Genomic DNA, 57,671 nt, shown 5'->3' with positions numbered 1-57,671 from the left:
CCATAAACAGGCATCGGGACAGAAACGCCCGTGCGGTTTTTCAAGGTGAAACGGATCGAATCCTGCGTTTTCGTGACGTCGTCGAATTTGTAGTCGATGATGTCTCGCGTGTCCACAACCGTCTTGAAGAACCAGTCGATATTTTTCGGCGCGTTTTTCCGCAAAATGTTCTCGAAGTCGGCGCGATTGGTTTGGCGGGTTTTGTTCAGCGCGAGGAATTCCTGCAGGCTTTTCGATAACGCATCGCCGCCGAGATAGGCGTCCAAGTATTTAAAGCTAAGCCCGGCGCGGTATTTTCCGGCGATCTGCGCATTGAACCGGATCAGGGAATCCTTTGCCATCCCGATGGGTTGGTCCAGATTCTTTCGCGCCATCAACATGTAGAAATAGTTGTATTGCCCGTTGAACGGTTCTTTCATCAGCGCATAGCCTTTGAGCAATTTCAGGGAAGACAAGCCGCCGGTCATTTTCACGTGCGGATAATACGTGTCGATGTAACGCATCATCAGGAACATCTGGATGCCGTCGAAAATCCAGTTGTCGGCGCGCGGATCAAGCCTTAATTGCTGCTTTAGGTATTTGTCGGTATAGGTTTTCAGGAATTTAAGCTCGTAGATGAATTCGTTGGTGAACACATTGATGAACGACGGCAACTGGTTGAGCCCGTAAAACGGGTTCTGGGCATAATCGGCTTGCGATACGATGACTTTCCCAAACTCCGGTTTCCCGAGATTTGCCGATACAAAGCGCACCACATTATCTACGACAATCGCTTTCTGGATGTCATCGATTTTCTTGCTCTCGATGCTGTTTTGTACTTCCACCAAATCGTTCTTGAAACTGGAGAAATTGGATTCCGTCTCAATAAAAATGTCGTATTTCACGCGATTTTCCCCAGACAAACGGTAACTTTTCAACCCGTCGGATTCCTCGGCAGGGATGACATCCAAGTCGGAAACGACACGCACCGTCGGGGAAACGGCGAGCGTCACTTCGAAATCGGTCGTGCCATTGGCGCAATCGTCGAGGTTTTCGTTGCTGTATCTGGCAAACCGATGGTCGTCATACCGCGCCGGAATCAGGAAACAGTCGCGCAACCTGATGTTTCCCTTGCCGTCGTAACCATAACCGGTAAACCGGCTGTCGGGAAGCTTGAGTTCATACACGAGCGAAAGGGAAATTTCCTGACCGGGCAAGATTTTTCCGGTAGCGATTTCCACCAAATCAGGATGATCGGGCGTTCGCAACCAAGCCACGATCTGGCCATTGCCGTCGATTACGGAATGCAACGCCGTGTCGCCGCGCTGGTCTGCATTGGCGCGGTAGAAACTTCGGGAGAATTCGTCCGAAAATCGCTTGGAAAGCGGCGTATCTTTGCCGGAATAGGCGTTGTTCCAATCGTTTAGTACGATAGACCGCAACGTATCATTGGAATCGTTCCGGAAAACGAGTTGTTGCCGTACATGCAACGTCTTTCCGTCCAGTACTGCCGTGATGGCCGTGCGGTGTTGCGCCGAAAGCGTCAAACAAATACAGGAAAGCAGGAATGTCAGGCAGGGCTTCAATTCTTTTTCAGTTAGCAGGAAACGCATAGATACGGATTTTCCGCCACTATAGCCTTGCGACAGACGTTAAAAATTCGGGCTGAGGTTGTATTTCTTGTAGAAATTATCGAGCACTTCCACGACTTCATCGGCAGTGTCCACGATTTTTATCAACTTCAAATCGTCCGGCGACACGTTGGCGTATTTTTCCACAAGGATGTCCTTGACCCAATCCATCAACCCTCGCCAGAATTCGGTACCAACGAGAATGATCGGGAACTTGGCGATTTTCTTGGTCTGGATGAGTGTGATGGCCTCGAACATCTCGTCGAGCGTGCCGAAACCGCCGGGCATGATCACAAATCCTTGCGAGTATTTCACGAACATGACCTTGCGCACGAAGAAATAGTCGAAATTCAGGTTTTTGTCCTTGTCGATATACGGGTTAAAGTGCTGCTCGAAAGGCAATTCGATATTCAATCCAACCGACGTTCCGCCGCCTAGGTGCGCGCCTTTGTTGCCCGCTTCCATGATGCCCGGACCGCCGCCGGTGATGACACCGTAACCCGCTTTTGAAATCTTGAAGGCGATTTGCTCGGCGAGTTGGTAGAAATGATTGTCGGGCTTGGTGCGCGCCGACCCGAAAATCGAAACGCACGGGCCGATCCTGCCCATGGTTTCATAGCCGTTCACGAATTCGGACATGATTTTAAAAATTGCCCAGGAATCGTTCGTCCTGATCTCATTCCAGGTTTTCTGCTTGAGCTTGTCCTGGATGATTTTATCTTCGTCGTTATCGAAATCTTCTAATCTCACTTGAATTATTTTAAATTTTAAATTTTGAATTTTAAATTAAAGATTGTCGAAATCATTTAAAATTTATAATTCAAAATTCATAATAGATTTTTAAAAAGCGGGCTAAGATAATTCTTTTTTCAAAAATTTCGCGGTATAACTTTTCTTGTTGCCCGCAATTTCTTCCGGCGTTCCAACAGCGACTACGGTGCCGCCGCCTTTGCCGCCTTCCGGTCCCATGTCGAAGATGTAGTCGGCGAGTTTGATCACATCCATATTGTGTTCGATGATCAGCACCGAATTTCCTTTGTCGACCAGTTTGTTGATGACTTCCATCAAGACGCGGATGTCCTCGAAATGCAGGCCTGTTGTGGGTTCGTCCATGATGTAGAACGTGTTGCCTGTGTCTTTCTTGGACAATTCGGTGGCGAGCTTGATGCGTTGGGCTTCGCCGCCTGAAAGCGTCGTACTTTGTTGCCCGAGCGTAATATAGCCCAACCCGACATCTTGGATCGTCTTGATCTTGCGGTAAATCTTCGGGATATTCTCAAAAAACACGACGGCTTCGTCTACGGTCATGTCTAAGATATCCGAAATGTTCTTGCCTTTGTAACGGATTTCGAGGGTTTCTCGGTTGAAGCGTTTGCCTTGACAGGTTTCGCATTCCACATACACATCCGGCAAGAAGTTCATTTCGATGGTGCGCACGCCCGAACCTTCGCAGGTCTCGCAACGTCCGCCGCTTACGTTAAAGCTGAAACGACCGGATTTATACCCGCGGATCATCGCTTCCGAGGTCATCGCAAACAAATTCCTGATTTCGCCCCAGACTTCTGTATAGGTTGCTGGGTTGGATCGCGGTGTGCGCCCAATCGGGCTTTGGTCAATATCGATGACTTTGTCGATGTGTTCCAATCCTTCCACTTTCTTGTACGGCGCCGGTTTCTTGACACCGTTGAAATAATGGGCATTCAGGATCGGGTAAAGCGTCTCATTGATCAGCGTCGATTTGCCGCTGCCCGATACGCCCGTGATGCAAACGAGTTTCCCCAATGGAATTTCGATGGATACATTTTTCAAGTTGTTTCCGGTGGCGCCGGTCAACTTCAATGACTTGCCATTGCCCTCGCGGCGTTTCTTCGGCACCGCGATTTCTTTTTCGCCATTAAGATACTGCGCCGTAAGCGTATGGTGTTTCAGGATTTGTTTCGGCGTGCCTTCACTGACGATTTCCCCGCCGTGTTTTCCGGCTGCCGGCCCGATATCGACTACATAGTCGGCGCGTTCGATCATGTCCTTGTCGTGCTCCACCACGATGACCGAATTCCCGATGTCGCGCAATTGTTCCAGCGACGCGATCAGTTTTTCGTTGTCGCGTTGGTGCAGCCCGATGCTGGGTTCGTCCAAGATGTAAAGTACGCCCACGAGTTGTGACCCGATTTGCGTGGCCAGCCTGATGCGTTGCGCTTCGCCGCCCGACAACGATTTTGAACTGCGCGCCAAGGCCAGGTAGTCGAGCCCGACGTTCATTAAAAAATGCAATCGGTCGCGTATTTCCTTGATGATTTCCGAGGCGATGGCTTTCTGTTTGTCGGTCAGGTGATTCGGCAAGTCATCGAACCAGGCCGTCAGGTCGGCGATGTCCATGTTCGACAATTCTGCGATGTTCTTCTCGTTGATCTTGAAATACAGCGCTTCCTTCTTTAGGCGCGTGCCACCGCATTCGCCGCACGGCACTTCGTCCATGAAATCTTTCGCCCAACGCTTGATGGATACCGAATCGCTTTCGTCGAACTGGTTCTTGATGAAGTTGGAAATGCCTTCGAATTCAATCTTGTATTCCTTCGTGACGCCCGCGATTTTCGATTCGATGTCGAAATAATCCTGGCCGCCGAACAAAATGACTTGCATGGCATCGGCCGGAATCTTCTCGATCGGGTCGGTGATCTTGAACTTGAATTTCTCGCCGATGGTTTCCAGTTGCTTGAAAATCCATGAATTCTTGTATTCGCCCAGCGGCGCAAAACCGCCTTGTTTGATGGACCGTTTCGGGTCTGGGATGATTTTCTTGAGGTTGATTTCGTTGACCGTGCCCAATCCGTTGCACACCGGGCACGCGCCTTTTGGTGAGTTGAACGAAAAATTGTTCGGCTCCGGATTCTGATAGGAAACGCCGGAGGTCGGGCACATCAAATTCCGGCTGAAAAACCGCGTCGCACCCGAATCCTGATCCATGATCATCAGCACATCGTCGCCGTGATACATGGCGGTGTTGATGCTTTCGGCCAGCCGTTTCTGGTTGTCTTCGGAATCATCGATCACCATGCGGTCAATGACGATTTCAATATCGTGCGTCTTGTAACGGTCGAGTTTCATGCCCGGCGTAATATCCTTGATCTCGCCATTGACGCGGACTTTCACAAAACCTTGTTTGGCAATTTGCTGGAACAACTCGCCGTAATGGCCTTTCCTTGCCCGGATGACCGGCGCCAGGATGTTGATGCGTTTTCCTGTGAAATTCTGGGTAATGAGGCTTTTGATCTGGTCGTCGGAATAGCTGACCATTTTCTCGCCCGTGACGTAGCTGTGCGCATCGGCGGCGCGTGCAAATATCAGGCGCAGGAAGTCATAGATTTCCGTAATCGTGCCTACCGTAGAACGCGGGCTTTTGCTGGTGGTTTTCTGTTCGATGGCAATAACCGGAGACAATCCGTCGATCTTGTCCACATCGGGCCGTTCCAATCCGCCCAGGAATTGGCGTGCGTAGGCCGAAAATGTCTCGATGTAACGGCGTTGCCCTTCGGCGTAAATCGTGTCGAACGCCAACGACGACTTTCCTGAACCTGAAAGCCCGGTAATGACAACTAATTTCTCTCGCGGAATGGTAACATCGATGTTCTTGAGGTTGTGCGCGCGGGCACCCAAGACTTCGATGCTTTCGTCAAATGTTGGCATAGAATGGTAAAACGCAAAGGTACGGTTATGTAGTGAAAGAAGAAAGTGGCAAACCGAAAGAAAAAAAGCGTTGTGTGTAATTTAACGAATGGCCGATGGTCGAGGAAAAAGAAGCAAGGCCGCTGCGCTGAAATAAGAAAGAAGCGATAGCGTAGGAAAAGGCTAGAAATTCAAGAATGAGAGATTACCCGACCAGAAAAAAAAAGCGACTTGACAGTTCGTGAGATTTAACAAGACATCCGGTTTTCCCGCCATCGGATGACGAGATTTTTGTCGAGGGAATTCCCATGCACCCCTTCCCATAGCCCGAAGCTACTTTTTTCAGGATTAACGTCGGTGCGGGAAAACCGTAAATTTTCATAAAATGTTGCCTTTAAACCAGCAAATGTAAGGCGCTATTCAATCACCATTTCCTTGAATTTCTCACGGTAACTTTCCAGTATGGCCAGCTTAGGCAGAAATCCGACGTACTTTTTGTTGTTGACTACTGGAAGTAGTGCGGCGCCGGTATCCTCGAATTTTTTCATGATTTGTTCGATGCCGTCTTCATCGAGTGAAACAATGGCTGCCGGCTGCGAGATGACGTCGGCCAACGGAGTGAATTTCACACGGAACGAATTGAAAATCATGGGGCGTATCTGTTCAAAATCAATCAACCCGACGAGCTGGTTCTTTTGGTCGGTCACCGCGAAGACTTTTTGTGGCGTGGTCGACAAAAGATCGATGACGTACTCTAAACCGTCTTCGCGCTTGATGACTTGCCAATCGGTTTCCACGAGGCTCAGTATGTCAATGTTTGACAGGATGTTCTTGTCTTTGTCGCTCGTGAAGACGTCGCCTTTGTCGGCAAGATGCTTCACGTCCATGGAATATTTCTCGAACTGGCGCGATACCGCAAAACTGATCGACGAAACCATCATCAGTGGTACCATCAGGCCATAGCCGCCGGTGATTTCACCGATGAGGAAGATTGCGGTCAGCGGCGCATGAAACAACCCGCTCAGGATGCCGGCCATGCCCACCACCGTAAAATTGGCCACCGGAATCGGGTGCGTGAAACCCAGCAGGTTGATGGCTGTGGCCAGGGCAAAGCCGAGGTATGAACCCACGAATAGCGATGGTGCAAAATTGCCGCCGTTGCCGCCGCTGCCGAGCGTTATTCCCGTTGCAAACGATTTCAACATGACCGCAGCACCTATGAACGCCAGAAAAATCCACGGGTTACCTTGAAAACGCTCCAGCCAGGTATTGTCGAGCAATTGCTCCGGATGTGGCTCGGCGAGTGTCTTGATGCTTTCGTAACCTTCGCCGAAAAGTGTCGGGAAGAAGAAAATCATGATGGCCAGCAGCGATGCGCCGAACAACGCCCGTTTGTAGGCCTTGTTGCGGATGCGGTTAAAAAAATGTTCCACCTTCCGGAAATTCCGCGCGTGGTAAACCGATACAAATCCAGCCAAAATTCCCAACAAAATGTAGTAAGGAATGTTCCGGTAGTCGAATTCGAGTTGCTGTTTGAACGACAACAAAATATCTTCGTTCAGCAATACATTGGAAACCAAGGCGCCGGTGGCCGCCGAAATAATAATCGGGATGAAAGCCGAAATAGTGATATCGGTCAGGATGACTTCGATGGCGAACAATACGCCGGCAATCGGGGCGTTGAACGCTGCGCCGATGCCAGCCGCGACACCGCACGCCAGCAAAAGGATGCGGTCTTTCTGCGACAGCCGGTACCGTTGCGCATAGTTGGAGCCGAATGCGGCACCGGTGATGACAATCGGGGATTCCAGTCCGGCCGAACCGCCGAGACCGACCGTCAAGGAACTCGTCACGATTTGCGCGTACATCTGTTTCCGTGGGATGAAGCCGCCTTTCTTGGCCACGGCATGCAGGATTTTGGAACTGCCTTTATCAATGTGCCCGTCAAGAAGGTTGCGTACGACGAAAACCGTCAGCAAAATGCCGGCGATCGGGAGTAAACTGTTGATGTACGGCAATTTCAAGTATCCGTTGATGAGGTTGGCCCAGACGAAAATCTGGTGCGCGAAAGCCTTCAGCACGATGACCGCTGCCGCGCAAGATAACGCCACGATGACACTAGAAATGTAGATGAAATGCCGTTCGTTCAGCAACTCCTTGAGCATGAAGAAGAAATTTTCGACATGCCTGAAGATCTTGCGGAAGGCAATTTTCAAGAAGGGCGCTTTTTTGTTGGACATTTTTAAAAATGTGAACTGCAAAGGTAATTCTTTAACCGCAAAGGCCGCAGTAAAAGTCATTCAGCCGTCTTTGCGGCAGGTTAGAATCCGGCCGCAGTATCGTCGCCGCGATAGTCTGCACCGCCTTGAAGCCTGCCATCCGGTAACACCAAAATAGCGTCCACTTTTCCAATAATCGGCATGCGCTTGTCGTTGAACTTGTACCCTTTTCGCGTTAAGACTTGCATGGTGTTTGGCCCTATGGCGCCCGGTTCGTAGTTGATTTCGTCGGGCAGCCATTGGTGGTGGAAGCGCGGCGCATCAACGGCCACCTGCATCGCCATCCCGAACTCATAGACGTTTAAGATCGTTTGAAGCACCGATGTGATGATGGTGGAACCGCCCGGCGAACCGACGACCATAAACAGTTTTCCGTTCTTTTCGACGATGGTTGGCGTCAAGGAAGACAACATTCTTTTTCCCGGTTCTATGGTATTGGCTGTGCCGCCGGTAAGCCCGTAGGAGTTGGCCTGGCCCGGTTTGGCACTGAAATCGTCCATTTCGCTGTTGAGGAAAAAGCCGAGTTCGGCGCAATACAGTTTTGAGCCGAATCCGCCGTTGAGCGTCGTGGTGGCGGAAACCGCGTTCCCGAATTGGTCTACGATGGAGTAGTGCGTGGTTTCATTGCTCTCGAGTGGGTTGATGTAGCCACGCTGGATTTTTTCGGACTTGGTGGCTTTCGCGAAAGTAAAATCGCCCATACGGCTTTTGAGATAGGTCGTGTCCAGCAACTGTTTTTCCGGGATGGCCACGAAATCAGGGTCGCCGAGATAGAAACTGCGGTCTGCATACGAGCGGCGTTCGGCCTCGACCAAAACCTGGATGTAGCCGTCTGAGTTGAACCCGAAGCCATTCAGGTCATACATTTCCACCATTTTCATGATTTGGCCTAGACAGATGCCGCCGCTGCTGGGTGGAGACATGGAAATCACGTTGAGGTCTTTGTAGGTAAATTGCACAGGATTACGCCATACGGCTTCGTATTGCTGTAGGTCTTTCATGGTCATCAGCCCGCCTTTGGCTTGCAGATATGCCACGAGGATTTTTCCGGTTTCGCCGTCGTAGAATTCATCGCGGCCATTCGTAGCGATCAATCGCAGCGTTTCGGCCAATGCCGGATTCTTGATGATGTCGCCAGCCACAAAGTTCTTTGCGTAAACGCTGGATTCCCCGTTCATTTTCACCAGCGCGGTATGTGCCGAATTGAGATGGCTTTCGTCGTGTTTGGTAACGACGATGCCTTTGTCGGCCAGTGCGATGACCGGTTTCAGGATTTCGGCCATTGGCAAGGAACCGAACTTTTTGTGCACTTCGAATATGCCTGCGATTGTGCCTGGAACCGCGACGGCCAGCGCGCCTTCGGTGTTTTTTCCGGGGATGATGTTGCCGTTTTCATCCAGGAACATATTTTTTGTGGCGGCCAAAGGCGCTTTTTCGCGGTAGTCCAGCGCGCCTGTTTTGCCGTCTGCGGTGCGGTATACCATAAAACCGCCGCCGCCGAGGTTTCCGGCGTACGGATAGGCTACGGCCAGCGCCATTTCGGTAGCAATCATGGCATCGAAAGCATTGCCGCCCCGCTGCATGATGTCGCGCCCGATCTGTGAGGCTTCTTCGCGCGCCGACACGACCATGGCTTTTTGCGCCAGCAACCCGGTCGGGTAAGACGGGGTTTGTTGTGATTTGCAGGCGAACAGCAAGCAAACCGCGATGAGTGATAAAAATCTTTTCATAGGTTAAGTAGTTTTTGGTTGGCCATTTCCTGTATATCTGCGAAGAATTGGGTGAATTCAGTTTCGAAGGCTTTGTAATGTTGTTCAAGTTCTGCCGTAGCTGCCGACATGTTGGACTTGTTTCCCAAGCGCCGGTCCATATTGAACAGGATTTGGCCGATGCCTTCAACGGAGGCATACGTCACCAGCCAGTTGTGCGCTTTCATGATGGGCAAAATGTGTTTGGTGCGGTCAGTAAGCAGGTGGCGATTGTCGTCGAGCAATTGGTAAAATGACGCGGCGTAATCTTCCAGTTTTTCAGTGGAATAAGAACTCCAGTTATGGGCCAGGAAATGGTCGTAGAATACATCGAGGATGACGCCGGCGTAATGGTGGTATTTCTCGTGTAGCCGCTTGGTGCCTTGTCGGAACAAAGGATGCGCGTCTGTAAACGTGTCTATGGCGCGGTGCAATAAAATGCCTTTTTGGATGTCTGGCAAAAACGATTCGTAATCTTTCCCGCGGATACCGTCGGCCATGAAGTTCCCGATCTTGACCAAGTCGTTGTTGCCGGAAAGGTAGATGTGGGCGAGGAAGTTCATAAGTTTAAGTCGAAAGTCGAAAGTCGATAGACAAAAGACGTGTTGCTCAAATATACGAAGTCTGGTGGAAACTTTCCATCGGGAAAATGTGCCACGTTATCGAAAACCTGCATTTGCCCCGTGTTAAATACGTTAACTTTTTATCTTTGCGTGAACTTATTTTGAAAGCGGAAGCCCGCGTTAGCGATTGCAGCGGTTATCCTTTTGCGAGGCGACGAGCGAAAGATAGTAGCGGAAAGCGCGGCCGGAGGCAACGCCCATAACACAAAACAAACCTTTATGACTTTAATCAAATCCATTTCAGGTATCCGCGGCACCATTGGCGGAAAAACCGGCGATAACCTGACGCCGATCGATGCGGTGAAATTTGCGGCGGCGTACGGCACGTGGCTCAAAGGCTATTCGGCCAAAGAAAAACTGACGGTTGTGATTGGCCGTGACGCGCGCATTTCGGGCCCGATGATCCACAACTTGGTGGTGAATACGTTGGTTGGGCTGGGTATCGATGTGATCGATCTGGGCTTGTCAACAACACCAACCGTGGAAGTGGCCGTACCGCTGGAGAAAGCCGACGGCGGTATCATCTTGACTGCTTCGCACAACCCGAAACAATGGAACGCCCTGAAGTTGCTCAACGAAAAAGGCGAGTTCCTGAGCGGTGCCGAGGGCGAGAAAATCCTGCAGATTGCAGAAAACGAAGCTTTTGACTTTGCCGATGTGGACAACCTGGGCGAAATCACCGAAAACAATGCCTACATGGACATCCACATCGACGAAGTGCTCGACATGCATTTGGTGGACGTGGAAGCCGTGCAGGCCGCGAAATTCAAGGTGGTCGTGGATGGCGTGAACTCGTCGGGCGGTGTGATCATCCCGAATTTGCTGGAGCAAATGGGCGTGGAGGTCGTAAAATTGTTCTGCGACCCGACCGGTCATTTCCCGCACAACCCCGAGCCGTTGAAGGAACATTTGTCGGACATCTGCGATTTGGTCGTGGCCGAAAAGGCCGATTTGGGCATTGTCGTGGATCCGGACGTAGATCGTCTGGCGTTCATCAGCGAAGACGGCGAAATGTTCGGCGAAGAATATACTTTGGTGGCCGTAGCCGATTACGTCTTGAGCCGGACGCCGGGGAATACGGTTTCGAACATGTCGTCATCGCGCGCCTTGCGTGACGTGACCGAAAGGCACGGCGGCTCGTATGAAGCCAGCGCGGTAGGCGAGGTGAACGTGGTGGAACTGATGAAGAAAAACAAAGCCATCATTGGCGGCGAAGGCAACGGCGGCATCATTTACCCGGAGCTGCACTATGGCCGTGATGCGTTGGTGGGCGTGGCGTTGCTGTTGACGTACTTGGCCGAGAAACGCATGAAATTGTCTGAATTACGCAAAACTTATACGGCGTATTTCATGAGCAAGAACAAGATTGAACTCACGCCCGAAATAGACGTGGACAAAATCTTGGTGACGATGGCCGACAAATACAAACACGAGCAGATTTCAACCATCGACGGTGTGAAGATCGACTTCGCCGAGAATTGGGTGCATTTGCGCAAATCGAACACCGAACCGATTATCCGGATTTATACCGAAGCGAAATCGCAGGCCGAAGCCGATGCGTTGGCGCTCCGTATCATGGACGAAATGAAAGTGATTGCCGGGATTTAAGATTTCGAGACTGTAAAATGCAAACCCGGTTAGCGCCGGGTTTTTTGTTGGATTTCCAGGAGGAATGCGGTTTGTGCCGGGTTGACTCGCTGTACGGCGTCGTCGGCATTGAACCAATCTGCCTTGTCCACTTCGGGCACGGTTATGATTTTCCCTGATTTCGGCGGCCATTCCATCTCAAAAGTGTTGCTTGCAACGGCGTTCGCATCGATATCGCCTTCGACCGCCCACGCCAAAATGGTTTTCCCCGATTTTAGTTTTACCGGATTCAGCGCGAAAAATTCGCCGGCGATTTCGTGGCCGGTTTCTTCTGCAAATTCGCGGACGGCGGCGTCCAGCGGATTTTCGTCGTCGGTAAATTCCCCTTTAGGGATAGACCATGCGCCCACATCTTTATTTTTCCAGAACGGGCCGCCGGGATGCACGAGGAAAAATTCCAGTTGGCCGCCGCTTTCCCGATACACTAAAATTCCTGCCGATTGCTTCATAGGATAAAGCTAGCCAGAGATTTCGACGTGCGCAAACGTTATCGCACTTTTGATTTTTGATTATCTTTGGCCAAATTTTCAAGCCATGCCTGCCACAGCCGCTGTTACTTTGGAGCAATATTTCAAGCCTTTCCGAGAGCAAATCATCGGGATTGACCAGACTTTTTCATCGCCATTCGGGGAAAAGAAAATCGTCTACACAGATTGGACGGCATCAGGCAGGTTGTACCGGCCGATCGAGGAAAAACTCATAAACGATTTCGGGCCGTTCGTCGCCAATACGCATACAGAGACAACGGTTTCCGGCACCGCAATGACCATGGCGTACCACGAGGCAAGACACATCATTAAAAGGCATGTAAACGCCTCGAAAGAAGATGTGCTCATCACCGATGGCAGCGGCATGACCGGCGTCATCAATAAGTTCCAAAGGATTTTGGGCCTGCGTGTTCCCGAAAACCTCAAAGCTTTCACGGCCATTCCGGCAGAGAAACGGCCGGTGGTTTTCGTGTCGCACATGGAACACCATTCCAACCAAACCTCTTGGTTGGAAACAATTGCGACCGTTGAAGTCATTCCGGCCTGTAGCGAAGGCTTGCTGTGCCTGGACAGTTTTGCGGCATTACTCGATAAATATAGAAACCACACGTTGAAGATCGCTTCGATTACGTCTTGTTCAAACGTCACGGGCATTCGTACACCTTACTACGAAGTAGCGAAACTCATGCACCGCGCTGGTGGCGTTTGTTTCGTGGATTTTGCCTGTTCGGCGCCCTACGTGAACATAGACATGCATCCGGCTGATCCTGAAGCCTACCTGGATGCGATTTTCTTTTCGCCACACAAATTCTTGGGCGGCCCTGGTACATCGGGTGTATTGGTCTTTAACAGCAAATTGTACCACAACATGGTGCCCGATCATCCGGGCGGCGGCACGGTAAGTTGGACCAATCCGTGGGGCGAACACAAATACGTGGACAGCATCGAAGACCGCGAAGATGGCGGTACGCCTGGCTTCCTGCAAACCATCAAAACGGCGCTTGCCATCCGGCTGAAGGAACAAATGGGCGTAGAAAACATCCTGCAACGCGAGCATGAAATCGTTGATTTTGTATTCGATGCTTTTGGGGAAATCCCTAACCTTAATTTGTTGGCAGGGCAACACCGCAACCGATTGGGCGTGATTTCGTTCTACATCGACGGGTTGCATTTCAATCTCGGGGTGAAACTGCTCAACGACCGTTTCGGCATTCAGACGCGCGGCGGTTGCAGTTGCGCCGGCACGTACGGGCATTTCCTGTTGCACGTTGACAGGGAAACATCGCACCAATTAACGGATAAAATCACAGCAGGCGACCTGATCGAGAAACCGGGTTGGATCAGGATGTCCATCCACCCAACAACCACCGACGCCGAAATCAAATTCGTGTGCGACAGCATCAAATCCTTATCAGCGCATTTCGCGGATTGGGGCAAAGACTACACGTACGACAAATGCACGAACGAGTTCACCCACAACGCAGCAACATCGGTAGAAAATAAAATGGTCAGCGATTGGTTTAGGCTTTAAGCTTGCCTTCTGTTTTCCAGCGTTTGTGCGTCCAGAGGTAAAATTCGGGCGCTTCCTTGATTTGTTTCTCCACGCGTTTCATGAATTCCTCCGAAATCTGAAAATCCGGGATTTGCTGCGGGTTTTCAGCCAATGCTTCGAACGTCGCTTCATAAAAACCGCGCTTCACCTTCCGCACCCGTAGGAAAACCAGGTTCATATCGTACTTCTTGGCAAGGGTTTCCGCACCGGTATGGATCGGGCTGTAAATACCCATAAAGTTCGTCCAATGTTGGGCTTTCGAGAGCCGCGGCGCCTGGTCACTGGCAAAACCATACACGCCGAGAACACCTTTTTCTTTATTGGATTGGATAACGGATCGCGTTTCTTTGGTGGTGATCAATGCGGCCTTGAACTTAGAGCGGATGTCACGTACTAGTTTGTCGAAATATTTATTGGCGATTTGCTTGTAGATGGCATATCCGCGAAACGTAATCTTGCTGTTCATGGAAATGACCCACTCGTAGCTGGCGTAGTGTGCACACATCAGGGCGATGTCTTTTCCCTTTTTTTCAAAGTCAAGATACAAGTCCAGGTTGGCAAACGTGAACCGACGTTCGATTTCGGCTTGTGAAATACTCATCGTCTTGATCATCTCCAGGAACATATCGCACAAATGCCGGTATGATTTCTTCTCGATGGTAAGGCGTTCCTGCTTTGTTTTCTCGGGAAAAGCCAGCTCCAGATTTCTTCGAACCACACGTTTCCGGTACCCGACGACATGGTAAACGAGCAGGTAAATCCCGTCGGAAAGTGCGTACAACAATCGGAACGGCAATATGGAAATCAGCCAAAGCAGCGGATAAATAAGCAAGAAGAAAAACAGTTGCATCGGCGAAGTTTTGTGCAAATATAAGGCAAATGCCAATTTTGCGTTGTCGGTTCACAAAAGCTGGCGAAAGATTTTTAAATTTACGTTCCAATATAATTTTATGGATCTCAACATTGCCCTTATCCTGATTATCGCAGCCAACGTCGTCTTTAGTTTTATGGGATTCGAAAATATGTCGCTGATGCGGCGTTACGATTTTCACGTGGGTAGCATCAGGGCAGGCGAGCAAATCCGGATGTTTTCGTCCGGTTTCCTGCACGCAGATGTTCCGCACCTGGCGTTCAACATGCTGACCTTGTATTTTTTCGCCCCGATTGTCGTCCTGAACATGGGTAGTTGGTCATTTCTTTTGGTTTACATTGGGAGTTTGCTCTTCGGAAGCTTGCTGACGTTGTATTTCCACAAAGACGATTTGTACTACCGGGCGTTGGGCGCTTCGGGTGCGGTAACCGGCGTAGTGTATTCGGCTATTTTGTATGCGCCCAACATGGAAATCTATGGGTTTATTCCCGGTTATATCTTCGGGCTGGCTTATCTATTGTTCTCAATTTACGGCATGAAGGCCAAGCGCGACAATATTGGGCATGTGGCGCATTTCGGCGGTGCCATCGGCGGATATGTCATCACGCTCTGCAAAGCACCGTATATGTTTGTCGATAACCAATTGACCGTGATTGCTTTAGCGATTCCCATCATCATTTTGTTCGTTATGGCCAAGACCGGAAAGCTCTAATGGCACAGCGTTTGACAAGCGCGCCGAAATTTTTAACAAAAACACTTCCTATGAAATCAATGACCCACACCGCAGCATTACTCATCGCGTTCGTTACCTTCAACGTCTCGGCGCAGGAACAAAAGCCCATTCCGCAAATCAATGTATCCGGAGAAGGCAAGGTAAAAGTAGTTCCAGACCAAGCGATGATTTCCGTTTCCGTGGATACCAAAGGCAACAAAGCCGCCGACGTGAAAAAACAGAATGATGAAACCGTAGAGCGTGTCATCCAAGCCATCAAAAAACATAAATTGCCAAAGGAAAACGTGCAAACCCAAAGGATTTCCCTGAACCCGGTTTACGATTACGAAAAGAAAAAATACAGCTACAACGCCACACAGACCATAGAAATCCTGCTCAAAGATTTGAACCAGTACGACGCCTTGATGGAAAGCCTCGTGGACGCCGGTATCAACAGGATTTCAAACGTTGAGTTCCGCTCGTCTAAAATCGAACAGCACAAATCCGAGGCACGCAAGCAGGCCATGCTGGAAGCCAAGAAAAAGGCCGACGATTATGTCTCGGTATTGGGGCAGAAAGTAGGCAAGGCGTTGACGATTTCCGATAATACGCAGGTATATTATCCGCAACCGATGTACGAAATGAAAGCGATGGCCATGGGCGGCAGTGACGTTGCACCTCGCGAAACACTTGCGGTAGGAGAAATCTCGGTGACGGCCAACGTCAGTGTAAGTTTTATATTAGAGTAAACTTCATAAACCCACTCCGGTGGGTTTTTTTATGCGCTTCACTGTCAAATCATTAGCGATATTCACCAAATTTTACTCTTTTTTTCTTTGGAACCCGACATTCCTCGCCTATATTTGCGCCCTCCGGGGAGATACTCAAGCGGCCAACGAGGACGGACTGTAAATCCGTTGGGTAACCTTCGCAGGTTCGAATCCTGCTCTCCCCACAAAAACACTAAAGCCAAAACAACAAGCTTGCTTGATTGTTTTGGCTTTAGTGTTTTTGTGAATTTCCCTTTTCAGGATCACGGAGCGCAGCAGAGTAATCCTGAAAGGGAAATGAAGCTTGCTTGATTGTTTTGGCTTTAGTGTTTTTGTGAATTTCCCTTTTCAGGATCACGGAGCGCAGCGGAGTAATCCTGAAAGGGAAATGAAGTTTGCTTGATTGTTTTGGCCTTGGTGTTTTTGTGAATTTCCCTTCTCAGGATCACGGAGCGCAGCGGAGTAATCCGGGGAAGGGAAATGAAGCTTGCTTGATTGTTTTGGCTTTAGTGTTTTTGTGAATTTCCCTTTTCAGGATCACGGAGCGCAGCAGAGTAATCCTGAAAGGGAAATGAAGCTTGCTTGATTGTTTTGGCCTTGGTGTTTTTGTGAATTTCTCCTCGCGACCGCGAATTACTTCTTATTTTCTAACGCTTTTCCGCCCATCGGGAACGGCATCATCGGCTGTTTCTTTTTGTCGAGAAGTTTCGCCACCTTTTGTCGCAAGGCCTCACCACTTAGGTCTTTCGCTACCACGACACCATATTGGTTCAATACGAATGTGGCCGGGATGGATTCCACTCCGTACTTTTGGGCAATCGGGTCGTCCCAGTATTTGAGATTTGAGATTTGCGTCCAGACCAAGCCGTCTTTTGCAATGGCTTCTTTCCATTTGGCAGCATCCTTATCGAGGGAAACACCAATAATGTTTAGTCCTTTGTCGTGGAATTCTTTGTAGAGCGCTACCATATTCGGGTTTTCCTTTCGACATGGCGGACACCAAGAAGCCCAGAAATCGATGATTGTTACCGCACCCAAGGATTCGCTCAAAGCCACGTTCTTGCCGGTGGTATCCGGCGCCGAAAAATCAGGTGCTTTGCGACCAATATTTATAGACTTTAATTCTTCAAGTTTTTTCGCCACATTTTTGCCTACAATCGTCTTTTTTAGGGATGAATCTAAATTGTCGAATCGTGTCCTGACTTTCGCAATGTCGGCGTCAGGATATGACATCGCTGACTGAATTAAAATAACCGATATGAACGATTTCGGATGTTTGTCGGTGTAGTCTTCCTGAAGCGCCAGCAGTTCTTTGTTGATATCATTCTTTAGCGCGCGATTTTCCCTGAACAACCGATTGATTGTAGCCGTGTCTCTCTTTGCACGCGCTTCTTTCATGACAATGTTGTTGGCCTTTTGAAAATCCATCACTTTTTGTTGGATGGCTGCTGTCTTAGAGCCAAATGCGGTGAGCTCATCGTTGTTGTACGTGCCGCTTACTTTATTGAGCGCAACATTCTCCTTATTGACTTTAATACTGATGTCTCCTTCTTCAACGATCACGAGCGATTTTCCTCGCACACTATCGATTGCAATCTGATACAATGCAGGTTCTGCGGCTTTTCCCTCAAAGGTAAAGTGTCCGTCCTGGACTTTGGCACTGTCAACGGTTACCAAAAAGCCGAGCGATTGTTGTTGTCTTTCCAAAATGACGCGGGTTCCGTTCGGAACACCATCAACGGTGCCATGAATGACGTAACCTTTGCTACAAGATAAAAGCAGTACAGATAGGGACAGGAGTGAAAATATTTTCTTCATTTTAGTTTTTTTATGCCGTGCAAAATTACCAAAAGGTTTCCACGGCCACGGGTTATTTTTAAAAATTATTCCTAAAATCGGCGGACGAATTCTCCACAATAGTTATTCTCGATAAGGTCAGTCCGCTAGGGCAAAAGTTCTTTGCCGAGGATAAGTACGGCCATCGACAAGACAAACCATGCAAAACCCTTTTTGAGTTGGGTTTCGTTGATGTAGCCAGCACAATAAATGCCGATGAAAATCCCGACCACCGACAAGGCTGTAAACGACAACAAAAAAGACCAATCGATCACGATGTTGCTCAAGCTGCTGGCAAAACCGACAAGTGAATTGATGGCGATGATGACCAGCGAAGTTGCCGCTGCTTTCTTGATTTCCATTCCGCCCACGTACAACAGCAAAGGCGTGAACAAAAAACCGCCGCCCGCGCCAACCAAGCCCACTAATGCGCCCGCCAGAAACAGTTGAACCGAAACCAAGACCGGGCTGCGATTTGGCTTCGTAAGGTTATTGTTACTTTTTGGCTTGCGCAACATTGACAAACCGACCGGGAAAACAATAACGGCGAAAACCATCATCAACAAGCCGTTTTTGGTCAAGGTGAAATCCGGAGAAACGAAAATGACGTCCGGAATAGCACCAATCGCAAACTTCCTCACGAGAAAAACGCCCGCCAACGATGGAAGCGCGAACATTACGCCTGTGCGCAATGCCACCAAACCTTTCCGATGGTTCTGGATGGTGCCAAATACTGAAGTCGTCCCGACGATAAACAACGAATAGGCCGTAGCGCTTACTGCGTCGAGGTGCATGATGTACACCAAGACCGGAACCGTCAAGATGGAGCCGCCGCCGCCCGTCAGGCCGAGAACCAGCCCGATGACCAATGCAAAACCATAACCTAAATAGTCCATAAAGTAGGAGTGTGGCGCAAAGGTAACGATTCCTTTGTCGTGAATCCTTCGCGAAGAACAGAAGTTTTGGGTGGGGAAACGTTAGAAAAGGATAAACTTTAACATTAATTACAGTTTTCCTTTACCAGCATAAAAATTAGGTTTTCAGATTAATAGCTTACATTTGTCGCATAAAATCCCCAAAAATGAGAAAGCTCTACATCGCTTTAATGCTGTGTATGGCCGTGTTTGCCCATGCGCAAGTGGTCATCAACGAACTTGATGCGGACACGCCGAGTACCGATGATAAAGAATTCATCGAACTCAAATCGGCAACCCCAAATTTTTCACTCAACGGTTATGTTCTCGTGCTGTTCAACGGCACCGGCTCCAACGCCAACAAAAGTTATTACGCCATCAGCCTGAATGGTTTAACGACCGATATCAACGGTATCGCAGTGGTGGGCAACGCTTTGGTGTCACCGGTTCCCGATAGGATTTTCAGCAACAGCATCATCCAGAACGGCCCTGATGGCGTGGCGCTTTATCTAGGCTCTACATCCGATTTCCCGATGAACACCATGGCCACGGCGACAAATTTGGTCGATGCCATCGTACACGACACCAGTGATGCCGATGCCACCGAGCTGATGGGGTTGTTGGGTGTTGCGCAACAAATCGACGAGAACGGCAACAGCCAAGGCACGTCGCAATCCATCCAACGAAAAAATGATGGCACGTACGAAATAAAGACGCCGACACCCGGCGCCAACAATGACGGCACGGGTTTCCTTTATAACGGACTGACCATTACAACGGCCGCGTTGACCTATAATGAAGGCGATGTGTTCAACATCACTTTTACCAGCCAGACCAATGTGGTGGCCGATGTAAACTTTACATTCTCGCTTCAAAATGGGAGTTTTGACACCTCCGATTATGCCGCGAACCTAAGCGTGACGATTCCCGCCGGAAGCAATACCGCCACGCGTACGGTGACGTTGATCGATGATGCCGTGGACGACGGTGACGAACTTGCCATCATTAAATTCGGTACGCTTCCCGCGGCTTTTAACCGCCTGAACGACAACATCGAAATCAGGGTAATCGACAACGATTTTACGACGCTGCCCTGGGGTACGCCGCTCAACCCAACGTTCGGAAACGTCACGAGCACTGCACCGGCAGGCTATTATGATTCGTTGGAAGGCAAGTCGGGAACTGAACTGAAACAAGCCATCCAGGACATCATCGCCAACCCGGCGGTCGTGCGTGCACATACGTATGGCGACATTGAATACATCCTGCGCGATGCCGACCAGAATCCGCTCAACAGCAACCAAGTTTGGCTGATGTATGTGGAGCAAGGCAGGGCGAAATATAAATTCCAGTCCACGGCCAGCAATGTCGGCACCTGGAATCGTGAACACATCTTTCCGCAGTCGCGCGGTGGTTTTGCCGATGGCACGAGTTCATTGCCAGACGGCATCAACATCTGGGCGCCGACAAATGCCGATGACATCATGGCCGGCCACGGCGATGCGCACCATATCCGTGCAGAAGACGGTCCGGAAAATACCAGCCGCAGCAACCGCGATTATGGCAGTGACTACAATGGCCCAGCGGGAAACCAAGGCAGTTGGCGCGGCGATGTGGCCCGGGCGTTGTTTTACATGGCCGTTCGTTACAATGGGTTGACGCTCGTCGATGGTAACCCAGCCGACAACATTGTAGGGCAAATGGGTGATCTTGCATCTTTACTGGTTTGGAACGACATCGATCCGTCAGACGATTTCGAAATGAACCGCAACAACATCATTTATACGTGGCAGCAAAACCGCAACCCATTCATCGATTATCCCGATTTGGCCGATTACATCTGGGGCACGCAATCCGGACAGCCGTGGTTTTCGTCGCTCAGTACTGGCGATACGCAAACCCTTCAAGTAGGCTTGTGGCCGAATCCTGCACAAAACGTCCTGAATATCTCGGGCATTTCCGCCGATGGGCAGATTACGATATATGGCATTAGCGGTGCCGAATTGTACAAGTCGGGATTTAGCGGCAATACGGCCATCAACTTAAATCTTTCATCCGGCCTGTATCTCGCGAAAATCGAGTCAGGCGGCCAATCGGTCGTGAAGAAAGTCATCATCAGATAAAAAAAGAGCTGCACATGGCAGCTTTTTTTATGCGTGTCCGGCAACCCGGGTCACGTTTTTGTCTTCGCCTTTGGGGATGACGTCTTCCATTCCGAATTTCTCCAGGTCGGCGAAACGGTCTTCCACATCATCGGCGAAATCCCTGATCTTGTTTAAAAGCGAATCCAATACGCCTGTTTTCTTGGCGATGATCCCGATGACGACTACGGCCGCAACTCCCGCTGCGATACCGATGGCTACATTCTTTCTCATGATTTTATTATTAATTGTTAATTACTCATTGACAGTCAACTACCAGTCATTTCCCCACCGTTTATGTGCAGAATCTGGCCGGTCATGTACGATGCGTCTTCACTGGCCAGAAAGACGTAGGCTGGCGCAACCTCGGAGGGCTGCCCTGCGCGCTTCATCGGTGTATCTTTCCCGAATTTTTTCACTTCCGATGGTTTGAACGTCGCCGGAATCAGCGGTGTCCAGATTGGGCCGGGTGCCACGCCGTTGACGCGGATGCCTTTTTCGACCAACATCGCCGACAGTGATCGGGTAAAAGTTACGATGGCGCCCTTTGTACTGGAATAGTCCAACAGATGTTTGCTGCCGCGATAGGCCGTGACCGAGGTCGTGTTGATGACGCAATCGCCTTTTTTCATCAGCCCGGTGGCTTGTTGCGTGACGAAAAAGAACGGGTAGATGTTGGTTTCAAACGTCTTGCGTAATTGCGTGGCCGAAATTTCCTCGACCGAATCATCCGGGAATTGCATAGCGGCATTGTTCACTAAAATGTTCAGTTGCCCAAATTCGGCCTTTACTTTCCGCACGGTATCCTTACAGAACTTTTCCTCTTTCAAATCACCTTTCAACACCAGGCATTTCACGCCCTCAGATTCAACCAGTTTCTGCGTTTCGGCGGCGTCTTTGTCGTTGGTTCGATACACAATGGCCACATCGGCACCTTCGCGGGCAAAATGTACCGCGACACTGCGTCCGATACCGCTGTCGCCGCCAGTGATCAAGGCTACTTTCCCCAAAAGCTTATCGCTGCCTTTGTAAACCGCACGGATGATTTCAGGTGTTTCCATCAGATTTCCTTATTGGCTGCTTCGTCGTTGACGTAGGCTTCGGCAACCAGCGAAAGTTTCAGGTCAAGTTCTTTCTCTTCTTCCAGGTTTTTTTCCAGCAACCGAACGACATCTTCTTCCCGCAAGGTCAGCGCGAAAGATCGTAATGTGCCGTATGAAGCTATTTCTGCGTGGATGACATGTTGCACCCAGGCAATAATGGCCGCATCACGCACCGGTCCGGATTCGGTAAGGGAAAGGATTTGCCGGCTTTCGGCGATTAAACATGCTACGGATTCCGATTTCTTTTCCTCGGGCTTCACACCGACGCTTTCAAAAACCTTCTCGATGCGGTCCGTATGGATTTTCGTATTGGCGGCATGGTGCGCCATAAGCCGTATCAGGTCTTTAGAAGCGATATCATCCAATAATGCGATAAATACCTGGGCCAAGGCGTTTTCGGACCAATAAATCGTTTTGAGATAGTCTTCGAAAAGGGTCCGCAGCGCGGTGACTTCGTCTGTGTTTTCGGGCGTTTTGAGGTGCAGTTGCATGACTTTGGGATTTAACCAATAAAAGCCTTGGCTCGTTCTGGTTTTCCAAAGTTCCGTAAGTTGGCCGGGAGCTGGCTTACACAATTCCCGCGATTTATTATAAGGTTACGCCTTGAAGTAGATTTTGAATGTCGTGCCTTCGCCCGGTTGGCTTTCTACGGCTATACTGCCGCCCATGGCCTCGATCTGGTTCTTGGTCATAAATAGCCCGATACCGCGCGCTTCCGGATTTCCGTGGAAGGTTTTGTACATCCCGAATAGTTTGTCGCCATAGCGTTCCAGATCTATACCTACGCCGTTGTCTTTGACTTTCAGGACGTTTCCATCGGCATCGGACGTCCAATCGGCGGAAATGATGGGTTTTCTCTCCGGATGGCTGTAACGCAGCGCATTGGCGAAAAGGTTGTGCATCACGCTTTCCAGATAGGCCGCATTGTAAACTACGAAGACATCGTCGGGGATGTTGTTGCTGATGACGGCTTGTTTGGCTTCAATCTGTTCGGACACGGTTTTAAGCGCGCTTTCGGCATACAGCCTGAGGTTGAGTTTTTCGACCGACAACGACACGTTGGATTGGATGTTCACCAAATCATTCAAATGGATCATTGTATCATTGAGCGACGTGGATACCGTCTTGAGCATCATCACGAATTCGTTGCGTTCCTCGTCTGATTCGGCCGTATCGAACAGCGTCACGATAGACTGGATGTTGGCCGCATGCGAACGCAGGTTGTGCGAGACGATGTACGAGAAATTCATCAGGCGTTTTTTCTGCTCATTCACCAGTTCGAGCGTATCGTTGAGCTCTTGTTCGGCGATTTTGGTTTTTGTGATGTCGATCATGATGCCTTTGAGCACGACCGGAACGCCGTCTTCCCTGACGACGTTGACGATGTCGCGGAGCCAGATGATTTCGCCGTAATTGTCGATCATGCGGTATTCAAAATCGTATCGGTCTTTGATCAGGGAATTTTCCTGGCAGAAATGCACGGCGGCATCGCGGTCTTCCGGATGGATTTTTTCCGCCCAGAACGTTGGGTTGTGCAGCCATTCCGATACCGGGTAACCTGTGATTTCTTCTGCTTTTTTGTTGACGAACGTAAATTCGTAGGTGTCGTAATCGCATTCCCAGACAATGCCGTCGATCGTGTCAACCAATGATTCTATATGCTGTTGCGACTGGCGGATGATGCGCTCGGCTTCTTTTTGCGAGGTGATGTCTTCGGTAGAAATGATCACGCGCGCCAAAGAATCTTCATAGCCGCGCATGACACTCCAACGCAGGAAAATGTCTTTGTTGCCACCGATCGGGTCGAGGATTCGCGTATTCATTTCGGTAAAAAGATCTCCGCGGACCACGGCTACGAGTTGTTTGATGAAAGAATCCAGCGAGGCGTCGTCCAGAATAGGGTTGAGGTTGGCGGCCAGCAAGTCTTCACGCGTACATGGCGCATGTAACTTCAAGCATTGGTTGTTGATGTCGATGATGCGGACCAGCGAAACGCATTCCCGGACCACTTCCGGATGTGCGTCGAGCCATTCCTGGGCATTGGCCGCCGTCAGGTCTTCGAACCCGGCCAGGTACGTCTTCGCGGCAGAATAATCTTCTTCCCAAAGCGCCACCGGCGAATTCTCGAACAAACTCCGGAATCGTGTTTCGGTTTCGCGCACCTGGGCTTCGGCTTCCTTGCGCGCCGTAATGTCTTGTGCAATGGCGATTTGTGCGGTTGGTTTTTCGCCCGGTTTCCATAGCGGCGATGCGGTGACATCGGCCCAGACTATATTTCCATCTTTACGGACGTAACGTTTTTCCAAGGAGAAGTTGCTGATTTCCCCGGCAATCAGTTGCTTGATGCTGTCACGGCCTTTCGCCACGTCGTCCGGATGCGTGATGTCGTGGATGTTCTTGCCGATGAGTTCTTTGCGCGGATACCCGAGCATGCGGCTGTATTGTTCGTTGCAGTCAATGACGTCGCCCGTATCTGACGCCACGTGGACAATCCCGACCGCGGCCTGATCGAAGATACTCTTGTATTTAATTTCGCTGTTCAGCAGGCGGCGTGTCTGGCGCATGACTTCCAATTGCAATTGTGCAGGTTTCCGCAAAATCACCACAATCAAAAAGCCGAAGAGCGCGGCGGGCAAACTGCCCACGGCCAGGAACGGCAGGAGCGGCATCCAGAAATTGGCGCTGGCCTGCCGGCTAACCACGTAAAGCTTCCAGTCGGTGTCGGGAATCGTCACGAAATCATAGTACTTGTCACCGAATTCCTTTTCAGACGAAAGGAAATATTCCGTTTTGCCGTTGAGCGTATTGCGGTGCGACAACTGGAAATAGTACTGTGAATCGTCGAGCGTATGGATGCCGGCAATCTTCTCGAAATTTTCAATCCGGATTAATATCCCTGAGAAACCCCAGAATTTTCCGTTTTGGAATACGGGAAGCCGCCCGATGATGCCGATGCCGCCTTGACGCAATTTGAGCGGGCCGGCAAAATACATCTTTTTCTTGGCGATGGCTTCGAGCGCGAGTTTTCGGTTTTCGTCGGATTTTAGGATGTTGTAACCCAATGCCGCTTCGTTGCCTTCCAACGGATAGACTTGTTTGATTACACCATTAGGAACCAATTGCACGGCGTCGATCGCCGGGTTGGACGTCATCAGCTGCCGGCCCACGAGATCGAAGTTCTCCGGAACGCCATCGTCATTAATAGTAAGGGCCAAAGTGAGCGCCGCCGTAGAAGCATTTTTGAGGGTTTGCTCCACATTTCCGTACACCACATTCAAGAGGTTCGACATTTCGCGGCGGTCATTCTCGCGCAGGATGAGCGCACGTTGGTACACCATATAGGTGACAATCGCCTGCATGAGGATGAAAACGATTACCCCGCTGATGATGGGTCGGGCAACAAACCAGGATGTAAATGCACTTCGTTCTTTGATGGCGGACATTGGGCGTTTAGGCTTTTGAAAATCAGGCGTAAAGATAAAATAAGTTTACGAATGTGGAAATATCTTACTAAATTCTCTCAAGCCGTTAAAAATGGCGGTGTCCATCGGTATTTAAATGAAAACAAAACCAAATCGTACGTTTGCCTTGATGCCAAACTGTTCGAACAACGCCGTCCGGTACGCAAGGAACTTCAATAAAAATTGTATTGTCGCAATCTTCGGAAGTAATTAAAAAAGCCCCGATCATTCGGGGCTTTTTTAGGTTTTAAAAACTCGTATCCGGGAAAAATTCGTCGTCGAGTATTTCTTTGTCCGGTTGTTTTTCATTGGCTTCTTTGGCGAGTTCGGTGTCGAGGTCTTGCACGAGCATCCAGAAGCCGCCTTTTGAGTTGGTGTTTCTGTCCATAACGCGGATTTTAGATTTGGTTGATGTCGTAAAATTAGCGTCAACCCGCGGCCAGTCACAATTTTTCCGTTCAATGGCAGGGATTTCTGACGAACTGACGAAAATGTCAAATCCGATGTTTTTCGTCGAAAAAATGTTAATTTTTACCGAAGCCCAACGTGCCGAAACCAGTTGAAAATGTCAATAGCCGTTCAATTTGCTCAGGTAAATGGAGTCTTTTTGGCGCTGCGTCTTTTTGTGATCGTAGTCGAAAATCGCCGATTCCCAATCACCGTAACCGCTGTTGGGTAACACGATGAACTTTTTTCCGAACAACGCCGCATTTTCTGTGACGCCTTGTTGCCGTCCGTTTTCGTCTTTCTTGTCGAACACCGCAGAAAAATCCGAAAGATTGTCACCGAGCAACAACACAATGTCATGCGTCTCGGCCACTTTCTGGCGTCTCGGTTCTTTGCTCGATACGGTTTCGCGGACAATCACGTGCGCCTCGTCGGCATACGGGAACCCGAATTTCTTCAAGTTGGCCACCGTTCCGGGTTTGTCCTTGACGCTGCGGTTGGTGATGTAAAACACTTCGATGCCTTTGGCTGCCGCGTCATTATAGAATTTTTGACTCCCGAACATTGGTTGTGCGTTTCCCTTAGACGTCCATTCCAGCCACGACGACTGCTCGTAAGATTGTCCTTTTTGCGCCATGGTCACGGCATAGGGAGAATTGTCCAACAGCGTTTCATCAATGTCACTGACGATGGCGAGCGGTTTGGCATGCGATTCTTTCAGCGCGGCATCGATCTGCATTTGCGCGATGTTGTATGCCTGCTGGCATAAGGCGCTGTACTCGGCCGCACGTTGCTGGAATACGGCGGCATACAATTTCCCGTTCAATTCGATATTCCCAATAGTTGACTGGCGTACGGCCTGTTGCGGCGCTTTACACGAAAAAGAGGCGAGTAACAAAGCAATGACAGCAATTTTATATGTTTTCATGGCGAAGGTTTGCGCAAAGATACGCAACGTATCGGTACGTGAAAATAAAAGCCTTTTGATTCCCTTCACAAAGATTATGATTCCGTTACCATTCGGTGCGCGGCATTCTGGTTAATTTTAAAAGAAAACCTTATGCACACCCGAATCATTATTACTTTCCTTACATTTTTTGTATGGTCTTGTAAAACATCCCCGGATCAACCCCAAACCATCGCAGCGACTACAATTGATCAATTTATTAAATCGCACCCTGATTTTTCCGCCTATGGCAAAGATCTGGAAACGCTTTACAAAGAGCGGCAACAACGATACATTTGGTTCGATGGAGAAGACCGCAACGACCTGGCCGATGTCTTGTACAACCGTGCCCGCCAGATTGAGCGCGAGGGCATTCCCGTGGCGTTGCCCTATCGTGTCCAATACGAAAAACTTTTCAACGATGATAAAGCGACGCCGGAGCATGATCTTTTGCTGACGGCGATGTATCTCTTTTACGTCCAGAAAACCCAGGCTGGGATCGATCCTGCCAAGAGCAAGCAGCTGGGCTGGTTCCTGCCGCGGAAAAAAGTCGATTTTGCCGACTATCTCGATGAACTGATGGCCGATGAAAATGCGCTCGATGAACAACCGGCGATGTACACAAACCTTCGAAAAGGCCTGCAACGGTACCAGGAAATGAAAAGTAAAGGTATCGCAACAGATGCTGCCGGGGTTTCGGTCGATCAACGGATCAAAGCCATTATCGTGAATATGGAACGTTGCCGCTGGCTTTCTAAAAGCGAAACCGATATACCTGAATACGTCGCCGTGAATATCCCATCCTATCGTATGCGTTACGTCCGCGACGGAAAGACTGTGTTGGAGTCCGACGTCATCGTGGGCGATGAGGCCAATAAGACGGTTGTGTTCAGCGGGAAAATGAGTTATCTGGTGTTCAGCCCTTACTGGAACATCCCGCAGAGTATCGTCGAGAAGGAAATCAAGCCCGAACTGGCCAAAGACAAAGACTATCTCGAAAAGCGCAATATGGAATGGTACGGCAAAGACCGATTGCGCCAAAAACCGGGTGCCGACAATTCACTCGGACTCGTAAAGTTCATGTTTCCGAACCAGAATAACATCTATTTGCACGACACACCCGAAAAAATCCTGTTCAACAAAGAAGACCGCGCGCTGAGCCACGGTTGCGTCAGGGTGCAGAAAGCCCGTGAACTGGCAGTGAAAATCCTCGATGGCGACAAGAACTGGACACCCGAAAAAATCGATCAAGCCATGCACGCCGGGAAAGAGCAAGAGTATGCGCTGGATCGGAAAATTCCGGTCTATCTCACGTATTTTACGGCGGTGGCAGACGAAAGCGGGAATGTGACGTTCTACGACGACGTGTACAAACGGGACGATAAGGTGATACAATTTTTATATTGAAGGAAGATTGCCCGTTATTGAGGCGCGTCCGCGAACGGTAAAAGTGATAAAATGAACTTTTACAAGTATTTCGTTCTATAAAATAAGTAAATCATCGACTTTTGTAAAACTTCCGACGTCGAGCGAAAAATTGGATTAAAGTTTTGTTAAATTAGTAATTCAATCCCTACTTACGAAACCAAACCCAATTCCATGAAAAAAACGCTGTTTATTTTCACGATGTTGGCGTGCCTTTGCGCTGAAGGTCTGGCAGGCCAAGAAAAAAGAGAAATTTTTGGAAGTACACTTCGCATTGTAGAGTCACCCGAACCCGGAGATTTGCTGTCAGGCCAAGATTCGGGCAAAGCAGAACTGTTTAATTACAATCCGGTTCTCGGTGCGAAAGTCCAGCTAAAAAAGAGGTATAATCACATTTTAGAAAAAGAATCATCTCTGTTTGTGGTTTTCCAATGCGCCGAAAAAAAGGATGTACCATTGATTTCATTAAGCAGGGGTTCGCACAAAGTCACGATTACAAATCAGAAAATAGTAAGCGAGGAAAGCCTTACTATAAATAAGGGTAATCCGTTTACGGGAATGGTACTTGGCTATTTTAATGTCGTCAATTCTGTGCCATCAAGAAAAAAAGGAAACTTGGTATTTGAAGATTTGTTGACAGCGGGTGAAGAAGGAAAAACCAAGCTTTTGGAACTCATTTATATTCCGAAAATGCTGGAGCCGCTCCAACGCGGGATTATAGAAAGTTATTTGTCCATTGCATACGGGATATCAAAGGAGCCAGGAGAAAATTACTATGATTCGGAAGGTCGTAAACTATGGGAAGCTAAAGACAATTCTAATTTTTCCTTTCGGGTAACCGGTGTTGGCCGCGATGATGCGCTGGGTCTTTACCAAAAACAATCCTGCAATTCTGAAAATGATGGAGTATCGCTTGCGGTGGGTCAACTTGCTGCATCAAATTATGAGAACACATCTAGTATTGGTAACAAAGACTACTTGATTTGGTCCGATAATAATGGTTCAGTAAAACTGGATCAAGTGCAAGGCCAGGCCGTAGGGATGAAGCGCTGTTGGAAAATTAGTCCTGGGCAACAGTCTTTTCGTACGCAACTCATCGTAAGACAGGATAAGATATCATTGCATAGTCCAAGCCAACCAAGTCAATTTGCATGGCTTGTAATAGACACACTAGGTAATACAACACCTGATTATCGGCACGCCATCTATAAAAAGGGTCGATACGATGGCAAAGCAGTAATTTTTGATGACGTTACTTGGTCTCGACCGGCAACTTTTACCTTCATCAACGCACCGGATTTCTTCGTGGAGAAAGAACTTGAGCAGCCTGCGTGCGGAGCAGATGGAAAAGGGCGCTTAAAACTTTTTTTTCGCGGTGGAAACCAACCTTTTAAGGTGCTAATAACTGGCGACAATATTACGAGAAACTTACACTTCAATGAAAAAAATGGAACCGTCGAAGACCTGCCTGCCGGCAGTTACGTTGTGGAATCAGTTGACGCTTCTGGTCGTCGGGTCCAGGATCAATTTACAATTGCTATGTCTCCTGCCACTAACGTCATATTGGCCGACAAATGGTATCTGGAGGATTCGGACGTTAGTATTTTCCCGATTATAAGTTCTGATGAACCTGTTTCTTGCAGTTGGAGTTTCAACAACTCGATTGTGTCAAATGAGCGGGAACTCAATGCTACGCTACCAGGAAACTATACTTTGATTGTCAAAGACCTATCGGGTTGCGAGCGAGACTACCACACGACCGTTTTAAAGGCGAACCCGCTTGCAAAAGACAATTGGCAGATATCGCCAAATCCAGTGCTGGCTTCAACTCCTTTCCAAATAAAGTTCTCGCTACAGGAAAAATCCGCAGTGGGGATAAGTATCATTGATATCAATGGGCGCGTAATCAAATCTGTGAATTTAGGAGTTATTTCGCAATACAACTACTCAGACTCGCTGCCTACCTCGGGAACTTACCTCATAAAAGTGATCCGAAACGGAGAACCGCAGTACAGGAAACTCATCGTTAATTAGAACCCCGACCAATATGAACGAGATTAAAAAGCCATCGGCTGTACGCAGCGCATTTGTGAATTTTTTCCGCGGATTTACGAGTATCGTTATCATCCAGTCAACGCTTTTGTCCACGTCACAAGAGATGTTGTCTGACTATTTTTCCTGCGACTGGTCCAAACCGTTATGTTATAAGGGGAGCGATCTTAATGCTGGAATGTATGAAAGTCAATCCGATATCCAAGAACACTCAAATCAACATACCGATGCTAAAGTGCAAAATGCCGGGGGCAAAACAGCGGGCCACCATTACCAATTTGTAGGCGCGCGCAGGGATAAATTTGATTCAAATCTGCAGCACGGCTATATCGGTACCGATCTGCAAAATCCTCTTGACGATGCGCGAGACAATATATTTACGGTTGATCTGGCACATGTACCGTCTCATGACGAGGTTGCTTTTCTGGAATACGATTTATACGGGATTCAAGATTATACTGCCGTTTCACGAAGCATTAATGACCGTTTGGCCATAGGCGGTTGTCTTATCAAATTTACTGACCAATGGACAAGGCAACAAGAAGAAATTAATCCATCGTGGCTTCACCCCGGAAAAAACAAAATTAAATTCGGTATTCCGGGTGGAGGCAATTTTCGGTACGAGGTAAAGAACATCCGCATTGTCTTTAAGAGCCGGCCATCGATGCATTCGATGTTAGTGATCCAAAACCCGCCAGTGCGTTACGTGAAAAACAACGAAATATATGTAAAAGGGTTTACGAAATCACCGAATGGTAAAGTGCAGGTTATGCTAGAAGGAAATTCACTGCAAGTTTCCGATGGAGAATTTGAAGGCGCAATTTTACTAAATGAAACGGTGAAAAGCAGGGGATTTATAGTATTAAAGGCATTTGATGAAAGCGGTCTTATCGGACAAGAAATAATTAGTGTGAGCGATCTGGTTGAGGCTGATAAATTGGTTACGCCTGAACCATTCTACGAAACGAAACATGCCAATTTTAGCGCAGGCAAATCGGGTAACTTAACTTTAGGGCAGGCAACTTTAGAGATTCCTGAAAACTCCCTTGACGCCAACAAGCAGATCAGCGCGATGCAACTTCGGAAAGCCGATGTGCCGCCGTTGGCATCCGGAATGATAAACGTGACGAAAGGCAATGCGTTCAGGTTTCTTCCCGACGGAACACAATTCAATAAACCCGTAGCACTTTCTTTGCCCTATGATGTGGCATTGATCCCAAATGGATACACGGCACAAGACATCAAAACCTATTTTTTTGACACGCAACTGCGCAGTTGGGTTGAGCTCAAACGAGACTCGGTAATTGAAACGCACCAACTCATCAAATCTTCGACAACACATTTCACAGATTACATCAACGGGATTATTCAAGTCCCGGAAAGTCCGCAAACGGCCGCTTTTACCCCAACTACGATGAGCGATATCAAAGCTGCGGATCCTTCGGCCGAAATTACACTTATTGCGCCGCCCACCGTTTCCCAAAAAGGAGATGCCAATATAGGCTATCCGTTTAAGATACCGGCAGGCAGGCAAGGCATGCAACCCCAAGTTGGGTTACAATACAGCAGTCAGGGAGGCAATGGCTGGGTTGGATTGGGCTGGTCCTTAAGCACGCCTGCCATCACATTGGAAACCAAATGGGGCGTGCCTTTATTGGATCCGGTAAACGAAACCGAGATTTACATGCTCAACGGTGAACAACTGATGTATCCCAAGCGAGATGGTAAGGACTGGATGCCAAATAGACATTATGACGACCAGTATAATGTTATAGATATGGCAAGAAATTCGAGCGGCTCTCGATTTTTCACGCCACGGAAACAAAGTAGTTTTTCAAAAGTTGAGCGACTTGGTAATTCTCCGTCCGAATATTACTGGAAGGTGACAGATACCAATGGAACAATCAGTTGGTATGGCGCGGACACATCCGGTAATTTGCAATCGGATGGAGCGGTTGTCAGGAAGGCAAACGGTGATATCGTCCATTGGGCAATCTACAAAGTTCAAGATCCTAACGGGAACTACATGAAATACAAATACTCCTCGGGCGAGGTTACAGGCATGGCGGCTCCAGACGAGAATCTAAACGGTGGACATTATTTCTATCTTAAGGAAATAGAATATACAGGCCGCGGAAACGTCCATGGGCGTTATCATATATTGTTTTTGACAGAACGCGATTTTAATGCTTCTGCACCGCCAAAAGTCGATGTTTCCCTTAACGGGCGACTAGGGGTCAAGCAGGTAGATCCGTACCTGTTGAAAGAAGTAAGGATTTTGAATCATGACCATCTAGTCAGAAAGTACAAGTTGTATTATACTGAGGGGCGTTTTTACAAATCCCTTTTAACCGCCGTAGCAGAAGTGTATCAGGAAGGAGAAAGTGCGGAAGTCGAATTTTACAGGCATACTTTCGAATACGACGATAACGTTGGGTCGGAAAATGTACTCTTCACTAGAGACAAAGATCCTGAGATATTCGAAGTGGACCCGAGGTATGACGATCGTAACTTATTTGCACAATATATTAATACATCTCGTATAAATTCCACACAGTGCATCGAATATGGATTCGACGTCAGGCCCTCTTTGGGTTTTGAATTTCGATTGTTCAAGCATAGTGACAATCCCGTAAGGTTACTTACGCTAGGATGGACATATGGAAAGTCCTTTACAGATGACAAAGGGATTTTAACCATGGCAGATATAGACGGCAATGGTTTAGAAGACATTGTTTACAAAGACGAAGAAGGGCTAAAGTATTTACCACATATTATAACGGAGCCGGTCGGTCATCACGAGTTTTTGGCGCCACGGACGATACATGGCATTGCGAATTTTTTACGATCTTCAGGAACAACAACAACCATGTTCCCTGATTCTTTTGACGTAATGTGTCGAAGGTACTTTGCTGGAGTCAAGCGATTTCAGACACAATCCGACACACCTGTTTATTTAACAGACGGAAATGCGGATGGTCTTCCCGACTTGGTACGTAACGGCAAAGTTTATTTTAACTATATAGACCCCGTAACCAATGAGCCCACATTCGCAACTTCGAGCGACCGCACACCAAACATGCTCGTTACCGCTGAGCAGCCCGAAGAGGATGTTGAACAGCCCGACCCAAGTTCACCTATCACCGAGTATGATGTTGTAAAAGTTTGGGTTGCACCACAGTCTGGAAACATCAGGATTTCGGATTATGTCGAAATTGTAGACGGTACGCCGCAAAGTAGTATTCATTATTCCATTGAGACAGCGTTGGATGAAAGCGCACCAGCTAATTGGGAACCGTTCAGAATTTACTTAAAGACAATCACGACAGCCAATTTCGGCAACATAACCCTAGGGTCCTATGTAAATCCAAATACTGAACTTGGGCCCGGGGAAACCATGGGAGAAGGAGATCCGAATTTAGGGATGAAAGTTTACCGAGGACAACGATTTTATTTCCGGATTCACAAGAATGTATCCGGACCAAATGATGTGTTTAAGTCTAATCCACACATCACTTATCTCGCAATTTCAAACACAAATCGTACCACAGATCAAAATGGCATTGACATCATAAATTCAGACTATCAGGCGTCATTTGCATTGAGCGATGACGATGAAGTTACCCTTGAATATGAGGGTGTCGCGAAGTTCGAATGGCCAGACCTACAAGTTCCAAACTTGTCGGACGATGTCATCTTTAAGATTATAAAATATGAGTCAAGCAACTCAAATCCGTTAGACATTGACGAGTTTGAGATTTACAACATGCAGTATAACGCCGATCTTAACCCAATAGTCGTTTCGGAAAGTGGTAATACTATCAACGGAATTGACATTACACAATTCGGATTTGAGATACCAGATAACAAAACCGTATCATTTAAAGTATTCGTGAAAGCGAACTCAAATGTGGACTGGACCCAAATACCATGGAGGCTGAACTTCACTTATACACCAACAGAAGATGCGGCTTTGATGGGGGCTAAATCTTTCCAGAAGATATTAATCCCTGAGTACAGCATATATCCACGATATCAACCAATGACATCCCCTGAAGCTGCCGGAGCTGACGGATATTTGGAGTTTGCTTTCCAAGATATAGAGCAGGTTTGCAATAATAGCCCCGTAACTTGGCATACAGCCAGTGGTAACGAAAACTATGCAGCTGGTTTTAATATGGATTTCGGGTCAGCGTCCGCCAATCTCCCTCACGGTTTTACAGGCAACGAAAATGGAGAATTTCGTATGGTTGTAAAAACCGGCGGTAAAATCAAGGGTATGCAGACATTGAGGATTGAGGACGGCGCAGTGAGTAGAGAAGGAAATCCGATGGTGTTTTGGAGCGGTGATATACAAGATCTTCAGGAACCGGTCTATGTGGCACTAGAAATTTATATTGATGGTGCTGACAATTATGAGATTTACGAGAAATATGTGACAGCCTTGGGCTTTCAGGGCAGCATGCAAGGATGTCAGACTCCTGGAAAGATAGGTTTCAATTGGAACGTTGAAGTTTCCAATCCACATTTTTTTTATTGTCAAGCGCCTGTAATAGTGTACTATAATCCCACAAAATATCTCGGTCCGATGAACAACAATTGGGGACAATTTTTTTACAATCCAAATCTTGACCCCAACGAGAATGCCGCGGTGGATTCCCTTGGCCTAAAACTCTTGAATAATGACATAGTCAATAGCCCGATTGCCGACATGGGGGCAGCTGCAATAAGCGATGTAGGATTAAATCCGGCAGACTGCGCAGGTGACCCAGATTGTATGCAGGATCAGTTTGAAACCGTTGTCACTTTGCCGTCTGAAAATACAGATTTTGAAGCCAATGAAGGCGGTGACCTAGAAAACATGACAGTGTTGGAAGACAGCATTGATCCAGAATCCGGCATTTATCAGATGCCATTGTGGCCTGGAATGGCGTACACTATTTTGAGAATTGTGAACGATGAGCCAGTTTGGGAGGATAAATGGATTGGGTTGGGTGATGAGAACTATTCTTCACCGGACGCCATGCGGTGCGGCGATTTCAGCCAATCATATTTTGCAGCCACTTTTCCGGTGGACGATAGTGACACAGTTGAACAATCTCCTAATTCCTTCACGGGAATGTGGGCTATTACAAAGAAGAATCGGAGTGCAAGTCATTCCTATACTGCGGGGTATGGTTTACTTAATTTTAGTAAGAGTACGTCTGATTATTCCAACTTAAAGACGGACTTCTTCGATATTAACGGAGACGGCTATCCAGACATCTTGACTGGATTGTTTACCCAAAAAACGAACATGACCGGCGGACACAGTCTGCCTTCAGAAGATAGCGGCTTCGGCATAATTAACAATAGCGAAAACAAAAATTTTGGATATACACTTTCGAAGAGGTTTCTTAACGCAGGCAGAGGTTCGAAAACCGACGTGGAATCCGATGAGGCCACGAGTGATTTCGACATTGGAACTCCTTCTTCCCGTATTGCTGTCACTCAGTCGCTAGATGGGAGAAACGAGAGTCATCAATTTTTCGTTGACGTTAATGGAGATGGTCTTACAGATCGCGTGATTCGGGAAAACGGGACTTATAAATTTAAGTTGAATACAGGTGTTGACGACCCATCTACGGTTGGCACAAACAGCTATCAGAATTTACAAAGCTATAAGTCGAGCCCATCGGATATGGCATTTAGCGGCGGTGTGACCTTCAATTTCGACAGTGTTTTCGAGAGTCTTGACCTTCCCATCAGTTTTGAAATTAATGCTGGTATAAGTTCCTCCGGTGGAAATACCTCGAGCACCTTTACGGATTTGAATAACGATGGGCTGCAAGACTTAGTTGTACTGCAAGACGGACACGCGGGGGTACTTTACAACAAAGGGAACAAATTCGCTCCCGCGCAGACCATCAGATGTAGGGTAGATCAAAACGTGACGAATGCACCAAGTTTGGCTGAAGATACCAGAAACTTGGCAATATCGGTCGGGGCAACGATGTCCTATTATATGGGAATGCCAATATTATATGCGCCAATAGGTGTCGTTTTGGTTCCTGTGTTTCATTTCAAATGGGGTATTTCACTTTCTGGTAACGCTAATCTCAACATTTCAGACACCAATACCGCTTTTAAGGATTTTGACGGCGATGGTTTTGTAGATATGCTTATCCGCGATGGCGAGCAAATAGATCTTTTCACCTCAAATGCCCAAAAATGCAATTTACTTACTGGTGTAAGCAACCCGTTGGGCGGCGATTTCACCATTAATTACAAGTATCTGGCACCGTCTTATGACAACCCGCACGCCAAGTGGGTGATGTCGTTGGTTCAAGTGAACGACGGGTATGACAAAGTGAACGACGGGGAAGACTCATACATAAAAAGCTTTAACTATTTTGATGGGAAGTATGACCGCAGGGAAAGGATGTTCTATGGCTTTGGAAGGGTAGAAACAATTGACGAAGGAACCTCAGACAATGGGTATCGCAAGTCCGTCCAAGAGTATCATAACGCCAATTACTTCCTTAATGGCCTGTTGAAAAAATCCTATTTAGAAAACCATGCCGGAATGAAACTTTCGGAGACCGAGAACGTCTATCGAATCGCCACCCTAAACGCTACTAATACTGGATTCACCGGTAGTTTTATTGACTACAATCTACAGGATCAGTTTGACGTCGGGGGTACCGAAGGACGTCGGTCTGCCGGTGTCTTGTTGACAGATAGCTATACCAGAGCTTATGAATTTGGAAGCACCCCGGTTACCTCCCAGGTATTTTTCGAATATGATAATTTGGGGCGCGTTATCCATTACCAGAACAAAGGCGACTTAGCCATTGCAGGCGATGAGTATGACGTCAATCTAACCTATCACGACCTTTCGACCCTGAATATTTTAAACGTGGCAGCCACCCAGACCGTTACCACCGGTGGTGTCACCTATAGAAGCAGAAGCACCCAAGTTGATGATTACGGCAACGTGACGCAAGTAACCGCAGACATCGACGGCAGCAACAGCGCTGTAACGACACTAACATATAATGAGTATGGCAATATTACCGATGTCATTCTCCCGCAAAACAGTAGCGATCCTGCCAATGGAAATGGTCAGTCCATGACGTATCATTTTGACTACGACGAATACTTCAAGACAGTCACCAACATAACCGATGCATACGGCTATCAGTCATCCACAGACTTCGATCTCAACATCGATAAACCGCTTAGTGTAACAGATCGTGCCGGCAATACCATTACATACACCTATGACTTGTTCGGCCGGACCAGATTCATCACCGCACCCAAAGAGCAGCCGTTAAATGTACACACTATTGAATTCGAATATTTTCCATACTATACTGATTTCACGGGTAACCCAGCCTACGCTAACTGTGATTTCGAGAAGCAGTACTTCATGCCGGTTGCCCTGACGAACCATTATGATTCGTTTCACCCTGACAACCCAATCCAAACCGTAACCTTCATGGACGGAATGGCGCGCGTGGCGCAGGTAAAAAAAGACATAGAACTGAAAACGGCGAATAACGGAAAGGATGTTTACTATGAAGCCATGTCGGTGTCGGGGAAAGTGTCTTACGATGAATACGGACGAAGTGTGCTTCAGTACCATCCTTACGACGAATTGAAGGAATGTAAAAAGCTTTTGAGAATCAACGAGCATGCCTCGCCATATTCAACCGAAACTGCGTACGACGTCGCCGACAGACCCGTCACGATTACAGTTGACCCTTCAGGGCTGGCCTACCAGACAACCGTTAACTACGCCATCGATACAAATCCAAATGGCGAAAATTCGTTGGTCACTACCACGACGGTCGATCAGAATGGTTCCCAATCGGTGATTACAAAGGAATATGCAGACATCCTCGGTCGGAAACGCTTCGTAAAAAATGTAAGTGCCGCTTTAGGCGATTTGGTGACGCGGTTCGATTATGACGCCATCGGCCAGCTGTTGTCCTATACCGATGCCGAGAACTTCCAGACGAGCTACACCTATGATCGTCTCGGTAGGAAAACCTCGGTAAATAACGTGGATCGCGGTACTACGAATTATTGGTATGACAATGCCAGCAATCTTATCCGGACCCAAACAGCAAACTTGGCTGCCATCAGCCAGTTTGTGGACTACCGGTATTACTTCAACAGGCTTACCGATATCCATTTCCCTGATGTGGGCGGCGCACCAAATATCGCCAACGTGCATTACGAATACGGTGAATCCGGCCCAGCCACCGGGCAGGTCATTTGCCAGAGCGATGCCACCGGAAAACAGGAATTCGAATACGGCGTCATGGGCGAGATCATCGGAAACTGGCGTATTGTGGTGGGGCCGAATATTCCCAAGCGGCTTTTCCATACCCAATTCGAATACGACAGTTTTAATCGGACGAAGTCCATCACTTATCCAGACGGCGAGCAAGTGACCTATGGCTATGACTTCGGTGGTAACTTGAACCGCATGACGGGAGAACTAAATGGTTCGCCGTTGGATTATATCGAAAAGATTCAATATGACCGTTATGAGCAACGCGTATATGAAAAATATGGCAACAAAACGGAGAACTTCTATACCTACGATGAGGTGCTGCGAAGGTTGAGTAAGTCGGTCGCCAGAACGTCATTTGGCCAAAATATGTTTGACAATTCTTATTTGTACGACAAGGTCGGAAACGTATTGATGATAGATAATTCCCTCTCTGTCGCTACATCGAATCACTTTGGAGGAAGTTCGCTTCAAACCTTTACTTACGACGATTTTAACAGGTTGTCTGGCGCGACGGGCGCATTCACAGGAAGCCATAACCAAATTGGTTACGGCAATGACGAGGACGCCACCTATCAACTCAGCATGCGCTACAACAACACCCACGGCATTGCATTCAAAGAGCAATCCCATGAGAAAAATGGGTTAACGGTCGCATCAAATACCTACAACAATGAATACAAATACGTTACAGGCCACCGTCTGGAAAGAGTAGACGATTCATGGTCCGGCGCCTGGGAAGATTTCCTATACGACAGCAATGGAAACATAACCCGCCGCACTACCGCGGAAGTACAACGCGATATGTATTGGGATGAAGCCGATCGATTGCGCGTTGTGGCCGACCCGACCAACATGCACCATTACATTTACGACGCCGCCGGCCAGCGCGTGCTCAAGGCGAATACCGATATCGAACTGGTTGACGTCAACGGCACGCTGCTCGACGAGCCCAATGTAACGGTCAACAGCTACATGACCTATCCGAACCCGTATGTTGTCATTGAGCCGAACGGCAGGTACAGCAAGCACTATTATGAGGGCAGCCAGCGCGTGGTGAGCCGCATGGGCGCGCCAGACCTGACGGCATTTGACGTTGATACCGAAGACCCGCACGGCGCCGAGGTTTGTCTGCCAACCGACAACGACAACCTGCGTCAGGCACAAATCAAGGACCTGAAGCACTTGCTGGCGAAATCGCCGTTTTCTAAAATCAAGTTCCGTGAATTCAAGCCTGTTTTGCAAGATACACTCACAGACGATGAAGAGGCCCAGCAGCGTGCCGAAGACCCCAACGGTCCAGACCCACAATTGGCCCAAATATACTTTTACCACCCGGATCATTTGGGTACCAGTTCATTTTTGACAGATTTTAATGGCAGCGCGTACCAGTTTTTCATAAATTTACCTTTCGGCGAAACCATGGCCGAGCAAAAGCCGATAGCCTCGGGCTATGAAACGCCTTACAAGTTCACCGGCAAAGAGCTCGACGAGGAAACCAATATGTACTACTTTGGGGCGCGGTATTACGACCCGAAAATTAGTATTTGGATGAGTGTGGATCCGTTGTTTGAGCATGCGCCTAATAAGACGCCTTATCATTACTGCTCCCAGAATCCGCTAAATAGGGTTGACCCAACGGGGATGTGTGATGACCCGAATTGTACGCATGGCACCCTTAGAAAGGGTTGGGATGCCTTTGGAAGATTTTTAGGTTTGTGGGGAAAGGCCCATAAGGAGCCACAAGTTATTACATCGCGCCAGAACGAAGTGGTGGCGGGGCCGATTACGGCTGGTGTAACAGTGGGTGAGATTGCGACCGTGCAAGGTCAATCGGTTCTGAGTAGAGCCGCAGTTTCGGAAGCAGTCAGAAGTGTTGGTCGCTTTCTCGCGTGTACCTCGGCTATGACAGTATCCGTTCTTGCGCTGATTACCCTCCCTGTTAGTGATACAAGACCTCGAGAAGAAGATGTTAATGTATATTTATACCGGTACATGAAAACGGCAGGAGGAATGCCTTTACTTGGAGAAGGAGCCAATAGGCTGGGACTTAGGCCGACGGACATTGTTCCAGGTGAAGGAGATATATTGGAGCCATTCGGTCAAACAGGATTATCCACTACTCCAGGTATCGGTCCAATTATTCCAACAGATGTCAAAAATCCTAGCAAAAGTGCAACTTTGTACAGGATAAATGTAAAGGCGTTACCCGGTTTTGGATTGTTTCCCAGGCCTATAAGTGACGGGTACACTCGCATTGTGCCAGCATTACCGATGACGCCAGTACAATTAGATACAGCATTAAAAGCAACAGCACCATTATGGCAGCCCGTAAAACCTTAGAAAATTTCCAAGCTGAATTATCGCAAAAACTGTCTTATCCATATTTAAATAATCTAGACACAGAAACATTTAAACTTTTAGGTGTAGAAATATTCACTGAGTTGGATGTGTTGAGACGGAGTAGTTCTTTTGTAGATAGAGAGAAACTAAATAAGTTCGTTAATAACTTATTTTACCAGCAGTCAGAGTATTTTTTCGAAGGAGAAATTTATGAAGTCCGATTTTCACTGGTTACTGAAGATATTATCGGATTCTCCACACCGCCAACTTTTTGGAGCACATCATTAGATGTGTTTTTGAAAAAATGGGACTATTATTTTACGGTCGAGAATCTATGACAACCCAATCACTTCCCAATACAAAACTTCCCAAAGATATTTCCCAACAACTCATCGTTGCTCACTTGCCCGGTGATTTCCCCGAAATGATACAACGCCTGCCTAATGTCGATTGCCATCAAATCGCTCGAGAGGTTCATTTCCAGCCCGTGCTTGACTTTTTGGATTTCCTCGAGCGCTTTCAAAAGCGAATCGTAATGCCGCGTATTGGTCACAATCGTTTCGTTGTTGCGCAGCGCGCCGGTGTTCACGAACGACAAGAGTTGGTTCTTGAGCGCATCGATACCGGTTTTTTCCTTGGCTGACAGCAGGAGCAAGGTCGTTGGTCGCTGGTCATTGGTCGTCGGATTGCGGACGACTGCATTCAAATTTTTGGTCAATTTAGACTTTTCGTCGTCCGACAGTTTATCTGATTTATTGATGACGATAATAATAGGTTTGAGCGGAAACTGGTTCTTGATTTTACCAAATTCGGTAATCAGCCCATCGATTTCTCCATCGACCGTCGACCGATGGCCATCGACCAAATACACGACAACTTGCGCCGCTTCCATCTTTTCGAACGTCTTCTTGATCCCGATGCTTTCCACGACGTCCTGCGTATCCCGGATGCCGGCCGTATCGATGAACCTAAAACCAATCCCGCCAATGGAAATCTCGTCTTCGATTGTGTCGCGCGTCGTGCCCGCAATGTCAGACACGATGGCGCGTTCCTCATTCAAAAGTGCATTCAACAGCGTTGACTTGCCCACATTCGGTTCGCCCACAATGGCTACCGGGATGCCGTTCTTGATCACGTTGCCCACCGCGAAAGAATCAATCAACCTTTTCAACACCAATTCAATCCGGTCGAGCAGTTGGTGGAATTGCGTGCGGTCGGCAAACTCCACATCTTCTTCAGAAAAATCCAGTTCCAATTCAATGAGCGACGCAAAATTCAGCAGCTCTTCGCGCAACCTTGCAATCTCGTTGGAGAATCCGCCGCGCATTTGCTGCATCGCCACTTGGTGCGCCGCTTCATTGTCCGACGCGATTAAATCGGCCACGGCTTCCGCCTGAGACAAATCCAGCTTGCCGTTTAAAAAAGCCCGCAGCGTATATTCGCCGGCCTGCGCCATCCGGCAACCGTTGCGTAATAACAATTGTATGATTTGTTGTTGGATAAACGTCGAACCGTGGCAGGAAATCTCCACCGTATTCTCGCCCGTGTACGAATTTGGCCCTTGGAATACAGATACCAGCACTTCATCGAGCACCTTCCCGCCGTCCACGATATGTCCCAAATGCAGCGTGTGCGACCGTTGCTTCAGCAAATCCTTGCCTTTCACAGACCGGAACACTTTCGCGCCAATGGTTACCGCGTCCGGCCCCGAAAGCCTGATCACGGCAATGGCACCCGCACCTGAAGGCGTGGCCAGCGCCACAATGGTATCGTGTAGAATCATGGCGCAAAGGTAAAATACAATTAATAATTAATAATGGATAATTCATATTTCTTGGATTTGGGCGTGCCGCTCGTAACCTCGCGTCGCGCTTTCCGCAGTACGCGGTACTTTGCTCCAATCGCTCACGCGACCGTAACCGAAGCAGCCAGAAATAATGAAACAGCGGGAAAGCATTTTGGTAATACAGACGAAAAAAATCAAAACGCTGCGTAAACTGACATGTGTTATTGTCCATGCCAATCATTCTTCTTACATTTCTAGTTAAAATCTAGTATGATGAAAAATGCACTCGCTTCCCTGTTTTTTCTTTGCACATTGGTCGGATTTTCGCAAAATCCAGGAGTGCGTTACGAAGCGGAAAAGTTGTTTCCCGAACTGTTTCAGATGAAGCTGCCCATTGCCATTCCACCCATTCAGTTTGTTCCCGAAAAGGAAATCTACATGAAGGAAAATCGACTGAAAGTTGAACAGGGCAAGGGCTACCGCATCGTTTTTAAAAACAAGAGTGTTTATCTGGGAAGCGTGTTGAGCAACTACGGCGCACATGAAAAAACGGTCTCCATCAGCTACGGAAAAATTGATTTCCCCAATGGCGACAGCTATCAAGGCCATTTTTTTGAAGGCCATCCGGTGCAAGGTAATTACACCTATGCCAATGGCGATTCAGCCGAAATCATTTCCGCCGACCGTGAAGGTTGCTGCAATTACAAAGGGAAATCAACCAACATTTATTATACGTTCAAAAATGGCGCGAAGCTCACCGTCAAGCCGCCGCAAGTGGAATATCAGGCGCCCGACGGAGCAAAGGTCATTTCCAGCCTGACGGCAGACAACCACTTAAACGGTTATACAGAATACACCACAAAAGAAGGCTACTCGTATAAAGGGGAATTGGCCAATAAAAAACCGGTAAAAAAATGGGAAGTAGAAAATGCGGACGGTTCTTTCCTGGCGGTTTTCAATTTAGATGGTATCACCGGCTTCATCCCATATAAAAATGAATCTGGTCGCGTGGATTGGGGTGAGTTTTACCTCGGTAAATTGATCAGGCCATTGCGGTATTTGGCGCCTTATACGTTCTGCGACCAAGGCGACTGTCAAAACGGAGACGCAATCATCGACGTAAAAAAAGACCCCGAAACCGGATCGAACTTCAAAATGTACGGTGTTTTCAGCAATGGAAAACCTTCTGGAGATTTCACCGCCGACAAGGTCGATGAGAATGGTTATAAATACACGATCGTAGGGCCAATCGAAAATTATAGGTTCCACGGAAAATGCACCAAAGCGTATCTTGATTATAAGATAGCCTTTACCGGAACCTTCGCCAACGGATTGCCACAATCAGGAAATCTTACCGTGAACGACAAATTGATTGCTGTGAAAAGTTTCAAGAACGGCAAGTATCTCGGGAAGCAAATTTTCCCGAGAAGAAACGAATACTCAAATAATTCAAGGTTTTATGAAGGCGAGTTCAGCAAATACGGCCAAATCGAAGGCGCCGGAACCGTTTTTTTTGAAACCGGATACCGGTTAACGGCCTCCAATTGGAAAGACGGGCAATCTTCTGCATGCACTTTTACCAGGCCGGACAACTACACCGAAGATGATTTCTATTGTGATATCGCTACCGGCAGCTATTTCAGGAGTTTGGGCAACGCGAAAGAGCAGGCCTACTATGCCAGTTTACGGGATCAGGAAGAACAACAGAAACAACAAGACGCCGCAAAAGCAGCACAGTCTGAAACCCAATGCGGGCAATGTAATGGGCTGGGCGTCATAAAGATTACCTGTCCGATGTGCAAAGGCGCAGGTTACCGTAAAGACATGGTCACTTATGACCGACATACCGGCAACACCGGCGGCTTGGCCAAATGCAGCCATTGTGCGGGAACAGGCCAATACACCGTGATGGGTTGTTCCAAGTGCGACGGGAAAGGCTTCGTCAAAAAATAGCACATGAAACGCTAAGCCAGTAGGGCAAAATCAACAATAGTCGCAGAAGAATTTTTAAGTCATGATCCAAACCACCAACCCGTACAATAACAAAGTCGTCAAGACATTCGACGAACTTACAGACCAGCAACTCGAACGCAAAATCTCCAACGCCCATAAAGCTTTTCAGTCTTGGCGTGAAACACCCATAAAAGAGCGGGCGGCGCTGCTGAAAAAAGTGGCCGGACTCATGCGCAAACGCAAAAAGGAACTCGCCGGGCTTATCACACTCGAAATGGGCAAACTCATCGGGCAAAGTGAAGCCGAAATCGAAATGTGTGCGTCGGTATATGACTATTATGCGAAAAACGCCGCCGCATTCCTCAAAGACCGCCCGATGAAAGTGGACGACGGCAAAGCTTTCGTGCGCCTCACGCCAACCGGGATTATCCTGGCTATCGAACCTTGGAATTACCCGTTCAATCAAGTCGCGCGTTTGGCCGCGCCCAATATTGCGGCGGGGAATGTCGTGATGCTCAAACATGCCTCCAACGTGCCGCAGTGCGGCGCCATGATCGAGCAATTGTTCAAGGAAGCCGGCGCGCCCGAAGGCGTTTTCACCAACCTGTATTTGTCTGGCAAGCGCATCGCAAAATTGGCCGAAGATCCGCGCATTACGGGAATGTCCCTGACCGGGAGTGAAGCTGCAGGTTCGAGCATGGCCGAAGCCGCGGGCCGGAATTTAAAGAAATCGGTACTCGAACTCGGCGGCAGCGATGCGTTCATTGTCCTGGACGACGCAGATGTTAATGATGCTGTGGAGAAGGCTTTTCTCGGCAGGTTCGGGAATATGGGCCAAGCGTGTACGTCGGCCAAACGGATTATCGTCCTGTCATCAGTCGCCGATGAATTCCTGGAAAAATTCAAGAACAGGCTTTCCAATCTTACAATTGGCGACCCGATGGATCCAGCCACGGAAATTGGTCCGATGGTAAGCGAAGAGGCTTTGAAAAATCTTGAGAAACAGGTCAATGCAACGGTAAAGCAAGGTGCAAAAGTGGTCATCGGCGGCAAGCGCATCAAGCGCGAAGGCGCATTTTTCGAGTTTACGATCTTGACCGGCATCAAACCTGGCATGACGGCGTATCAAGAAGAATTGTTCGGGCCGGTGGCGTCGTTCTACAAAGTGAAAGACGAAGCGGCAGCGATCACATTGGCCAACGATACCGGATTTGGCCTTGGTGGCGCTGTTTTCAGTAAAGACAAGGCTAGGGCAGTGCGCGTCGCGTCGCAGATCGATACCGGCATGGTGTTCATCAACCGCCAGTTGGCGTCCCGGCCTGATTTGCCGTTTGGTGGTACGAAACGTTCGGGGTACGGCCGCGAACTGTCGCCGCTTGGCATCGAGGAATTCGTGAACAAAAAGCTGATTTTTATCCCGGACTGACCTGCGGTGAGCGAGGCCGCGTTAGCGATGGAGCCAAGCACCGCGTGCAGGCGAGAGCGCGGGCCGAAGGCAACGCCCAATAAAAAACCACTAATCCGCGAATGAAAGCATTCGGGAATTCGTGGTTAACTAATAAAAAGCATCTTACTTCTTCGCGGCTGCCGCCAAATCTGCAGGGTTTGCAGCAATGGCAACGCCTGGCAACTTCACCGGCGCACCGATCTGCGCGAGGAAACTTCCTTGGACTTCACCCGTTTTATAGGTCGTGAAACCGATACGGTACAAGCCCATGACCAAAGATTTCATTGGATCCGACGGGTTGCTCGTGATGCGCATCAGGGAATTGTATTTGCTGCCAGATGGCTGCGCCGGCATTTCGCTGGAATCGTCGTTTTTGTCGATGGAAACCCATTTGGCCGACTTGGCTTTTCCAGCCACATCTTCGAGTTTCATGATGCCTTCGGCGCGCTCAAGCGTTACCCAAGTGTCAAAAAAGCTCTTCGTGTCTGCGGCATTCTCGGTGTACATCGGCGATACGTAATCTTTGTCTCCCGGTTTCATGGAATCAGGTACCGGTGAAATCATGCGCACCCCGATTTCAGGAGCCGCAATCGGGATCCAAACGTATACGTAATACATTTTCTTGCCGTTCTTCACTTCATCTGGTGCAGCACCCGGCTTGATGTAGCCGTAGTAGCTTTGCAAGTCGGTGTAAGGGACGCGAATTTCCTTGCCCATGACACTTTTCTTGGCGAGGTCAGCGCCGAATTTGTCTAGTTTCTGCGCCGTGGCAGTCATTCCCAATGCGAGGCAGATGGCACCCGCGAGTAATCTTTTGTTCATTGAATTTGGTTTTGGTTGTTCCTACTCGTAAGGCTTTTCGGATACCGCCGCATCTTTTTCGTTGCAGATGTAATACTAGCGAATTTTGGCAAACGACAAAACAGAAATGGATAACTTAACCATAAAAAAACCGCAACAGGATGTTGCGGTTCGGTCTATGAAAATTGAAATCGTTAGTTGTTGAGCATGACCGGCATCACGAGCATGGTCACGGTTTCGCCATCGTCAAGGCCGTCAACCGGTGTCAGGATTCCGGCGCGGTTCGGCATTGACATTTCCAGCATGATCATGTCTGAATGCAGGTTGGTGAGCATTTCGGTCAGGAACCGGGAGTTGAACCCGATTTGCATGTCGTCGCCTTGATAATCGCAGGTCAAACGTTCTTCGGCCTTGTTTGAATAGTCGATATCTTCTGCAGAGATGTTCAATTCTGCACCGGCAATCTTCAACCGGATCTGGTGCGTGGTCTTGTTGGAGAAAATGGCCACACGACGCACCGAACTTAGGAACTGCGAACGGTCGATCATCAATTTGTTCGGGTTTTCTTTCGGGATAACCGCTTCGTAATTCGGGTATTTTCCATCGATCAAACGGCAAGTCAACACATAATTATCGAAAGAGAATGTCGCATTCGAGTCGTTGTATTCAATCTTGATTTCGGCGTCAGAGGCACCCAAAATACTTTTCAGGATGTTGAGCGGTTTCTTTGGCATGATGAAATCGGCCACTTGCGAGGCTTTCACATCGGCGCGCGCATACTTCACGAGTTTGTGCGCATCGGTTGCCACGAAAGTTAATCCTTCTGGGGAAAACTGGAAGAATACGCCCGACATCACCGGACGCAAATCGTCGTTTCCTGCCGCGAAAATCGTCTTGCTGATGGCGGTGGCCAAAACGTCTGCCGGAACCATCGTCGTGGACGGATCGTCGAGGCTGACCGATTTCGGGAATTCCTCGCCCGGCGCGTACGCCAGCGCATATTTGCCGGAATTCGAGCTGATTTCTATCGTGCTGTTCTCTTCAACGGTAAAGGTCAGCGGCTGCTCTGGAAACGTCTTGAGGATTTCCAATAAGAGTTTCGCAGGAACGGCAACGCTTCCTTTGCTTTCCGAGTCGATTTCGAGTGTGGCCGACATGGTGGTTTCCAGGTCAGACGCCGAAACGGTCAGGGTTTTATGGTCAAGTTCGAAGAGAAAATTGTCAAGGATCGGCAACGTGTTGCTGCTGTTGATGACACTTCCCAGCACTTGCAGTTGCTTTAAGAGGTAAGAACTCGATACGATAAACTTCATACGATAGGCCGGATGGCAATTTTTTAGTTTAGATGTTACAAATATATCCTAATCGCCCAAATATCGAAATTAAATTTATTAACACTAACGGGCGTAAATCCTGCGCCGGACAAGCGTAAACAAAACCCCGAGAACCACGAGCAGGGCTACTGGAAGCCCGACCGTTAGGATTTGCGTCCGGGTGTAATTTTCGGCCACGCGCTCTTTGTCGAGCACCGGAAGGCTTACTTGTTTGTTGCGGATGTTGATAAGTCCGTTATCATCGAGCAGGTAGTTTACGCAATTCATCATGAATTCCTTGTTGGCGTAGAGTTTCCCGGTTCTTTGGTCATAGCCCAGTTCTACAGGTTGAAAGTTTTTGTCGAGTTGGTTCCGGATGACGTCGCCGTCTGAAATCACGATCATTTTGTTGGCTTTCCCGACTGGCATGTAATTTTTGTCCGTGAACGGAAGCACGCGATTTTGATACACGGAACGGAATTTTCCTTCGAGCAAAACCGCCAACGGAATGTTGCCTTTCCCGGTGAAATCCTTTTGTTCCGGACGTTCCTGAACCATGCGCAAGTCAATCGGTAGCGGCGTTCCCATGACTTTCGAATAGGGCGAAGATTGCAGCAAAACCGTTTTTTTGATGTCGTTATTGAGCAATTCGATCCCGCTCGCGTATTCGAACTTGATGCCGTCCAGATTGCTCACGATCGGGTTTTTCGAAGCCGGATACACCATCGGGGAGTAAAACCACGGATATTGCTGGTATTGCGTAGCGCTGCCCGGTTCGCCGGTAGCGAGTACGATGGGCGTGGCCATGATGTCCTTGACCAGGTCGGCATGGATGCGCACGCCATATTTAAAGAATAGGTCGTTCAGGTTCAGGTCGCGCGGGAAAGCCAGCGACTGGCCGTTTTCGTTGTACAAGCTGTCCATTTCCATGTTGACCTGATCGATGAGCCAAATGGTTTTTCCGCCCGACATCACGAATTGGTCGAGTACTTCTTTTTGTTCGTCCGAAAATGGCGTAGTGGGTTTGGCGATGATGGCCAAATCGTAATTCTTCTTGAGGAAAGCCAATCCCTGATTTGGTGCGAGCGCAATCGAATCAAGTGGGAAAGGCGAGATGAAATAATTTTCACGGACGGTTTTCAGGAAGTCGCCAATGAGCGCATCGTGCAATTCGCCATTGCCTTTGATGATGGCGATTTTCTTTTGCTTGGCCTTGGTAACGGCGTTGAACGCATACGAAAAGGCGTATTCCAGGTGTTGGACCGAACTGATGACATTGTCGTCGATGTCGGCGCCCATCATGTTTTTCAGCAACGGGATTTTCGCACTCCGGTTTTTGTACCGTACAATCGCCCATGGCATTACGACTTCCTGTGTTTGCTTGCCCTTGTCGTTTACGGTGATGCTCGCCGCCCTGAATCCGCTTCCCATGAACGAATCATCGAGTGCTTTGTTCAAATCCTTGATCTGGTCTATGCTGGCCAGTACTTCTTTTTCGTCTTTTTCGGACAGCACCGGGTTGTCTATCTTGAAGATGTCATAGATCAGCGCTTTTTTGTCCTCATCCGAAAAATCTTCATCGAACGGGTTGACGAACGAGAATTTGATGTTGCTGTTGATGGCGCGGTACTCTTCCAGGATTTGGTTGGTTTCGGTTTGGAGTTTCTTGAATTCGCCCTTGAAATTACCGGCCAAAAGCACTTTGATTTCCATCGGGTTACCCACTTGTTCGGCGATACCATGCGAGGCTTCGGACAAGGTGTATCGCTTGTCCTGAGTAAGGTCAAAACGACTAAATATCTTGCTTCCGATGACATTCACCAACACCAAGACGATCAGTGTGATAAGCAACTGCTTCCGATTGTTCTTTACACTGGTTCTCATCATGATCGGGCGGCTTTGAGTTTGTACACGGTCAGCGATAGAAATAATACCGCTAGACTGGCGAAATACAAGATGTCGCGCGTATCGAGCACGCCGCGGCTCATGCTACGGAAATGGCTGTCCATCCCGAGCCACGCAACGGCATCGCTTGCACTTTTGAATAGGCTCGCGGCGCCTTCAAACCCGTAATAGAACAGGAAACAGACGAATACCGACAGGATGAAAGCCACGATCTGGTTGTCGGAAAGGGCAGAGGTGAAAATCCCGATGGCCGTATAGGCGGCAATCAGGAAAAGCAGCCCGAAATACGACCCGATGATGCTGCCCAAATCAACCTGCATGGGTGACAGTACGAATCCGGAAACTATCCAGACATAAACCAATGTCGGGACAATCGCCAAGACAATCAGCAGGAACGAGCCGAAGAATTTTCCGGCGACGATCTGCCACATCGTCAAGGGTTTAGTGACTAGCAACTCAAGTGTTCCTTGTTTTTTTTCATCGGCAAAACTGCGCATCGTCACGGCCGGGATAAGGAATATCAAAATCCAGGGCGCAATGGTGAAAAACGGTGTCAGGTCTGCGAAACCGCTTTGCAAGATGTTGTATTCGCCATCGAAAACCCAAAGGAACAAACCGTTGAGCAACAGGAAAATCGCAACGACGAACCAGCCGATGGGCGAGCCAAAGAAGGATTTTATTTCTTTCAGTAAGATAGATTTCATGTGTCGGACTTTGAACGACGAATGTCGAACGACTGCAAAATTATTAATTGTTGATTATCGGCCATTAATTTAGCACTACAAGTTTATCGACGCTCCAGGCTTCCGGTTTGTCGCTGAACAACTTTTTCGTGAACGTCCAGACATCGTAAAACAACTCAGACCGCCGGTAATTTTCAAGGTCGGCTTCGGTTTCCCAATAGCTGTAGGTGAAAAAAACGCACGGATTGTCTTTGTCGCGATACAATTCGAGTAAACGATTTCCCGGTGCATTTCGTATTTTTTCCTTCATCAATTCAAAATTGTCCAAGAATGCCGGGACGTTTTCGGGGTGAAAGGTGAGTTTTACGATTCGGACGAACATGCTAGTGGCTGGTTGTTTGGTTAGGGATTAATGAAATTAATGGTGACGACATCCCGATAACCCAATCCCAAAAGGCTCGATGCCGTGCCGACGGTATTCGGGTTGCTGCGGAACACGGCAATTTCCAAGAAACCCGCCTCATTGAAAATAGCGAGTTTGGTGCCTTCGTAATTTTTTACAGGATAGGCGTTTGATGTGGCGATGTCTGAATATTTTGTCCTGATCTGCCGTATGTTTCCGCGGTCGCCAATGCGTCCGCGCTCGTTGAGGATGATTTCGTAGTTGCGTCCTTTGGCTGTCTCGGCGAACATTTGGGCGCTGATGTTGGTCACCACATTCCCGAAATGATCGATGTAAACCACATATCCTTTGAGCGAATTCTTGTCGGCGGTAATCACGGGCTGCAATTCGGTAGGTTGCTTGATTTCGGTGATGTCTTTGCCTACCACGTTCAGCGTACCGCCTTTGGCGATATGGCACGCCACTTTTACAAATACGTCGAGGTCTGTGAATGCGCCGGGAAACCTATCGTGGATGTTGATGGCGACCATTTTTTCGGGGAGTATCTTCTGCATAACCAAACCCATGATGCCGTTGTCTGCACAAACGAAATAATGCCCGTTCCACTGGATGGCCACATGGCGGTTTTCCTTGTTCATTTCGGCATCCACACCAATCAGGTGCACAGTGCCTTCGGGGAAACTGGCATAACCCGCGCCGATGACATAACTGGCTTCGGCGGTGTTGAACGGGTCGATGTCGTGCGAAAGGTCAACAATCGTGGCTTCTGGATATTCCGACAAGATTTTACCCTTTAGTGCGCCAACGAAATGGTCTTTCCATCCGTAGTCTGTCGTAAGGGTGATTATTGACATAATTTTGTGAATAACTATTCGCCGGACTTGCCCCGATTTTACTAAATTTGAAATGCAAAGCTACGCATATTGCGGCTAACTTTAAACTAAAAAACTGCTCCGTTTGAACGAAAGAATCATCGAACTTGTCGATATCGCCCCGAAAGAATTCTGGGGTGCACAAGATGCCCACCTGGAAACCATCAAAAAATACTATCCGAAGCTCAAGATCGTAGCACGCGGCACGACCATAAAGGCCTTTGGCGAACCGGAAGTACTCGACGAATTCGAGAACCGGTTCAACCGCCTGATGCAACACTTCAACCGTTACAACCGCATAGATGACAATGTCATAGAACGCGTCATCGAAGGCGGTTCGCAGGACGAGCAGCGCATGCCGGATCACGACAAAATCCTCGTGCACGGCGTGGGCGGGAAGATGATCAAGGCGATGACCCCAAACCAGCAGTTGCTCGTGGATACACTCCACAAGAATGACATGGTGTTCGCCGTTGGGCCGGCTGGGACCGGAAAAACCTATACCGGCGTCGCGATGGCCGTAAAAGCGCTCAAGGAAAAATCCGTGAAGAGAATCATTTTGACGCGCCCGGCCGTTGAAGCGGGCGAAAACCTTGGCTTTCTTCCAGGTGATATGAAGGAAAAGCTCGATCCGTACATGCAACCGTTGTACGATGCGCTGCGCGACATGATTCCGGCGCAGTCGCTGGAAGATTATTTGTTGAAAGGCATCATCCAGATTGCGCCGCTGGCTTTCATGCGCGGCCGCACACTGGACAACGCTTTTGTAATCTTGGACGAAGCGCAAAACACGACGCACTCTCAAATGAAGATGTTTTTGACCCGCATGGGTAAGAATGCAAAATTCATGATCACCGGCGATCCCGGCCAGGTTGATTTGCCTAGAAGTGCTATGTCTGGATTGAAGGAAGCGCTACTCATACTGAAGAACGTCGAAGGCATCGGCATCATTTACCTCGACGACAAAGACATCGTACGGCATAGGCTCGTCAAGAAAGTCATCGACGCCTACAAGAAAATCGAAAATCAGGGCTAGAACCTTTGCAGCATACGGAAAGACACTACAGCAAAAGTGTCTTTTTTGTTTACCTTTGCGCGCTCAACAACACAACAATGAATACCATTACTACAACCGATTTTCATTTCCCGGGACAAAAATCCGTTTATCGCGGCAAGGTGCGCGATGTGTACAACATCAACGACGAAAAGCTCGTCATGATCGCCACCGACAGGCTTTCTGCTTTTGACGTCGTGATGCCGAAGGGAATTCCCTACAAAGGGCAAATCCTCAACCAGATTGCTACGAAGTTCATGGAACTGACTGCGGATATCGTCCCGAACTGGCTCATTGCCACGCCGGATCCGAACGTGGCCATCGGTCATTTGTGCGAACCTTTCAAAGTGGAAATGGTTATTCGCGGTTATTTGTCAGGTCATGCGGCACGAGAATATGCAGCTGGGAAACGGATGCTTTGTGGCGTTTCGCTTCCGGAAGGCCTGAAGGAAAACGACAAATTCCCGTCGCCTATTATTACGCCGTCCACCAAAGCCGATAACGGTGCGCATGACGAAGATATTTCCCGTGAAGAAATCCTCGCACGCGGCATTGTATCGGAGGCAGATTACCTCGTTCTGGAAGATTACACCCGAAAACTCTTTCAGCGCGGTACCGAAATCGCAGCGGCGCGCGGCCTGATCCTCGTGGACACGAAGTACGAATTCGGTAAAACCAAAGACGGCAAGATCGTGCTCATCGATGAAATCCATACGCCGGATTCGTCCCGGTATTTTTATGCAGACGGTTACGCGCAGCGGCAGGCGAGTGGCACCGAACAAAAACAGTTGTCTAAAGAATTCGTCCGTCGATGGCTGATTGAAAATGGTTTCCAAGGGAAAGCCGGACAGCAAATACCGGAAATGGACGATGCGTACATCGGCACGGTATCGGCGCGCTACATCGAGTTGTATGAAAACATCATGGGCGAACCGTTCGTGAAGGCCGATATTTCAGACATCTCCAGTCGCATCAACAAAAACGTCACGGCGTTCCTGTAAAATCGACGATAAAAAAGACCAAGCCTTTCGTAAATTCGAAGGGCTTTTTTTTTGCAGCCCGTGTTAAAAGTATGTTATAAAATCTTCAGGTTGTAACATTTAAAAATGCCCAACGTCTAGTCGGCATCATCATAAATCAATTATCAATCATTAAATCTTAATCAGATGAAAAAATCAATCATTTACCTCGGACTGGCGCTAATCACCTTTTCTAATGTGGCCTTGGCGTCGAATGAAACCCCAACAACCGTTTCGGCTTACCCTTCTGCAACACCGCTTTGCAACGCCATAAGCAAGGGCGATTTTGCGACCGTCAAGAAATTCGTCGAATACGGCGCAGATGTCAACGAACGCTCCAATGACATGACACCGCTTATGATTGCCGCGCGCTACAACAACATTGAAATCATGAATTATCTGTTGTCTAAAGGTGCCGACGTCAATTTCAGGAACGAAAACGGGATGACTGCTTTAAAATGTGCGCACGCTTCCAACGCGAAAGAGGCCGAAGCGTTACTCCGTGAAAAAGGAGCGAGAAAATAAATTAAGGCGCCCATTCGGCGCCTTTTTATTGCTTCGCCACCATCAAAAGTTAATTTACTGTTAATATTTAGTACTTTGTAAAACATACTACCTGCTTTTGTATGTATCTTTGTCCAAGAAATCATCATCAAAAATCAATCATCATGAAAAAAATTCTTTTTACCCTCGCAACAGTATTGGTAGGCTTAGGCCATGCAAACGCTGAAAACAATGTGGCTTCAGAAGTGGATGCCAGTGCAAAAGTAAACGATACGGCCGTGGTCCGGCCAACTTCAGTAACAGGCGATGAGCAAACGCTCGTCATCACCGAAGATCTCAAAATTACAGAAGCCAGCGTTGACGTCGTCGCGCCGCTGCTTCCGGGCAAATCGCAAGAGGAAATTATCGCCGACGATAACCTCGTCATTGAAGGAAGCGCCAAGGAAATCTTTCCGCTTGATTTCAAAAAAATCGAATCGGCCAAAAAGAAACTGCGGAAAAGCAACCTCAAGAAAAACCGAGAATCGCTATTGGGCAGTTTGTAAGCGTTCAGGCAAAAAATAAAAGCACCGATTCATCACCGGTGCTTTTTTATTTATGTATGCGTTGTTACTTAAAATAGGAAAACGACTCGTCGCTTTTGATGTTCAGCAAAGATTCGTAAATCAGTCTGATGACATTTTCCACGTCGTCACGATGCACCATTTCAACGGTGGTATGCATGTAACGCAGGGGCAGCGAAATCAGGGCAGAAGCCACGCCGCCATTGCTGTACGCAAACGCATCTGTATCAGTTCCGGTTACCCGAGATGAAGCCAAACGTTGGAACGGTATCTTTTTCTTTTCGGCCGTATCCAAGATCAATTCACGGAGGTTGTTTTGCACGGCTGGTGCGTACGTGACCACCGGGCCTTTGCCAATCTGGATTTCGCCTTCTATTTTCTTGTTGATCATCGGCGTGGTCGTGTCGTGGCAAACGTCGGTGACGATGGCTACGTCTGGCCGGATGGTTTTCGTGATCATTTCGGCACCGCGAAGGCCCACTTCTTCCTGTACCGAATTGGTGATGTACAAACCGAAAGGCAGTTTCTTTTTATTGGCCGACAGCAATCGCGCCACTTCCGCAATCATGAACCCGCCCATGCGGTTGTCTATGGCACGGCACACGAATTTGTTGTCGTTTAGGATCATGAATTCGTCCGGATAAGTAATTACGCAGCCCACATGAACGCCCAGTTTCTCGACTTCTTCCTTATTGCTGCAGCCGATGTCGATGAACAGGTTGTCTATCTTCGCATTTTCTTCTTTTTCCCGAAGCCGAGTGTGAATCGCCGGCCAGCCGAAAACCCCTTTGACAATGCCTTTCTTGGTATGGATGTTTACGCGTTTAGATGGTGCAATCTGGTGGTCTGACCCGCCGTTGCGGATTACATAAATGAGTCCGTTGTCCGTAATGTAATTCACATACCAGGAAATTTCGTCGGAATGGCCTTCAATGACCACTTTGTATTTCGCATCAGGATTGACGATGCCCACGGCACTTCCGTAGGTATCGGTGATGAACGTATCTACGTAAGGGCGCAGGTAATCCATCCATATTTTTTGTCCTTCGGCTTCGTAACCCGTTGGCGATGCGTTGTTGAGGTATTTTTCCAAGAATGCCAGCGATGACTGGTTGAGTATCGGTTTGCCCATAAGTATTTTTTCGCTAAAATAAATTATTTGGCAACATAGTTGTGCAAAGAATCCATATTTTTGGCCCAACAAAATGAGTATGAAGAAAATCCAAATTACTTTATTGTTTTTGTTCGCAAGCCTCGGCATCGCTGCACAAGACGTCAAGCAGGACAGTCTTAGCGTCGAGGAAAACGACACCTTAATCACCAAAATGATCGACCTTGAAGAGCTCGTGCTCTATAAAGATAACGTCGATGCAGAATCCAAAAAACAGTTCCTTCTATTGCAAAGCCGCGTGTATAAAACATACCCGTACGCAAAAATCGCGTCAGAACGTCTGGTGGCTTTAGACAAGAATATGGCGAAAATGAAGACGTCGAAAGAGAAAAAGAAATACTTTAAAATTGTCGAGAATTACATAGAAGGAGAATTTACCGACCGTCTCAAAAAGCTTTCCCGCAAACAGGGGCAGGTGCTCGTCAAGCTCATTTACCGGCAAACCGGACACAGCACGTTTGATTTGGTTAAGGAGTACAAAAGCGGCTGGAAGGCATTTTGGGCCAGCAATACCGCCAAACTTTTTGACATCAACCTCAAGGAAAAATACGATCCGTACCAAGTTAATGAAGACTATTTAATCGAAACCATTTTGGTTCGCGCCTTCGAGAACGGACGTTTGGTAAAGCAAGAAGCCGCTTACCCGGTTAACTACGATAAACTCAATGAGTATTGGATTGAGCGCGTCAAGCAAAACAAGCAAGCAAAGAAATAGTTTGATTTTGGCGTGTCCCTTCGGGTCGGGCTGTACGCTATAGTCCTCGCGCAGCCGGTTTTCCACAATAGAATAAGTACTAAAACAGCGTAACTGCTGTTTTTTTTGCTTTCTGCGCTGTGGGCTGCCGCTTCCATCCCTCACGCGTCGCCGCCTAAAATTTATTCTGGTCTATATTATTTGTTTCCAAAAGGTTATCGGAAAGCTTGAAAAAAAAGCGCAGTTTTCAGTTTGGAAATGCGGAAATGTGCGCTATATTTGCACCCGCAAAAACGTTCTATCAGGTTTGTTGAAAAAAATATTTGCAGGATACAAATAAAGATTATACTTTAGCCGTCCTGCAAAATTTTATCGATTTACCGGTTTTTAATGAAGCTTAAAAAAGAGAAAAATAATTTTCTCAAAATATTTGTGTAGTTAAAAACAAGTCGTACTTTTGCACCCGCTTTGAAGCGCAAGCGACGGGGCGAGAATAGGAAAAAGTTCATAGACATATTGGATTGACAGCACTTACAGGAGACTGTAAGAAGCTAAAGAGTAAGGAAAGAATTACGTTAGAATGATTACCTT

40 protein-coding genes and 1 tRNA gene (1 of these 41 running past the window's edge) are annotated in these 57,671 nt (G+C 48.2%); 17 read left to right on the top strand and 24 right to left on the bottom strand.

Going from position 1 to position 57,671, the window contains the following annotated elements:
• The 6 genes from ACM9J1_RS09815 to ACM9J1_RS09790 form a co-directional block, all read right to left on the bottom strand.
• Positions 1-1,592 carry the 5' portion of a gluzincin family metallopeptidase gene (locus tag ACM9J1_RS09815; protein WP_415581862.1) on the bottom strand. It extends 1,237 nt beyond the left edge of the window, so the window shows 1,592 of its 2,829 coding nt (coding positions 1-1,592); it begins with the start codon at positions 1,590-1,592; its stop codon lies off the left edge, out of view.
• A gap of 39 nt (positions 1,593-1,631) precedes the next feature.
• Positions 1,632-2,360: an LOG family protein gene (locus ACM9J1_RS09810; protein ID WP_415581861.1), complete on the bottom strand. Its 729-nt coding sequence runs from the start codon at positions 2,358-2,360 to the stop codon at positions 1,632-1,634.
• 102 nt (positions 2,361-2,462) lie between these two features.
• Positions 2,463-5,294 (bottom strand): excinuclease ABC subunit UvrA, encoded by a 2,832-nt coding sequence (uvrA, locus tag ACM9J1_RS09805; protein ID WP_415581860.1) that lies wholly within the window; start codon positions 5,292-5,294, stop codon positions 2,463-2,465.
• Positions 5,295-5,689: 395 nt separating this feature from the next.
• Positions 5,690-7,513, bottom strand: a complete 1,824-nt coding sequence (locus tag ACM9J1_RS09800) for a chloride channel protein (protein ID WP_415581859.1) — start codon at positions 7,511-7,513, stop codon at positions 5,690-5,692.
• 80 nt (positions 7,514-7,593) lie between these two features.
• Positions 7,594-9,282 carry a gamma-glutamyltransferase gene (gene ggt, locus ACM9J1_RS09795; protein WP_415581858.1) on the bottom strand — a complete coding sequence of 563 codons (1,689 nt, stop codon included), beginning with the start codon at positions 9,280-9,282 and terminating at the stop codon, positions 7,594-7,596.
• Entirely contained in the window at positions 9,279-9,863 is a 585-nt protein-coding gene (locus ACM9J1_RS09790; RefSeq protein WP_415581857.1) for an acyl carrier protein phosphodiesterase, read from the bottom strand. The genes ggt and ACM9J1_RS09790 overlap by 4 nt, the downstream gene beginning before the upstream one ends.
• A 279-nt stretch (positions 9,864-10,142) precedes the next feature.
• On the opposite strand from ACM9J1_RS09790, the gene glmM reads away from it, so the two are divergent.
• Entirely contained in the window at positions 10,143-11,531 is a 1,389-nt protein-coding gene (glmM, locus tag ACM9J1_RS09785; protein WP_415581856.1) for a phosphoglucosamine mutase, read from the top strand.
• A 29-nt stretch (positions 11,532-11,560) separates the two neighbouring features.
• On the opposite strand, the gene ACM9J1_RS09780 is transcribed toward glmM, so the two are convergent.
• On the bottom strand, positions 11,561-12,019 hold the full coding sequence (locus tag ACM9J1_RS09780; protein WP_415581855.1) for an NUDIX domain-containing protein: 459 nt from the start codon (positions 12,017-12,019) through the stop codon (positions 11,561-11,563).
• Positions 12,020-12,104: 85 nt separating this feature from the next.
• On the opposite strand from ACM9J1_RS09780, the gene ACM9J1_RS09775 reads away from it, so the two are divergent.
• Positions 12,105-13,589, top strand: coding sequence for an aminotransferase class V-fold PLP-dependent enzyme (locus ACM9J1_RS09775; RefSeq protein WP_415581854.1), 1,485 nt, complete (start codon positions 12,105-12,107; stop codon positions 13,587-13,589).
• On the opposite strand, the gene ACM9J1_RS09770 is transcribed toward ACM9J1_RS09775, so the two are convergent.
• Positions 13,579-14,460: a lysophospholipid acyltransferase family protein gene (locus ACM9J1_RS09770; protein WP_415581853.1), complete on the bottom strand. Its 882-nt coding sequence runs from the start codon at positions 14,458-14,460 to the stop codon at positions 13,579-13,581. The two genes, ACM9J1_RS09775 and ACM9J1_RS09770, sit on opposite strands and share 11 nt — an antisense overlap.
• A 100-nt stretch (positions 14,461-14,560) precedes the next feature.
• On the opposite strand from ACM9J1_RS09770, the gene ACM9J1_RS09765 reads away from it, so the two are divergent.
• The 3 genes from ACM9J1_RS09765 (at position 14,561) to ACM9J1_RS09755 (ending at position 16,148) form a co-directional block, all read left to right on the top strand.
• On the top strand, positions 14,561-15,193 hold the full coding sequence (locus ACM9J1_RS09765) for a rhomboid family intramembrane serine protease (RefSeq protein ID WP_415581852.1): 633 nt from the start codon (positions 14,561-14,563) through the stop codon (positions 15,191-15,193).
• A gap of 50 nt (positions 15,194-15,243) precedes the next feature.
• Positions 15,244-15,942, top strand: a complete 699-nt coding sequence (locus ACM9J1_RS09760) for an SIMPL domain-containing protein (protein WP_415581851.1) — start codon at positions 15,244-15,246, stop codon at positions 15,940-15,942.
• 125 nt (positions 15,943-16,067) lie between these two features.
• Positions 16,068-16,148: transfer RNA gene (locus ACM9J1_RS09755), tRNA-Tyr, on the top strand.
• 448 nt (positions 16,149-16,596) lie between these two features.
• Here ACM9J1_RS09755 and ACM9J1_RS09750 read toward each other — a convergent pair.
• A complete protein-coding gene (locus ACM9J1_RS09750) occupies positions 16,597-17,781 on the bottom strand; it encodes a redoxin domain-containing protein (RefSeq protein ID WP_415581850.1) in 1,185 nt (394 codons plus the stop codon).
• Between the two features lie 125 nt (positions 17,782-17,906).
• Positions 17,907-18,695: a sulfite exporter TauE/SafE family protein gene (locus ACM9J1_RS09745; RefSeq protein ID WP_415581849.1), complete on the bottom strand. Its 789-nt coding sequence runs from the start codon at positions 18,693-18,695 to the stop codon at positions 17,907-17,909.
• A gap of 185 nt (positions 18,696-18,880) precedes the next feature.
• On the opposite strand from ACM9J1_RS09745, the gene ACM9J1_RS09740 reads away from it, so the two are divergent.
• Positions 18,881-20,836 (top strand): endonuclease, encoded by a 1,956-nt coding sequence (locus ACM9J1_RS09740; RefSeq protein ID WP_415581848.1) that lies wholly within the window; start codon positions 18,881-18,883, stop codon positions 20,834-20,836.
• A gap of 27 nt (positions 20,837-20,863) precedes the next feature.
• Here the strand turns inward: ACM9J1_RS09740 and ACM9J1_RS09735 are convergent, their stop codons facing one another.
• The 6 genes from ACM9J1_RS09735 to ACM9J1_RS09710 form a co-directional block, all read right to left on the bottom strand.
• The gene (locus tag ACM9J1_RS09735; RefSeq protein ID WP_415581847.1) at positions 20,864-21,088 is read right to left on the bottom strand and encodes a hypothetical protein; all 225 of its coding nucleotides are present in this window, start codon (positions 21,086-21,088) and stop codon (positions 20,864-20,866) included.
• 35 nt (positions 21,089-21,123) lie between these two features.
• A complete protein-coding gene (locus ACM9J1_RS09730) occupies positions 21,124-21,915 on the bottom strand; it encodes an SDR family oxidoreductase (RefSeq protein WP_415581846.1) in 792 nt (263 codons plus the stop codon).
• On the bottom strand, positions 21,915-22,448 hold the full coding sequence (locus ACM9J1_RS09725) for a YciE/YciF ferroxidase family protein (protein ID WP_415581845.1): 534 nt from the start codon (positions 22,446-22,448) through the stop codon (positions 21,915-21,917). Before ACM9J1_RS09725 ends, ACM9J1_RS09730 begins: the two co-directional genes overlap by 1 nt.
• 105 nt (positions 22,449-22,553) lie before the next feature.
• Positions 22,554-25,400, bottom strand: coding sequence for a PAS domain S-box protein (locus ACM9J1_RS09720; RefSeq protein ID WP_415581844.1), 2,847 nt, complete (start codon positions 25,398-25,400; stop codon positions 22,554-22,556).
• Positions 25,401-25,665: 265 nt separating this feature from the next.
• Positions 25,666-25,806: a hypothetical protein gene (locus ACM9J1_RS09715; protein ID WP_415581843.1), complete on the bottom strand. Its 141-nt coding sequence runs from the start codon at positions 25,804-25,806 to the stop codon at positions 25,666-25,668.
• Positions 25,807-25,986: 180 nt separating this feature from the next.
• A complete protein-coding gene (locus tag ACM9J1_RS09710; RefSeq protein WP_415581842.1) occupies positions 25,987-26,793 on the bottom strand; it encodes a 5'-nucleotidase, lipoprotein e(P4) family in 807 nt (268 codons plus the stop codon).
• Positions 26,794-26,925: 132 nt separating this feature from the next.
• On the opposite strand from ACM9J1_RS09710, the gene ACM9J1_RS09705 reads away from it, so the two are divergent.
• The 4 genes from ACM9J1_RS09705 (at position 26,926) to ACM9J1_RS09690 (ending at position 41,250) form a co-directional block, all read left to right on the top strand.
• Positions 26,926-28,218, top strand: coding sequence for a L,D-transpeptidase family protein (locus ACM9J1_RS09705; RefSeq protein WP_415581841.1), 1,293 nt, complete (start codon positions 26,926-26,928; stop codon positions 28,216-28,218).
• Between the two features lie 192 nt (positions 28,219-28,410).
• Positions 28,411-30,270, top strand: a complete 1,860-nt coding sequence (locus ACM9J1_RS09700) for a T9SS type A sorting domain-containing protein (RefSeq protein ID WP_415581840.1) — start codon at positions 28,411-28,413, stop codon at positions 30,268-30,270.
• A 13-nt stretch (positions 30,271-30,283) separates the two neighbouring features.
• A complete protein-coding gene (locus ACM9J1_RS09695; RefSeq protein ID WP_415581839.1) occupies positions 30,284-40,912 on the top strand; it encodes a SpvB/TcaC N-terminal domain-containing protein in 10,629 nt (3,542 codons plus the stop codon).
• A complete protein-coding gene (locus tag ACM9J1_RS09690) occupies positions 40,891-41,250 on the top strand; it encodes a hypothetical protein (protein ID WP_415581838.1) in 360 nt (119 codons plus the stop codon). The genes ACM9J1_RS09695 and ACM9J1_RS09690 overlap by 22 nt, the downstream gene beginning before the upstream one ends.
• An 8-nt stretch (positions 41,251-41,258) precedes the next feature.
• On the opposite strand, the gene mnmE is transcribed toward ACM9J1_RS09690, so the two are convergent.
• On the bottom strand, positions 41,259-42,695 hold the full coding sequence (mnmE, locus tag ACM9J1_RS09685) for a tRNA uridine-5-carboxymethylaminomethyl(34) synthesis GTPase MnmE (protein WP_415581837.1): 1,437 nt from the start codon (positions 42,693-42,695) through the stop codon (positions 41,259-41,261).
• Between the two features lie 276 nt (positions 42,696-42,971).
• Here mnmE and ACM9J1_RS09680 point away from each other — a divergent pair, with 276 nt between their 5' ends.
• Entirely contained in the window at positions 42,972-44,651 is a 1,680-nt protein-coding gene (locus ACM9J1_RS09680) for an MORN repeat-containing protein (protein WP_415581836.1), read from the top strand.
• A 61-nt stretch (positions 44,652-44,712) separates the two neighbouring features.
• Positions 44,713-46,077, top strand: coding sequence for an NAD-dependent succinate-semialdehyde dehydrogenase (locus ACM9J1_RS09675; protein ID WP_415581835.1), 1,365 nt, complete (start codon positions 44,713-44,715; stop codon positions 46,075-46,077).
• Between the two features lie 144 nt (positions 46,078-46,221).
• Here ACM9J1_RS09675 and ACM9J1_RS09670 read toward each other — a convergent pair whose 3' ends face one another.
• The 6 genes from ACM9J1_RS09670 to ACM9J1_RS09645 form a co-directional block, all read right to left on the bottom strand.
• Positions 46,222-46,920 (bottom strand): Lipl32 family lipoprotein, encoded by a 699-nt coding sequence (locus ACM9J1_RS09670; protein WP_415581834.1) that lies wholly within the window; start codon positions 46,918-46,920, stop codon positions 46,222-46,224.
• A gap of 173 nt (positions 46,921-47,093) precedes the next feature.
• A complete protein-coding gene (gene dnaN, locus ACM9J1_RS09665; RefSeq protein ID WP_415581833.1) occupies positions 47,094-48,212 on the bottom strand; it encodes a DNA polymerase III subunit beta in 1,119 nt (372 codons plus the stop codon).
• A gap of 84 nt (positions 48,213-48,296) precedes the next feature.
• Positions 48,297-50,099, bottom strand: coding sequence for a gliding motility-associated ABC transporter substrate-binding protein GldG (gene gldG, locus ACM9J1_RS09660; RefSeq protein WP_415581832.1), 1,803 nt, complete (start codon positions 50,097-50,099; stop codon positions 48,297-48,299).
• Positions 50,096-50,821 (bottom strand): gliding motility-associated ABC transporter permease subunit GldF, encoded by a 726-nt coding sequence (gene gldF, locus ACM9J1_RS09655; protein WP_415581831.1) that lies wholly within the window; start codon positions 50,819-50,821, stop codon positions 50,096-50,098. The genes gldG and gldF overlap by 4 nt, the downstream gene beginning before the upstream one ends.
• A 64-nt stretch (positions 50,822-50,885) precedes the next feature.
• A complete protein-coding gene (locus ACM9J1_RS09650) occupies positions 50,886-51,182 on the bottom strand; it encodes a putative quinol monooxygenase (protein WP_415581830.1) in 297 nt (98 codons plus the stop codon).
• A gap of 20 nt (positions 51,183-51,202) precedes the next feature.
• Positions 51,203-52,057, bottom strand: a complete 855-nt coding sequence (locus tag ACM9J1_RS09645; protein WP_415581829.1) for an SAM hydrolase/SAM-dependent halogenase family protein — start codon at positions 52,055-52,057, stop codon at positions 51,203-51,205.
• A 103-nt stretch (positions 52,058-52,160) separates the two neighbouring features.
• Here ACM9J1_RS09645 and ACM9J1_RS09640 point away from each other — a divergent pair, with 103 nt between their 5' ends.
• The 4 genes from ACM9J1_RS09640 to ACM9J1_RS09625 all read left to right on the top strand — a co-directional run bounded on the left by ACM9J1_RS09640 (position 52,161) and on the right by ACM9J1_RS09625 (position 55,197).
• Positions 52,161-53,111, top strand: a complete 951-nt coding sequence (locus ACM9J1_RS09640; protein WP_415581828.1) for a PhoH family protein — start codon at positions 52,161-52,163, stop codon at positions 53,109-53,111.
• Between the two features lie 77 nt (positions 53,112-53,188).
• Positions 53,189-54,130 (top strand): phosphoribosylaminoimidazolesuccinocarboxamide synthase, encoded by a 942-nt coding sequence (locus ACM9J1_RS09635; protein ID WP_415581827.1) that lies wholly within the window; start codon positions 53,189-53,191, stop codon positions 54,128-54,130.
• 165 nt (positions 54,131-54,295) lie between these two features.
• Complete coding sequence (locus ACM9J1_RS09630; protein WP_415581826.1) at positions 54,296-54,673, top strand: ankyrin repeat domain-containing protein; 378 nt, start codon at positions 54,296-54,298, stop codon at positions 54,671-54,673.
• A gap of 143 nt (positions 54,674-54,816) precedes the next feature.
• Entirely contained in the window at positions 54,817-55,197 is a 381-nt protein-coding gene (locus ACM9J1_RS09625; RefSeq protein ID WP_415581825.1) for a hypothetical protein, read from the top strand.
• A 64-nt stretch (positions 55,198-55,261) separates the two neighbouring features.
• Here ACM9J1_RS09625 and ACM9J1_RS09620 read toward each other — a convergent pair whose 3' ends face one another.
• Positions 55,262-56,347, bottom strand: coding sequence for a M42 family metallopeptidase (locus ACM9J1_RS09620; RefSeq protein WP_415581824.1), 1,086 nt, complete (start codon positions 56,345-56,347; stop codon positions 55,262-55,264).
• Positions 56,348-56,426: 79 nt separating this feature from the next.
• On the opposite strand from ACM9J1_RS09620, the gene ACM9J1_RS09615 reads away from it, so the two are divergent.
• Positions 56,427-57,101, top strand: a complete 675-nt coding sequence (locus ACM9J1_RS09615) for a DUF4294 domain-containing protein (RefSeq protein ID WP_415581823.1) — start codon at positions 56,427-56,429, stop codon at positions 57,099-57,101.
• The last annotated feature ends 570 nt before the right edge of the window (positions 57,102-57,671 follow it).

Origin of the sequence: Flavobacterium longum, from assembly GCF_965137575.1 — a bacterium.
Taxonomy (GTDB): Bacteria; Bacteroidota; Bacteroidia; order Flavobacteriales; family Flavobacteriaceae; genus Flavobacterium; species Flavobacterium longum.
This window is presented reverse-complemented; position numbering and strand designations above follow the sequence as displayed.

What these genes read in the sequence shown, in the direction of transcription:
- uvrA (WP_415581860.1), bottom strand. Translation starts at nt 5,294, where the DNA reads ATGCCAACATTTGACGAAAGCATCGAAGTCTTGGGTGCCCGCGCGCAC.
- ACM9J1_RS09800 (WP_415581859.1), bottom strand. Translation starts at nt 7,513, where the DNA reads ATGTCCAACAAAAAAGCGCCCTTCTTGAAAATTGCCTTCCGCAAGATC.
- ggt (WP_415581858.1), bottom strand. Translation starts at nt 9,282, where the DNA reads ATGAAAAGATTTTTATCACTCATCGCGGTTTGCTTGCTGTTCGCCTGC.
- ACM9J1_RS09790 (WP_415581857.1), bottom strand. Translation starts at nt 9,863, where the DNA reads ATGAACTTCCTCGCCCACATCTACCTTTCCGGCAACAACGACTTGGTC.
- glmM (WP_415581856.1), top strand. Translation starts at nt 10,143, where the DNA reads ATGACTTTAATCAAATCCATTTCAGGTATCCGCGGCACCATTGGCGGA.
- ACM9J1_RS09780 (WP_415581855.1), bottom strand. Translation starts at nt 12,019, where the DNA reads ATGAAGCAATCGGCAGGAATTTTAGTGTATCGGGAAAGCGGCGGCCAA.
- ACM9J1_RS09775 (WP_415581854.1), top strand. Translation starts at nt 12,105, where the DNA reads ATGCCTGCCACAGCCGCTGTTACTTTGGAGCAATATTTCAAGCCTTTC.
- ACM9J1_RS09770 (WP_415581853.1), bottom strand. Translation starts at nt 14,460, where the DNA reads ATGCAACTGTTTTTCTTCTTGCTTATTTATCCGCTGCTTTGGCTGATT.
- ACM9J1_RS09765 (WP_415581852.1), top strand. Translation starts at nt 14,561, where the DNA reads ATGGATCTCAACATTGCCCTTATCCTGATTATCGCAGCCAACGTCGTC.
- ACM9J1_RS09760 (WP_415581851.1), top strand. Translation starts at nt 15,244, where the DNA reads ATGAAATCAATGACCCACACCGCAGCATTACTCATCGCGTTCGTTACC.
- ACM9J1_RS09750 (WP_415581850.1), bottom strand. Translation starts at nt 17,781, where the DNA reads ATGAAGAAAATATTTTCACTCCTGTCCCTATCTGTACTGCTTTTATCT.
- ACM9J1_RS09745 (WP_415581849.1), bottom strand. Translation starts at nt 18,695, where the DNA reads ATGGACTATTTAGGTTATGGTTTTGCATTGGTCATCGGGCTGGTTCTC.
- ACM9J1_RS09740 (WP_415581848.1), top strand. Translation starts at nt 18,881, where the DNA reads ATGAGAAAGCTCTACATCGCTTTAATGCTGTGTATGGCCGTGTTTGCC.
- ACM9J1_RS09735 (WP_415581847.1), bottom strand. Translation starts at nt 21,088, where the DNA reads ATGAGAAAGAATGTAGCCATCGGTATCGCAGCGGGAGTTGCGGCCGTA.
- ACM9J1_RS09730 (WP_415581846.1), bottom strand. Translation starts at nt 21,915, where the DNA reads ATGGAAACACCTGAAATCATCCGTGCGGTTTACAAAGGCAGCGATAAG.
- ACM9J1_RS09725 (WP_415581845.1), bottom strand. Translation starts at nt 22,448, where the DNA reads ATGCAACTGCACCTCAAAACGCCCGAAAACACAGACGAAGTCACCGCG.
- ACM9J1_RS09720 (WP_415581844.1), bottom strand. Translation starts at nt 25,400, where the DNA reads ATGTCCGCCATCAAAGAACGAAGTGCATTTACATCCTGGTTTGTTGCC.
- ACM9J1_RS09715 (WP_415581843.1), bottom strand. Translation starts at nt 25,806, where the DNA reads ATGGACAGAAACACCAACTCAAAAGGCGGCTTCTGGATGCTCGTGCAA.
- ACM9J1_RS09710 (WP_415581842.1), bottom strand. Translation starts at nt 26,793, where the DNA reads ATGAAAACATATAAAATTGCTGTCATTGCTTTGTTACTCGCCTCTTTT.
- ACM9J1_RS09705 (WP_415581841.1), top strand. Translation starts at nt 26,926, where the DNA reads ATGCACACCCGAATCATTATTACTTTCCTTACATTTTTTGTATGGTCT.
- ACM9J1_RS09700 (WP_415581840.1), top strand. Translation starts at nt 28,411, where the DNA reads ATGAAAAAAACGCTGTTTATTTTCACGATGTTGGCGTGCCTTTGCGCT.
- ACM9J1_RS09695 (WP_415581839.1), top strand. Translation starts at nt 30,284, where the DNA reads ATGAACGAGATTAAAAAGCCATCGGCTGTACGCAGCGCATTTGTGAAT.
- ACM9J1_RS09690 (WP_415581838.1), top strand. Translation starts at nt 40,891, where the DNA reads ATGGCAGCCCGTAAAACCTTAGAAAATTTCCAAGCTGAATTATCGCAA.
- mnmE (WP_415581837.1), bottom strand. Translation starts at nt 42,695, where the DNA reads ATGATTCTACACGATACCATTGTGGCGCTGGCCACGCCTTCAGGTGCG.
- ACM9J1_RS09680 (WP_415581836.1), top strand. Translation starts at nt 42,972, where the DNA reads ATGAAAAATGCACTCGCTTCCCTGTTTTTTCTTTGCACATTGGTCGGA.
- ACM9J1_RS09675 (WP_415581835.1), top strand. Translation starts at nt 44,713, where the DNA reads ATGATCCAAACCACCAACCCGTACAATAACAAAGTCGTCAAGACATTC.
- ACM9J1_RS09670 (WP_415581834.1), bottom strand. Translation starts at nt 46,920, where the DNA reads ATGAACAAAAGATTACTCGCGGGTGCCATCTGCCTCGCATTGGGAATG.
- dnaN (WP_415581833.1), bottom strand. Translation starts at nt 48,212, where the DNA reads ATGAAGTTTATCGTATCGAGTTCTTACCTCTTAAAGCAACTGCAAGTG.
- gldG (WP_415581832.1), bottom strand. Translation starts at nt 50,099, where the DNA reads ATGATGAGAACCAGTGTAAAGAACAATCGGAAGCAGTTGCTTATCACA.
- gldF (WP_415581831.1), bottom strand. Translation starts at nt 50,821, where the DNA reads ATGAAATCTATCTTACTGAAAGAAATAAAATCCTTCTTTGGCTCGCCC.
- ACM9J1_RS09650 (WP_415581830.1), bottom strand. Translation starts at nt 51,182, where the DNA reads ATGTTCGTCCGAATCGTAAAACTCACCTTTCACCCCGAAAACGTCCCG.
- ACM9J1_RS09645 (WP_415581829.1), bottom strand. Translation starts at nt 52,057, where the DNA reads ATGTCAATAATCACCCTTACGACAGACTACGGATGGAAAGACCATTTC.
- ACM9J1_RS09635 (WP_415581827.1), top strand. Translation starts at nt 53,189, where the DNA reads ATGAATACCATTACTACAACCGATTTTCATTTCCCGGGACAAAAATCC.
- ACM9J1_RS09630 (WP_415581826.1), top strand. Translation starts at nt 54,296, where the DNA reads ATGAAAAAATCAATCATTTACCTCGGACTGGCGCTAATCACCTTTTCT.
- ACM9J1_RS09625 (WP_415581825.1), top strand. Translation starts at nt 54,817, where the DNA reads ATGAAAAAAATTCTTTTTACCCTCGCAACAGTATTGGTAGGCTTAGGC.
- ACM9J1_RS09620 (WP_415581824.1), bottom strand. Translation starts at nt 56,347, where the DNA reads ATGGGCAAACCGATACTCAACCAGTCATCGCTGGCATTCTTGGAAAAA.
- ACM9J1_RS09615 (WP_415581823.1), top strand. Translation starts at nt 56,427, where the DNA reads ATGAAGAAAATCCAAATTACTTTATTGTTTTTGTTCGCAAGCCTCGGC.